Annotated in this window: 51 protein-coding genes (2 of these 51 cut by a window edge); 18 read left to right on the top strand and 33 right to left on the bottom strand. The window is 66.0% G+C overall.

Annotated elements, in window-relative coordinates; genetic code table 11:
• The 3 genes in view from fmdA to E3O65_RS15040 are tightly spaced (at most 37 nt apart) and all read right to left on the bottom strand, a layout consistent with a single transcriptional unit that may run on beyond the window.
• Positions 1–1,161 carry the 5' portion of a formamidase gene (gene fmdA / locus E3O65_RS15050; protein ID WP_134364539.1) on the bottom strand. 96 nt of this gene lie to the left of the window's left edge, so only the first 1,161 of its 1,257 coding nucleotides appear in the window; the start codon lies at positions 1,159–1,161; the stop codon falls past the left edge of the window.
• A 37-nt stretch (positions 1,162–1,198) separates the two neighbouring features.
• Entirely contained in the window at positions 1,199–1,489 is a 291-nt protein-coding gene (locus E3O65_RS15045) for an FmdB family zinc ribbon protein (protein ID WP_134364538.1), read from the bottom strand.
• A 16-nt stretch (positions 1,490–1,505) separates the two neighbouring features.
• Entirely contained in the window at positions 1,506–2,141 is a 636-nt protein-coding gene (locus E3O65_RS15040) for an AmiS/UreI family transporter (protein WP_134364537.1), read from the bottom strand.
• 780 nt (positions 2,142–2,921) lie between these two features.
• On the opposite strand from E3O65_RS15040, the gene E3O65_RS15035 reads away from it, so the two are divergent.
• Both E3O65_RS15035 and E3O65_RS15030 read left to right on the top strand, forming a co-directional pair.
• Positions 2,922–4,016: an S-(hydroxymethyl)mycothiol dehydrogenase gene (locus E3O65_RS15035; protein WP_134364536.1), complete on the top strand. Its 1,095-nt coding sequence runs from the start codon at positions 2,922–2,924 to the stop codon at positions 4,014–4,016.
• A complete protein-coding gene (locus tag E3O65_RS15030; protein WP_134364535.1) occupies positions 4,016–4,645 on the top strand; it encodes an MBL fold metallo-hydrolase in 630 nt (209 codons plus the stop codon). Before E3O65_RS15035 ends, E3O65_RS15030 begins: the two co-directional genes overlap by 1 nt.
• A 242-nt stretch (positions 4,646–4,887) precedes the next feature.
• Here E3O65_RS15030 and E3O65_RS15025 read toward each other — a convergent pair whose 3' ends face one another.
• Positions 4,888–9,684 carry an NAD-glutamate dehydrogenase gene (locus tag E3O65_RS15025; protein WP_134364534.1) on the bottom strand — a complete coding sequence of 1,599 codons (4,797 nt, stop codon included), beginning with the start codon at positions 9,682–9,684 and terminating at the stop codon, positions 4,888–4,890.
• Between the two features lie 309 nt (positions 9,685–9,993).
• Here E3O65_RS15025 and E3O65_RS15020 point away from each other — a divergent pair, with 309 nt between their 5' ends.
• Both E3O65_RS15020 and E3O65_RS15015 read left to right on the top strand, forming a co-directional pair.
• Entirely contained in the window at positions 9,994–10,974 is a 981-nt protein-coding gene (locus tag E3O65_RS15020; RefSeq protein ID WP_134364533.1) for an NAD(P)H-quinone oxidoreductase, read from the top strand.
• A gap of 555 nt (positions 10,975–11,529) precedes the next feature.
• Positions 11,530–11,730 carry a hypothetical protein gene (locus E3O65_RS15015; RefSeq protein WP_134364532.1) on the top strand — a complete coding sequence of 67 codons (201 nt, stop codon included), beginning with the start codon at positions 11,530–11,532 and terminating at the stop codon, positions 11,728–11,730.
• Here E3O65_RS15015 and E3O65_RS15010 read toward each other — a convergent pair whose 3' ends face one another.
• Entirely contained in the window at positions 11,731–12,477 is a 747-nt protein-coding gene (locus E3O65_RS15010) for an endonuclease/exonuclease/phosphatase family protein (RefSeq protein ID WP_134364531.1), read from the bottom strand.
• A gap of 119 nt (positions 12,478–12,596) precedes the next feature.
• Between E3O65_RS15010 and E3O65_RS15005 the strand changes: the two genes are divergently transcribed.
• On the top strand, positions 12,597–13,244 hold the full coding sequence (locus E3O65_RS15005) for an MOSC domain-containing protein (RefSeq protein WP_134364530.1): 648 nt from the start codon (positions 12,597–12,599) through the stop codon (positions 13,242–13,244).
• 75 nt (positions 13,245–13,319) lie between these two features.
• Complete coding sequence (heR, locus tag E3O65_RS15000; protein ID WP_134364529.1) at positions 13,320–14,120, top strand: heliorhodopsin HeR; 801 nt, start codon at positions 13,320–13,322, stop codon at positions 14,118–14,120.
• A gap of 122 nt (positions 14,121–14,242) precedes the next feature.
• Here heR and E3O65_RS14995 read toward each other — a convergent pair whose 3' ends face one another.
• On the bottom strand, positions 14,243–15,064 hold the full coding sequence (locus E3O65_RS14995; RefSeq protein ID WP_166785782.1) for an alpha/beta fold hydrolase: 822 nt from the start codon (positions 15,062–15,064) through the stop codon (positions 14,243–14,245).
• 502 nt (positions 15,065–15,566) lie between these two features.
• Between E3O65_RS14995 and E3O65_RS14990 the strand changes: the two genes are divergently transcribed.
• The gene (locus tag E3O65_RS14990) at positions 15,567–16,595 is read left to right on the top strand and encodes a diacylglycerol/lipid kinase family protein (RefSeq protein ID WP_134364527.1); all 1,029 of its coding nucleotides are present in this window, start codon (positions 15,567–15,569) and stop codon (positions 16,593–16,595) included.
• A gap of 217 nt (positions 16,596–16,812) precedes the next feature.
• Here E3O65_RS14990 and E3O65_RS14985 read toward each other — a convergent pair whose 3' ends face one another.
• The 5 genes from E3O65_RS14985 to E3O65_RS14965 form a co-directional block, all read right to left on the bottom strand.
• Complete coding sequence (locus E3O65_RS14985) at positions 16,813–17,709, bottom strand: aggregation-promoting factor C-terminal-like domain-containing protein (protein ID WP_241985754.1); 897 nt, start codon at positions 17,707–17,709, stop codon at positions 16,813–16,815.
• 299 nt (positions 17,710–18,008) lie between these two features.
• Entirely contained in the window at positions 18,009–19,529 is a 1,521-nt protein-coding gene (locus E3O65_RS14980; protein WP_134364526.1) for an MDR family MFS transporter, read from the bottom strand.
• A 193-nt stretch (positions 19,530–19,722) separates the two neighbouring features.
• Positions 19,723–20,031 (bottom strand): hypothetical protein, encoded by a 309-nt coding sequence (locus E3O65_RS14975; protein ID WP_134364525.1) that lies wholly within the window; start codon positions 20,029–20,031, stop codon positions 19,723–19,725.
• Positions 20,032–20,319: 288 nt separating this feature from the next.
• On the bottom strand, positions 20,320–20,577 hold the full coding sequence (locus tag E3O65_RS14970) for a hypothetical protein (protein ID WP_166785781.1): 258 nt from the start codon (positions 20,575–20,577) through the stop codon (positions 20,320–20,322).
• 295 nt (positions 20,578–20,872) lie between these two features.
• On the bottom strand, positions 20,873–21,283 hold the full coding sequence (locus E3O65_RS14965; RefSeq protein WP_134364523.1) for a DUF2256 and DUF3253 domain-containing protein: 411 nt from the start codon (positions 21,281–21,283) through the stop codon (positions 20,873–20,875).
• A 185-nt stretch (positions 21,284–21,468) separates the two neighbouring features.
• On the opposite strand from E3O65_RS14965, the gene E3O65_RS14960 reads away from it, so the two are divergent.
• Positions 21,469–22,344, top strand: a complete 876-nt coding sequence (locus tag E3O65_RS14960; protein ID WP_166785780.1) for an alpha/beta fold hydrolase — start codon at positions 21,469–21,471, stop codon at positions 22,342–22,344.
• On the top strand, positions 22,341–23,060 hold the full coding sequence (locus E3O65_RS14955; RefSeq protein WP_134364521.1) for an esterase/lipase family protein: 720 nt from the start codon (positions 22,341–22,343) through the stop codon (positions 23,058–23,060). The genes E3O65_RS14960 and E3O65_RS14955 overlap by 4 nt, the downstream gene beginning before the upstream one ends.
• A 169-nt stretch (positions 23,061–23,229) precedes the next feature.
• On the opposite strand, the gene E3O65_RS14950 is transcribed toward E3O65_RS14955, so the two are convergent.
• The 4 genes from E3O65_RS14950 to E3O65_RS14935 all read right to left on the bottom strand — a co-directional run bounded on the left by E3O65_RS14950 (position 23,230) and on the right by E3O65_RS14935 (position 28,349).
• A complete protein-coding gene (locus E3O65_RS14950) occupies positions 23,230–24,546 on the bottom strand; it encodes an MFS transporter (protein WP_166785779.1) in 1,317 nt (438 codons plus the stop codon).
• Positions 24,539–25,996, bottom strand: coding sequence for an FGGY-family carbohydrate kinase (locus E3O65_RS14945; RefSeq protein ID WP_134364519.1), 1,458 nt, complete (start codon positions 25,994–25,996; stop codon positions 24,539–24,541). The genes E3O65_RS14950 and E3O65_RS14945 overlap by 8 nt, the downstream gene beginning before the upstream one ends.
• Before the next feature lie 28 nt (positions 25,997–26,024).
• Positions 26,025–26,813 (bottom strand): SDR family oxidoreductase, encoded by a 789-nt coding sequence (locus E3O65_RS14940; RefSeq protein ID WP_134364518.1) that lies wholly within the window; start codon positions 26,811–26,813, stop codon positions 26,025–26,027.
• A gap of 90 nt (positions 26,814–26,903) precedes the next feature.
• Positions 26,904–28,349, bottom strand: coding sequence for an FAD-binding oxidoreductase (locus tag E3O65_RS14935; protein WP_134364517.1), 1,446 nt, complete (start codon positions 28,347–28,349; stop codon positions 26,904–26,906).
• 318 nt (positions 28,350–28,667) lie between these two features.
• Between E3O65_RS14935 and E3O65_RS14930 the strand changes: the two genes are divergently transcribed.
• Entirely contained in the window at positions 28,668–29,273 is a 606-nt protein-coding gene (locus E3O65_RS14930) for a glycerol-3-phosphate responsive antiterminator (protein ID WP_134364516.1), read from the top strand.
• Between the two features lie 29 nt (positions 29,274–29,302).
• Here the strand turns inward: E3O65_RS14930 and E3O65_RS14925 are convergent, their stop codons facing one another.
• Positions 29,303–30,334 (bottom strand): NADPH:quinone reductase, encoded by a 1,032-nt coding sequence (locus E3O65_RS14925; protein ID WP_134364515.1) that lies wholly within the window; start codon positions 30,332–30,334, stop codon positions 29,303–29,305.
• Positions 30,335–30,467: 133 nt separating this feature from the next.
• On the opposite strand from E3O65_RS14925, the gene E3O65_RS14920 reads away from it, so the two are divergent.
• Positions 30,468–31,382: a YDG/SRA domain-containing protein gene (locus tag E3O65_RS14920; RefSeq protein WP_166785778.1), complete on the top strand. Its 915-nt coding sequence runs from the start codon at positions 30,468–30,470 to the stop codon at positions 31,380–31,382.
• 271 nt (positions 31,383–31,653) lie between these two features.
• Here E3O65_RS14920 and E3O65_RS14915 read toward each other — a convergent pair whose 3' ends face one another.
• The 3 genes from E3O65_RS14915 to E3O65_RS14905 all read right to left on the bottom strand — a co-directional run bounded on the left by E3O65_RS14915 (position 31,654) and on the right by E3O65_RS14905 (position 35,410).
• Entirely contained in the window at positions 31,654–32,157 is a 504-nt protein-coding gene (locus E3O65_RS14915) for a cupin domain-containing protein (protein ID WP_134364513.1), read from the bottom strand.
• A 126-nt stretch (positions 32,158–32,283) separates the two neighbouring features.
• Positions 32,284–35,019: a UvrD-helicase domain-containing protein gene (locus E3O65_RS14910; RefSeq protein ID WP_134364512.1), complete on the bottom strand. Its 2,736-nt coding sequence runs from the start codon at positions 35,017–35,019 to the stop codon at positions 32,284–32,286.
• 40 nt (positions 35,020–35,059) lie between these two features.
• A complete protein-coding gene (locus E3O65_RS14905) occupies positions 35,060–35,410 on the bottom strand; it encodes a hypothetical protein (RefSeq protein ID WP_134364511.1) in 351 nt (116 codons plus the stop codon).
• 145 nt (positions 35,411–35,555) lie between these two features.
• On the opposite strand from E3O65_RS14905, the gene E3O65_RS14900 reads away from it, so the two are divergent.
• The gene (locus tag E3O65_RS14900; protein ID WP_134364510.1) at positions 35,556–36,401 is read left to right on the top strand and encodes a uracil-DNA glycosylase; all 846 of its coding nucleotides are present in this window, start codon (positions 35,556–35,558) and stop codon (positions 36,399–36,401) included.
• Positions 36,402–36,445: 44 nt separating this feature from the next.
• On the opposite strand, the gene E3O65_RS14895 is transcribed toward E3O65_RS14900, so the two are convergent.
• Positions 36,446–37,264, bottom strand: a complete 819-nt coding sequence (locus E3O65_RS14895; RefSeq protein WP_198411688.1) for a nuclease-related domain-containing protein — start codon at positions 37,262–37,264, stop codon at positions 36,446–36,448.
• A 158-nt stretch (positions 37,265–37,422) separates the two neighbouring features.
• On the opposite strand from E3O65_RS14895, the gene E3O65_RS14890 reads away from it, so the two are divergent.
• Entirely contained in the window at positions 37,423–38,397 is a 975-nt protein-coding gene (locus E3O65_RS14890) for an NYN domain-containing protein (RefSeq protein WP_134364508.1), read from the top strand.
• A 711-nt stretch (positions 38,398–39,108) separates the two neighbouring features.
• Positions 39,109–39,912 (top strand): ice-binding family protein, encoded by an 804-nt coding sequence (locus E3O65_RS14885; protein ID WP_198411689.1) that lies wholly within the window; start codon positions 39,109–39,111, stop codon positions 39,910–39,912.
• A gap of 427 nt (positions 39,913–40,339) precedes the next feature.
• Here E3O65_RS14885 and E3O65_RS14880 read toward each other — a convergent pair whose 3' ends face one another.
• The 3 genes from E3O65_RS14880 to E3O65_RS14870 form a co-directional block, all read right to left on the bottom strand.
• Complete coding sequence (locus tag E3O65_RS14880; protein ID WP_134364507.1) at positions 40,340–40,729, bottom strand: nuclear transport factor 2 family protein; 390 nt, start codon at positions 40,727–40,729, stop codon at positions 40,340–40,342.
• A 248-nt stretch (positions 40,730–40,977) separates the two neighbouring features.
• Positions 40,978–41,139, bottom strand: a complete 162-nt coding sequence (locus tag E3O65_RS16795) for a hypothetical protein (protein WP_166785777.1) — start codon at positions 41,137–41,139, stop codon at positions 40,978–40,980.
• Positions 41,140–41,296: 157 nt separating this feature from the next.
• Complete coding sequence (locus E3O65_RS14870; RefSeq protein WP_166785776.1) at positions 41,297–42,586, bottom strand: HNH endonuclease; 1,290 nt, start codon at positions 42,584–42,586, stop codon at positions 41,297–41,299.
• Between the two features lie 52 nt (positions 42,587–42,638).
• On the opposite strand from E3O65_RS14870, the gene E3O65_RS14865 reads away from it, so the two are divergent.
• Entirely contained in the window at positions 42,639–43,607 is a 969-nt protein-coding gene (locus tag E3O65_RS14865; RefSeq protein ID WP_134364504.1) for an NADase-type glycan-binding domain-containing protein, read from the top strand.
• 44 nt (positions 43,608–43,651) lie between these two features.
• On the opposite strand, the gene E3O65_RS14860 is transcribed toward E3O65_RS14865, so the two are convergent.
• Entirely contained in the window at positions 43,652–44,665 is a 1,014-nt protein-coding gene (locus E3O65_RS14860) for a LysR family transcriptional regulator ArgP (protein WP_134364503.1), read from the bottom strand.
• A 72-nt stretch (positions 44,666–44,737) separates the two neighbouring features.
• Between E3O65_RS14860 and E3O65_RS14855 the strand changes: the two genes are divergently transcribed.
• A complete protein-coding gene (locus E3O65_RS14855; protein WP_134364502.1) occupies positions 44,738–45,367 on the top strand; it encodes a LysE/ArgO family amino acid transporter in 630 nt (209 codons plus the stop codon).
• A 132-nt stretch (positions 45,368–45,499) separates the two neighbouring features.
• Here the strand turns inward: E3O65_RS14855 and E3O65_RS14850 are convergent, their stop codons facing one another.
• From E3O65_RS14850 to E3O65_RS17450, 5 genes are all read right to left on the bottom strand, one after another.
• Positions 45,500–45,964: an OsmC family protein gene (locus tag E3O65_RS14850; RefSeq protein WP_134364501.1), complete on the bottom strand. Its 465-nt coding sequence runs from the start codon at positions 45,962–45,964 to the stop codon at positions 45,500–45,502.
• 450 nt (positions 45,965–46,414) lie between these two features.
• Positions 46,415–47,557, bottom strand: coding sequence for an N-acetylglucosamine-6-phosphate deacetylase (gene nagA / locus E3O65_RS14845; RefSeq protein ID WP_134364500.1), 1,143 nt, complete (start codon positions 47,555–47,557; stop codon positions 46,415–46,417).
• On the bottom strand, positions 47,557–48,342 hold the full coding sequence (locus tag E3O65_RS14840) for a glucosamine-6-phosphate deaminase (RefSeq protein WP_134364499.1): 786 nt from the start codon (positions 48,340–48,342) through the stop codon (positions 47,557–47,559). The genes nagA and E3O65_RS14840 overlap by 1 nt, the downstream gene beginning before the upstream one ends.
• Positions 48,343–48,373: 31 nt before the next feature.
• The gene (locus E3O65_RS14835) at positions 48,374–49,618 is read right to left on the bottom strand and encodes a PTS transporter subunit EIIC (protein ID WP_134364498.1); all 1,245 of its coding nucleotides are present in this window, start codon (positions 49,616–49,618) and stop codon (positions 48,374–48,376) included.
• A gap of 58 nt (positions 49,619–49,676) precedes the next feature.
• Positions 49,677–50,426, bottom strand: coding sequence for a GntR family transcriptional regulator (locus E3O65_RS17450; RefSeq protein WP_277870430.1), 750 nt, complete (start codon positions 50,424–50,426; stop codon positions 49,677–49,679).
• Between the two features lie 171 nt (positions 50,427–50,597).
• On the opposite strand from E3O65_RS17450, the gene E3O65_RS14825 reads away from it, so the two are divergent.
• Positions 50,598–50,870, top strand: coding sequence for a PTS sugar transporter subunit IIB (locus E3O65_RS14825; protein ID WP_277870434.1), 273 nt, complete (start codon positions 50,598–50,600; stop codon positions 50,868–50,870).
• Positions 50,867–51,367, top strand: coding sequence for a PTS sugar transporter subunit IIA (locus E3O65_RS14820; RefSeq protein WP_241985755.1), 501 nt, complete (start codon positions 50,867–50,869; stop codon positions 51,365–51,367). Before E3O65_RS14825 ends, E3O65_RS14820 begins: the two co-directional genes overlap by 4 nt.
• 124 nt (positions 51,368–51,491) lie before the next feature.
• Here the strand turns inward: E3O65_RS14820 and E3O65_RS14815 are convergent, their stop codons facing one another.
• From E3O65_RS14815 to E3O65_RS17305, 4 genes are all read right to left on the bottom strand, one after another.
• Positions 51,492–52,343, bottom strand: coding sequence for an ABC transporter permease subunit (locus E3O65_RS14815; RefSeq protein WP_134364496.1), 852 nt, complete (start codon positions 52,341–52,343; stop codon positions 51,492–51,494).
• Positions 52,340–53,302, bottom strand: coding sequence for an ABC transporter ATP-binding protein (locus E3O65_RS14810; protein WP_134364495.1), 963 nt, complete (start codon positions 53,300–53,302; stop codon positions 52,340–52,342). Before E3O65_RS14810 ends, E3O65_RS14815 begins: the two co-directional genes overlap by 4 nt.
• Before the next feature lie 157 nt (positions 53,303–53,459).
• Positions 53,460–56,093, bottom strand: a complete 2,634-nt coding sequence (locus E3O65_RS14805; RefSeq protein WP_338419196.1) for an Ig-like domain-containing protein — start codon at positions 56,091–56,093, stop codon at positions 53,460–53,462.
• Between the two features lie 267 nt (positions 56,094–56,360).
• A protein-coding gene (locus tag E3O65_RS17305; RefSeq protein ID WP_241985756.1) for an ADP-ribosylglycohydrolase family protein crosses the window boundary here: on the bottom strand, positions 56,361–57,671 show its 3' portion. The gene runs 369 nt beyond the window's last position; only the last 1,311 of its 1,680 coding nucleotides appear in the window; its start codon lies off the right edge, out of view; it ends in the stop codon at positions 56,361–56,363.

Below are 57,671 nucleotides of genomic sequence, written 5' to 3'. Positions count from 1 at the left end.
GATGTAGACGGTGGAACAGGAGTTCGGGATATCCACCACCCCCGAGAGCCGACCCTCGATCGGAGCGGCACCGAGAATGATGTACGCCTGCTCGGGGCTGTAGCCGAACTTGACCAGGTAGTCGATCGCGTGCAGACAGGCCCTCTGGTACGACAGGTGGGAGTCCAGGTAGCGCTGGGTGCCGTCGAGGGTCACCGAGGTGCCCGAGAACGCCAACCACTCGCTGTAGCGGGGGTCCACGTTGCCGGGCATGAAGATCGCGTTCTCGCTCACACCGTAGGTGTCCATGCCGCCCTTGATGAGGTCCACCCGCAGGTCGATGAACCCGCCCATCTCGATGGCGCCGCAGAACGTGATCTCACCGTCGCCCTGCGAGAAGTGCAGGTCGCCGAGCGACAGGTTGGCGCCGTCGACGAAGACCGGGTAGAAGATCCGGGTGCCCTTGGACATGTTCTTGATGTCCTGGTTGCCCCCGTTCTCGCGGGGCGGCGCCGTGCGGGCCGCCTCGCCGGCCACCCGGTCGAACTCGGACGCGGCGAGGCTGCCCAGCACCGCGAACTGCGGTTCGGGCGGCAGCGCCAGCGGCGGCACCCGGTTCGGGTCCGTGGCAATCAGGTCACCCTCGCGCTTGTTCCACTTCGCGAGCAGCGCGGCCGACGGCGCCGTTCCCATCAGACCGGGGTGGATGAGTCCGGTGAAGGAGACGCCGGGTACATGGCGGGAGGTCGCAGTCTGGCCGGTGAAGTCCCAGATGGCCTTGTAGGCATCCGGGAACTGGTCGACCAGGAACCCGCCACCGTTGTTCTTGGAGAAGATGCCGGTGTAGCCCCAGCCTTGCCCGGCCAGCGGTCCGGAGTCCTCCTGCGGGATCGGGCCCACGTCCAGGATGTCGACGATCAGCAGATCTCCCGGCTGGGCACCCGCCACGGCGAAGGGACCGCTGAGCTTGTGCACGGTCATCAGTGGAGCGTTCAGGATGTCATCGGCCGAGTCGTCATTGACGATCGCCCCGTCGAACCACTCCCGGCAATCGACCCGGAACGATTCACCGGGCTTGACGGTGGCCACCGGGGGAATCTCCGGGTGCCACCGGTTATGGCCGACGAGTTCCTGGTCTTCGAACTTCTTGCTCGAATCAAGGGGAAAAATCTTCTTGGGCATGACGTCTCCTGTATCTGGTCGAGCCGGGCCGGACAAGCTAGGGCCGCGGCAGTTTCTGATGGAGCGGGTTGGAGGTATAACGCTGGGTCGTGCCGGTGCGCACCCCGGGCTTCGCCGAACCGACGACGCTCGGCTCGTGCGCGCTCCGGTTCGCCGCATCGATCAGCTGGAACGCCGACGAACCGGTTCGGGAGACGTTCGGGGCGGTGATCCGCCGCCGAGCGTCGCCCTGGCAGGAAGGGCAGGTCGCGACATCCGGGGCCGTGCCGATGGGGAGGATCAGCTCGAAGCCGGAGCAGTCAACGCAGCGAAACTCGTAGACGGGCATGGCTGGTGTTCCCTTCTCAGGCGGACCGGGTCGACTCGGCCGGGACGGGGCTCTCCCGCGCCGGGAGCGCGCCGTGGCCGAGCATCCAGGCCGCCGCCAGTGACAGCGCAGCGGCGAGCGCCACGATCAGTGCGTAGCCCGCGTTGGTCTCGTACTCGCCCAGCAGTAGCAGAAAGGCCGGGATCGTTCCGGTCATATGGCTGATGAAGATCGTGAACCACCCGGTCGTGTGGGTCAGCGAGTCTTTGCCGAGCCCCAGCACGAGGAAGAAGAGGAACCAGAGCACCGCCCAGATCAGCCAGATCACCCCGAAGACGGGGTCGTCGAGCAGGGTGAATTGGAGAACGCCGATCACCGTGGCACAGAGCACCACGAACAGGGAGAACCAGCCGAGGCCTTCACCGCTGATGCCGGTGAACTGCAGGATCGCCACATAGAGATAGGTGAATCCGAAAAGGTAGAGCCCCGCCGCTCCGAAGATGATGGCCAGGTCGCCGTCGGCGCCGAGGATGATCAGCGTCGGAAAGATGACCTGCATTCCACCGACGAAGAAATTAAGGATTCCAGCCGACTTGCCTGGTATCGCTCCCACCAACATCAGGCCGTTGATGAAGAGAACGGCACCCACATAGAGCAGACCTACAGCGCCCATCAGAGAACTCCCGGCTCAGGAGCAGCCGCAACAGATTCCACAGCCGCTCAGTTGGCGTACGAACGCGCTCGAACACCGGTCACGGTAGACCGGGCCTCCGGGGGTGTCAACGGAAGCCGACGCATCCCACGCCGGCAGAGGTGCATCGGTGTGCTGACCGGACACCTCACCGCCACCGACCTCGGAAGCGACCTGGCAGGAAGAGCCCCCGCCCAGGCTCCTGGCACTCACGGACATCGAGCCGATCACGGCGGAAATCCTTCTGCGGGACGTGCCGGAGCGCGTGCTGTCGCGCTCGGCGCATCCGTCGCCGAGGACGAAAGTTCGCACTCGAGATTGTCAACTTACCTAGACATCCGGGCTGAGGTCTGCCTACACTTGTGGTCGCGAATGCCCTTTCCTGGGTTGGGGACCTCGTGCTGAGAATCGATACCGAGCTCCGTATGAACAACGACGACCGCCTACTGCCGACTCCTGCCTGCGCTTCCTGCTACGACCCGATGGCACCGGTCGGCGGCGGTTGGTGGTGCGATCACTGCCAGGAATTCGCGTAGCCGCTCCCGTGGCGTGGCTCGCGGCATCCGCACCACGCCCCTGGCCATGGCCCTGGCCCTCACGAATTCGACGGAGATTTTGGCCCTACGAGGCCGATTCGGACCGAAACCCGGCCCTCACGGCAAAATCTCCGTCGAATTGGTTCGACAGGGCAGGCGCAGGGAGGTTGGGTAGTGTGGACGGGTTCCACCAGCGCCTGCCCGCGCACCGACCCAGAGGAGTTCCATGTCGATCACCGTTAAAGGCGTCATCGCTCGATCGAAGGGCGCGCCGGTGGAGCTCGTTGACATCGTCATCCCCGACCCTGCTGCGGGCGAGGTCATCGTCGACATCGAGACGTGCGGCGTCTGCCACACCGATGTGCACTACCGGGACGGCGGCATCAACGACGAGTTCCCCTTCCTGCTCGGCCATGAGGCCGCCGGCCGGGTGAGCGTGATCGGCGCGGGCGTCACGCACGTCGCCGTGGGAGACTTCGTGGTGCTGAACTGGCGTGCGGTCTGCGGTGACTGCCGCGCCTGCAAGCGCGCCGAGCCCTGGTACTGCTTCGACACCTTCAACGCCGGTCAGAAGATGACCCTCACCGACGGCACCGAGCTCACCCCGGCCCTCGGCATCGGCGCCTTTGCCGAGAAGACCCTCGTGCACGAGAAGCAGTGCACCAAGGTCGATCCTGCCGCCGACCCTGCGGTCGTCGGACTGCTCGGCTGCGGCATCATGGCCGGTATCGGCGCCGCCCTGAACACGGGCAATGTGACCCGCGGCAACTCAGTCGCCGTGATCGGATGCGGCGGCGTCGGCAACGCGGCGATCGTCGGAGCCCGGCTCGCCGGGGCATCCGTCATCATCGCCATCGACCGCGACCAGAAGAAGCTTGCCACCGCCGTGACGCTCGGTGCCACGCACACCATCGACTCGGGTGGCCTCGACGAGGATGGCGTGGTCTCGGCCGTTCAGAATCTCACCGACGGCTTCGGCGCGGATGTCGTGATCGACGCCGTGGGGCGTCCCGAGACCTGGCGGCAGGCGTTCTACGCCCGCGACCTGGCCGGAACCGTCGTCCTGGTGGGCGTGCCCACCCCCGAGATGATGCTCGAGATTCCACTGCTGGACGTGTTCGGACGCGGCGGCGCGCTGAAGTCGTCCTGGTACGGCGACTGCCTGCCGGAGCGCGACTTCCCGATGTTGACCGACTTATACCTGCAAGGCCGCCTGCCGCTGGACGAGTTCGTCAGCGAACGCATCGGCATCGGCCACATCGAGGAGGCCTTCGCGAAGATGGCCCGCGGCGACGTGCTGCGCTCCGTGGTCGTGCTCTAGTGGCCGCCCGCATCGAACACCTCGTCACGTCGGGCAGCTTCAGCCTCGACGGCGGCACCTGGGACGTGGACAACAACGTCTGGATCGTCGGCGACGACGACGAGTGCGTCGTGATCGACGCCGCCCACTCCGTCGACGCCATCCTAGGAGCCGTCGGGGACCGCAAGCTGGTGGGAATCCTGTGCACCCACGCACACGACGACCACATCGGCGCCGTCGCCGGCGTGCAAGCCGCACACACCGCGCCAACCTACCTCCACCCTGACGATATGGTGCTGTGGGACCGGGTCTACCCGGATACCCCGCCGAGCCGCCCATTGGAGAACGGTCAGCACATTTACGTGTCCGGCATCGACCTCGAGGTGCTGCACACTCCCGGGCACTCCCCCGGCGCCGTCTGCTTCTACGCGTCCGCGCTGGGTACCGTCTTCAGCGGCGACACCCTGTTCCAGGGCGGTCCCGGCGCGACCGGCCGCTCGTTCAGTGACTTCCCCACGATCATCGCGTCGATCACGGACAAGCTGCTCACACTCCCGACGAGCACTGTCGTGCTCACCGGCCACGGCGAGTCGACGACGATCGGCGAGGAGGCCGTGCACCTCGACGAGTGGATCGCCCGCGGCCACTAGCACGCGCACCCGGGAGGCTGCCCCCGCATGCGGCGGCCCCCACCTCTACGTGTGGGCGGCACCCACGGTGGCTAACTCAGGAGATCCACGCGCGCGCCCGACACCTGCCGCGTGATTCCGCGGCGCATTCCCCGCATTGAGGCATCAGACTCGGACTTCTCCTGAGTTAGCAGCGGGCGCGCCGGCAGCAGCTGGTAGCGCGCAGGCACGCGCAGCAGCGACGGATGCCCGCACGCGGCAGGTCAGCGGCGCACGATCGAGCGCAGCAGCCGCACGACCACGGATAGGGAGGCCATATCGTCCTGACCCAGGGCGTTGACCTCCTCGAAAACGCTGCGGGCCCGTCCCAGCTGTTCCACGTTGAGGCCCTCCCAGGCGACGACGCGCTCATCGGCATTGCCGGCATCCGTCTGCGTCAGCACCGCCCGCGTCATATCGGCCACCGTCGAGTAGAGATCGTCACGGAGCGCGGCGCGGGCTAGGGCCTGCCAGCGGTCCTTCCGGGGCAGCACGGTGATGCGCTCCAGCAGGTTGTCCACCCGGAACCGGTCGTAGACCGTGTAGTAGACGCCGGCCACGTCAGCCATGGGCTCACCGGCCTGCGCCGCGATCTGCGCCACGTCCAGCAGGGCGAACGCCTCGAAGAGCTCGGCCCACCGGCGTCCGAGGTTTTCCGGCACGCCCCACTCCTTGGCCGTGTCCAGCAGGGCCAGCACCCGCTTGAGGTCGCCACCCTTGAGGTAGTCGTCGAGGTGCGCACGCATCAGGTCCATCTGCGGCTTGTACTGGGCGACGACCTCGCCGACCGGGCGCGACGCCCCCTGGTTGACCTGCCAGCGCACGGCCCGGTCGAGCAGACGACGGATGTCCAGGTGGATCGCCGTCCAGTGCGTCGTCGGGAACGACGACGGCAGGGCGTTGACCTCATCGACGAGCACATCGATCTCGAAGATCTCGCGCAGGGCGACGAACGCTTTGGCGACCGTGGCCTGATTGGCCGAGGTCTCCTCCATGGCCCGGAACGCGAAGGTCACCCCGCCGAGGTTGATCATGTCGTTCGCTACGACAGTGGCGATGATCTCGCGGCGCAGCGGATGAGTGTCGAGCTCGGCGTCGAAGCGCTCGGAGAGCTGCACCGGGAAGTACCGGCGCAGGGTGCGACCGAACCAGGGGTCCTCGGGCAGGTCACTGTCCCGCAGCGCCGTCGCCAGCTCGATCTTGGCGTATGCCGCCAGCACGGACAGCTCGGGTGAGGTCAGACCCTGGCCCGTTTCGAGGCGCTCCCGCAGCGTCGCCGTGGTGGGCAACGCCTCGAGCTCACGCTTGAGGTCGCCCGACGCCTCCTGCCAGTCCATCAGCCGCTCGTAGCTGGGGCTCCAGCTGGTCACCTTAGCCCGGTCGTTGAGCAGCAGGATGTTCTGGTCGACGTTGTCCTCCAGCACCAGCCGCGCGACCTCGTCGGACATGGAGGCGAGGAACTCCGCCCGCTCCGACTCGGCCAGCTTGCCGGCGGCCACCATCCGGTCGACGAAGATCTTGATGTTGACCTCGTGGTCGGAGCAGTCCACGCCGGCGGAGTTGTCGATCGCGTCGGTGTTGAGGATGACGCCCGCGAGGGCAGCCTCAATGCGCCCGTGCTGGGTCATCCCGAGGTTGCCGCCCTCTCCGACAACCCTGACCCGAAGGTCCTTGCCGTCCACCCGGATGGAGTCGTTCGCCTTGTCTCCGACCTCGGCGGCCGTCTCGCTGCTCGCCTTCACATAGGTTCCGATGCCACCGTTGTAGAGCAGGTCGGCCGGGGCGGTCAGGATGGCGCGGAGCAGTTCAGGGGGGCTCAACCGCACGGTGCCGGCCGGCAGCCCGAGGGCTGCGCGCACCTCGGCGGAAATCGGCACCACCTTGGCCTGGCGCGGGAAGACCCCGCCACCGGCGCTGATCAGGCTCGGGTTGTAGTCAGCCCAAGACGAACGAGGCAGGGCGAAAAGGCGACGTCGTTCCTGGAAGGAGAGCGCGGCATCCGGATTCGGATCCAGGAAAATATGGCGGTGGTCGAAGGCCGCCAGCAAACGGATGTGCTGCGACAGCAGCATGCCGTTGCCGAAGACGTCGCCGGACATGTCGCCCACCCCGACGACCGTGAAGTCCTCCGACTGCGTGTCGACGCCCAGCTCGCTGAAGTGACGCTTGACCGACTCCCACGCGCCGCGGGCGGTGATGCCCATGGCCTTGTGGTCGTAGCCGATCGAACCGCCGGAGGCGAACGCGTCCCCCATCCAGAAACCGTATTCGGCGGCGAGCCCGTTGGCCACGTCAGAGAAGGTGGCCGTGCCCTTGTCGGCCGCGACAACGAGGTACGAATCGTCGTCGTCGTGCCGCACCACGCGAGCGGGCGGCACGAGCTGCTCTCCCTCCGGCGTGGTCACCAGGTTGTCGGTCAGGTCGAGCAGCCCCCGGATGAAGGTCTTGTAGCTCTCGATGCCCTCGTTCATCCAGGCCACGCGGTCGAGGGCCGGGTCGGGCAGCTGTTTGGCGAAGAAGCCGCCCTTGGCGCCGGTGGGCACGATCACGGCGTTCTTGACCGTCTGCGCCTTGACCAGGCCAAGCACCTCGGTGCGGAAGTCCTCCCGCCGGTCCGACCAGCGCAGCCCGCCACGGGCCACCTTGCCGAAGCGCAGGTGCACGCCCTCCACCTGCGGGGAGTACACCCAGATCTCGTATTTCGGCCGGGGGAACGGCAGAAGCTCGATCGAGGTCGGGTCGAGTTTAATGCTCAGGTAGGGCTTGTCCTGGTAGAAGTTCGTGCGCAACGACGACTCGATCAGGTTGATCAGTGTGCGCAGCACCCGGTCGGCGTCAAGTGTGGTGACCTGTTCCATAGCCGCCGTGAGGTCGGCCGTGACCTGCAGGCTGCGACGGATGCGTTCCGGCTCGGCCAGGTCGGGATCGAAGCGGGCCTCGAAGAGCGCCACCAGCCCGCGGGTGACGGCCGGATTGGCGAGCAGTGTGTCGGCGATGAAGCCGTAGGAGTTGGTGTTGCCGGCCTGGCGCAGGTATTTTGCATAGCTGCGCAGGATGACGACCCGGTGCCAGGGCATGCCCTCCCGGAGCACGAGGCGGTCGAGGCCGTCCGATTGGATGGCCCCGCTGACCGCGGCACCGAAGGAGTCCGCCAGGAGAGCGCCGGTCGTGATCGGGTCCACACCCTCCGGGTAGTTCAGGCCCAGGTCATAGAGGTAGAAGGCGCGGCCGTCGGCGGTCTCGATTTCGAAGGGCACCTCGTCGAGCACCTCGATGCCGAGGTTCTGCAGGAACGGCAGGATCTGGCTGAGGCTCTTGGGCTCCATCATGTAGAGCTTGATGCGGGCATCCTCTTCCGCGGCCTCCCCGGCGTCGGCGGGGAGGTAGACGTAGAGGCCGGGCCGTGCCGTGCCCAGGCCTGTGCGGACGGCATCCTCGGCGGCGGCGGCGGATGCCTCGAACCTGCCGATGTCCTGCAGGGCGTTTTCGATCTCGTAGTCTACCCGGTAGCTGGCCGGGAAAGCCTCGGCCCACAGGTCAGACAGGCGCTCGGCCTCAGCCAGCGGGCGGCTCTCCCGCAGCTGCTCGCTGAGGCCCTCCGACCAGGAGCGCACCGCCATCACCAGACGGCGTTCCAGCGCGGCGGCATCGACGGAGACGGCCGGGGCATCTTTCTGCAAACGGATGCGGAAGAACAGCCGGGCGAGAGCGGATTCCGTCATGCGGGCTTCGAAGTCGACGGATTCCGCGTTGAAGGTGACCCGCAGCTCCTCCTCGATCCGCAGGCGCACCGCGGTCGTGTAGCGGTCACGCGGCAGGTAGACCATGGCGGTCATGAAACGGCCGTAGACATCCGGTCGCAGGAAGAGCCGGGTGCGGCGTCGTTCCTGCAGGCGCTGAATGGCGAGCGCGGTGGTCAGCAGGGTGGGCACGTCGATCTGGAACAGCTCGTCGCGGGGATAGGTCTCCATGATCCCCATCAGGTCCTTGCCGCTGTGCGACCCGGCTGGAAAACCGGCCTGGATCATGACGGCGTTGACCTTGTCGCGGAGGATCGGAACATCGCGCACGGAGCTGGTGTAGGCCGTGGCGGCGAACAGGCCGATGAAGCGGCGCTCGCCGACGACCTTGCCTTCGGCATCGAAACTCTTGATCCCGATGTAGTCGAAGTAGGCGGGACGGTGAACGCTGGACCGGGAATTCGCCTTGGTGATCACCAGGGCGGCGCGTTCGCGCGCCTTCTGGCGGCCGGCATCCGTGAGGTGCTGGATCTGGTGGCCGTCTTCTTCGGAGCGCAGCAGCCCCAGGCCGCTGCCCTCGCGGATGACGAGCACGTCTTCGCCGTCGACGGTCTTCAGGTCGTACTCGCGGTAGCCGAGGAAGGTGAAGTTGTCGCCGCCCAGCCAACCCAGCAGCTCCTGCGCCTGACGGATGTCCTCGATCCCCTCGGCGTGCGCCACCTCGTCGAGCGCGTGGGCGATCTCCTGGGCCTTTCCGGTCATCGCCGGCCAGTCTTCCACCGCGGCCCGCACGTCGCCGAGCACCTTCAACAGGCCCTCGCACAGACGGGCCTGGGCCTCGTCGGTCGCACGGTCGATCTCGATGGCGATCCAGGATTCCCGCTGAGACGCATCGTCTTTCGCGGCGGTTGCGGACACCCGGGCGGCGCTCTGCAGCACATGCGTGTCGCGGTCGCGGGCCACGACCAGCAGCGGGTGCACGACGAGGTGGATGGCCGCGTGCTGCCGCACGATCTCGGCGGTGACCGAATCGACCAGGAATGGCATGTCGTCCATGACGACGTAGACGACGCTGCGGTCAGATTCGTTTCGGATCTCAACGCGGGCGGTGCCCGGCATCCGGTCATGGGCGACCTGCCAGTGCTGCAGGGCCCGCGTGCGGAGCAGCTCCACGTTGTAGTTCTGGCGGTCTTCGGCCGCGAGGTGCTCGTAGTAGTCGAAGATGAAAGCGTCGAGCGTGTCTTGCGGGGGCAGACCCGCACGGGTGGACTCAGACGTCATTGAAAATTAGCCTCCATCAGATAACTGGCTCCCGCGTCGTTGCGGTAGCCGTCAAGCCGTGGGGTTTCTCACGCGAACGTGGAGCCCCCTGCCCATCGTAGTTTTGTTCCGCTGATCCGCCACTCGCCCGGCGGCGGGTCCCAGAATCGGCTCCCGGGACGGGCAGCGCGCGCGCCGCGCTGGTGCCGCGCGAGTGCCGCGCTGGTGCCGCGCCGCTTCGCTGGTGGCGTGCCATGCGCGCGGCGGCGCAGCACCCGCGTGAGGCCGCACCCTCGGGCGGGGTGGGTCAGGCGATCGTAGAATGGGCCGATGCGCGCGATTCTGATCGACTCCCCCGGCGGACCCGACAAACTCACCTTCACGACGGTGGCCGACCTGTCGGCCGGGTCCCGGGACATCCGGATTCGGGTGGCGGCGGCGGGCGTGAACCGGGCGGATGTCGCGCAGCGGCTGGGTAGCTACCCCTCGCCGGCCGGCACGCCCGAATGGCCGGGGCTGGAGGTGTCGGGCGTCGTGACCGAGGTGGGCGCCGACGTCACCCGGTTCGCGCTCGGCGACCGGGTGTGCGCCTTGCTCGCGGGCGGCGGCTACGCCACCGAGGCCGTGGTGCACGAGGACCTCGCACTGCCGGTTCCGGACTCCATCGATCTCGTCGACGCGGCCGGGCTGCCGGAGGCGCTGGCCACGGTCTGGTCCAATGTGTTCCTCAGCGCCGGGCTGGCCGCGGGCGAGACCCTGCTCGTGCACGGCGGGGCCAGCGGCATCGGCACCACGGCCATCCAGCTGGGCGTGCTGGCCGGCGCCCGGGTTGCCGTGACGGCCGGCTCAGCGGAGAAGCTCGATGTGTGCCGCAGTCTGGGCGCGGATATCCTGATCAACTACCACGAGCAGGACTTCCCGGCCGAGATCGCCGCCGCCACCGGCGGGCACGGCGCCGATGTGATCCTTGACATCATCGGCGGCTCCTACGCGGCCCGCAATGTGGCTGCCCTCGCGGTCGACGGCCGCATCATGGTGATCGCCAACCAGAGCGGCGAAAACGCCGACTTCAACCCGTTCCAACTCATGCAGAAGCGCGGCCGGTACTGGGGCACCACCCTCCGTGCCCGCCCCTTCGAGGAGAAGGCGGCCATCATGCAGGCCCTCAGGACGGATGTCTGGCCCTGGCTCGAATCCGGCCGCTTCCGCCCGGTGATCGACAGCATTTTCCCGTTCGAGAAGGCCGCCGAGGCACACCGGCGGCTGGAGGCATCCGTTCACGTGGGCAAGATTCTGCTGGTCGGTGATTGAGCCCGTCAGGTTCACTGCCAGGCTCAACCACCGACGCCGTGTTGGTGACGTGCTGCCGAAAACTCACGTCGGTGTTGGTCGAGCCGGTCGTGATCCAGGCCGAGATGCAGGCCCTGCGGGAGCTCCGGCCCGGTGTTCGCCCGCGGGCTGCCAGGTTTGAGTGGGGTCGTAGCAGGACGCTGCCTTGATTCGGGGTTTGCCCCGCATCATGCGGATCTCCCACCCTGAGGTGTCGATGCTGTGGTGGTGCCAGCAGAGCCACCGAACGGCTCAACCCCCAGACGGCTCAACCACCGGACGGAGCAACCACCGGGAGATCGCGCGGTCGGCTCGGAGCATCCGGGGCACGTTACTGAGGAGAAATTCGGGACATGCCGGGATCACTGGCACAAATGACGGCGTGTCGCGAAAAACTCCGCAGTTAGCGACGGTCACGGATGCCGCGGCTCGACCGCGCGCTCGGGCTTTAGGCAGCCAGGCAGGAGGCACGGTGAATGCCCAGTGGGGCTGCTACCGTGAACGCTGTCGAATCCCCACCCGATTGGAACCACCCGCATGAAGAACTGGTCCTTCAACACCTGCGCGATCGCCGGGTTCAGCTTCAGCACCTTCGCGGTGGCGCTGGTCATCTTCAACGCGGTCACGGCCAACCTGTTCCTGAATCTACTTCTGTCCCTGGCCGGGGTGTCCCTGCTGATCGGTGGCGCACTGTCGGTGCGCGCCCACTTCCTCTGGTCGCGTGGTGGCAGCCGCTAGCTAGATCGAGAAGTTGCCGCCAGGGCCGCGCTCGACGTCGGCGAGGCTGGCCGGGACATCCGTCGCGTTCACCGGCTCATCGCTATAGGTGGACGTGACCAGGATGGGCAGGTGGTCTGAAGTGCCCATGGGCAGCGTTTCGACGCTGTCGATGGTCAGGCCGATAGACGTCGCCAGGTCGAAGTGGCCACGGAAGAATTTGTAGCGCGTGTAGGTTCGAGTGTCGCTCAGGGTGAGGTCGTAGCCGGATTGGGTGACGTGGTCGCCGAGGCGCCCTTTGAAGATGGGGTAGTTGTAGTCGCCCACCATCAGGGTCGGCAGGCCCGGACCGAGCAGGTTCAGCTCCTCATGAGCCGTGCGGATCTGGTTGCGCCGCAGGGAATTGAGCGCGGTCAGCGGCGCGGCGTGGAACGACGCGACGACGAGTTCACGATGCGCCACGAGGTCGGTCAGCCGGGTGCCGATGAGGCGCTCGTGCGCGGGAGTCAGAACCCGGTCGTGCAACGACTTCTTCAGCGCGAACGTCTTGGTCTTCTCGTTGGTGAACCGGTCTTTGCGGTAGTAGATCGCCAGGCCGAGCCGGTTCCGCACGGTGGAGTCGGCGAGGTGCATGCGACCGATCTCTTCGGGGAGCTCGAGAGTGTCGCACTCTTGCAAACACAGCACGTCCGGGTCGTAACTCTCGGACAGGGAGATGAGCTCTCCACTGGCACGATTCTTGCGGAGGTTATAGCTGATGACTTTCACGACTTACCTTTTTCGACTCGACTCGACTCGATGAACACTCACCCAGCCTACGTTTGCGACGCGAGAATGCTATATCGGCAGGGTGAATTCTCGACGGCGTCCGTGCGAGACTCGGAGGCATGACGCAGGATTCGACGCCAACGGTGCCCGGCACAGCGACGGCAACGGTGACGGCAACGGGCACGGGCACGGGCACGGCAACGGTGACGGCAACGGCACCGGACACGAGCACGGGCACGGTGGAGTCGGTCAGCCGCGATGACCGACACCGATTCAGCAAGGCGACGGTGCCCGACATTCGTTTGATCGCCGGATTCGGGGTGGAGGGCGACGCGCACGCCGGCCCCACCACGCAGCACCGCTACCTGGTGGGGAAGGACCCGACCCGGCCGAACCTCACCCAGGTGCACCTCATGCCCGCCGAACTGTTCGACGAGCTGAGCGGTGCGTTCGAGGTCGCCCCCGGCGAGCTGGGTGAGAACGTCACGACCCGCGGGCTAGATCTGGTTCGCCTTCCGCTGGGCGCACGGCTTCGGCTCGGCAGCGCTGCCGTCGTGGAGATCACCGGTATGCGCAACCCGTGCTCCCTGATCAACGGCTACCAGAAAGGCTTGATGAAAAGCTTGATCACAACGGATGCCTCCGGCCAGGCGATCCGCAGGGCCGGCATCATGGGCATCGTCATCGTCGGCGGCACGGTGGCACCCGGTGACGCGATCCGGGTGGAACTCCCGGCCGGGGAACAGAGGCCCCTCGGCGTGGTCTGATCACGGCCTCACCTGCGGTGGCCGGGGCCGGCGTTCCTGCTATTCTCGACCTCATACACCTGTGAAGGAGTCCCGATGGCACGCAAGAACCTCACCACGGACCAGAAGATCTCCCGCCTCAGGATCTACAACATCGTGGCCGGCTCCCTGCACCTCGTGCAGGCCCTCGGCTTTGCCTACGTGCTCACCCTCCTGAGCACTCAGGTCACCTTCGCCGTCACCGCCGACTTCCTCTCCGGTCCACCCGGCGTGCCTCTGCCGCCCGAGCGGGTCACTGTGTTCGACGTCAATGTGGGTATCGGGGTCGTCTCCTTTCTGGCCCTGTCCGCCTTCTTCCACTTCCTGATCTCATCGCCGATGTTCTTCCCCCGCTACAAGGCCGGACTCCAGGCCAACCGGAACTATTTCCGCTGGGTCGAGTACTCCCTGAGCTCGTCGATCATGATCTGGCTGATCGCTCAGATCACCGGCATCACTGACATCGCGGCCCTATTCTCGATCTTCGCCGCGAACGCCGCCATGATCATGTTCGGGGCGCTGCAGGAGAAATACGAGACGCCCGGCAACGGCAGGTTCCTCCCCTTCATCTTCGGGTCGATGGTGGGCGTGGTGCCGTGGGTCGTCATCCTCGTCTACTTCATTGCCCCGGGTTCGAACAGCGACACCGCACCGCCGGCCTTCGTCTACGGCATCATCATCTCCCTCTTCTTGTTCTTCAACACCTTCGCCGTCAACCAGGTGCTGCAGTACCGGCAGATCGGCGGCTGGCGGGACTACCTGCGCGGTGAGCGCGCCTACATCACGCTGAGCCTGGTCGCCAAGACCGCGCTGGCCTGGCAGGTCTTCTCCGGCGCGATCATCCCGGCACTCACCTAGGGCGGGCGGCTAGGGCGCGAGGTTGGGGCAGGAGCCCAGGGCGCGGACTGCATCGGAGGCCGTCGGTCTCGACCGAGGTCGGCATCCGTCGTCAGTCGCAACCAGAGGTGAGGAGGCCTGGATCAGCGCCTGCCTGCTCGCCCAGCCGCACTCGGCCCGTCGAGGAACTCGAGCACGTCCGGCATGAGTCGGGGGTCTGAGATCGCGGCCAGGTGGCCCTGGCCGGGATAGAGGATCAGCCGGCCGTTCGGGATCAACGCCGCCGTGTCGCGGAACAGTTCGGGCGTATAGAAGCCGTCCTGGTCGCCGCCGACGACGAGGGTCGGCGCCTCGATCTCGCGCAGCCGGTCGCGCAGGTTGAAGGCGTCCTCGGCGCGGATGGTGGTGATCAGGTCGGGGCTCGCCGAGCCGAACATCCTGCGTCCCATCACCCAGCCCACGCCGGCTGCCACCCGGCTCCGGGGCGCGCTGCCGACGGCCGCGAACATCTCCCGGCCGGCCCGGCGCGGGCGTCCGGCGAGGGTCTCTTCAGCGACGCGCCGCTGCACCTTCCTGCCGTTCGGCCCCAAGGCGTAGGCCGCGCAGACCACGATCAGCCGCTTCACCACATCGGGGTGGTCGGCAGCGAGCTGCAGGGCAATGCTTCCCCCTGTTGAGATGCCCATCACATCCACGGGATTCGGGAACTCCAGGCGCAGGGCGTCGGCAAAGTCCCGCGCAATGTCGGCCATGTTCGCGCTCGGGTCGAGGCCCGGACGCGGTGTGAGCCTGAGCACACGGTGCCGGATCGTCAACGGCATCAACATTGTGGCGACGAACATCCGCTCGTAGCCGACGGTCGGCTCGTAGCTCGGGGCGAGGCCCGGAATCGCCACCAGCGGCGTGCCCGTGCCGAACCTCAGATAGGGCATCCCGCCCAGGAGGGTGCCTGTTCGCCGCGCCATGGAGCGCGCATCGGCGGCTTTTTTCGTTTCTGTCGTGGGAGGCATCGAATCGACCCTTTCATTTCGCTGACTGTTCCGGATGCGCTCGGCCGGCGCCGGCGCCGCCGGCTCCGCAATGACCGGTTCCGCCACCAACGGTTCCGACACCGCCTGCTCCGCAGTAACCGTTGGTGACAGTACCCGCGCCCCGAGGCCCCCGTAACCGCCTCGGCACGTCGAGACACCGCCCGGCGCCGACCCGGGTCAGGTATTTCACGGGTCGGCCACGGGTCGGCCGGGGCTTTCGGCAGGCGTTCCGAGTTTGTGACAGTCTCCAGCTCTCGGGTGAATTGAACCGACGTATGGGATTCGAGCGCGATTGCTGCCACCATGGGAAGGCGGTCTGTGCCTGGGAAGGCTCTTCCCCGGCGGAGCGCTGCGTGACGAATAGGCGCCGGTGTGCGTCTATTCAAAGAGACCGATCAGTGAGTCCGATCTGCCCGCTTCCACCCGAACGGAACCCATGACCAGCAGCGACCTGCACGACGACGCCCTGCACGACCACGCGCTGCCTGGTGAAGCCGCGGCCGCCCACCGGCTCGCCGCGGTCGTCTACAACCCGGTCAAGGTGAACCTCGACGAGCTCAAGACCACCGTTGCTGCCGAGCAGGCCGAGGCCGGCTGGCCGGAGACGCTGTGGTTCGAAACGTCAGCGGAGGACCCCGGGCAGGGCCCCGCGCGGGAGGCGATCGAGGCCGGGGCATCCGTTATCATCGTGGCGGGCGGCGACGGCACCGTGCGGGCCGTGGCTGAGGCGGTGCACGGCACCGACTGCGCTCTGGCGCTGCTGCCGTCGGGAACCGGCAATCTGCTCGCCCGCAACCTGCAGCTGCCCCTCGACGACGCCGCCCACTCCATCCACACTGCCTTCACCGGCCGGGACAAAACCATCGACGTGTGCCTGATCGACATCGAACGCGCGGACCGGTCGATCGACCGCCACACCTACCTCGTCATGGCCGGGCTCGGCCTCGATGCCAAGATGCTCGCGAACACCGACGACGCTCTGAAGGCGAAGGCGGGCTGGCTCGCCTACGTGAAGGCCCTGATCGCGGTTGGCAAGGACGACTCCGAGCTGCGCTTCCGGTACCGCCTGAACAACCAGCCCGAACAGTCGCTGCGCGCACACACCATCATGGTCGGCAACTGCGGGTCGCTGCCGGCCAGCATCGAACTCATTCCGGACGCGGCGCTCGACGACGGTAAATTCGACGTTGTAGTTCTGAAGCCGGAGGGCATCGGCGGCTGGCTGCAGATCCTGTCGAAGGTGCTCTGGGAGAACGGCGTGCTCAGCCGCACGGCGCTCGGGCGCAAACTGCGCTCCGGAGATGTCGACGCGCTCAATTACGCCACCGGGACGAAGCTCATCCTGCGCCTCAGCGGCCCGGAAGAGATCGAACTCGACGGTGACGGGTTCGGCACCGCCGTCGCGCTCAAGACCTGGGTGGATGCGGCCAGCCTCACCGTGCGCGTGCCGAGCGACGTCGCATAGGTCGCGGCGCTGCATCCGTCGCACCGACCTATCGCTCGAACGCGGGTGCTGCGCCGCTTCGCGCGTGGCATGCCACGAGCGAACCGGCGCAGGACCGGCACCGGCGCGGGCACGACCAGCGCGGGCACGACGGGTGACGGATGCGTGACCGCACCTTCCGTGAGCAGCCCTCCCGGCAGAGTTGTCGCCCGACCAGGCGAGGTCCCCACTCAGGGCATCAGTACCAGTTGTTGGCCTGCGAGTGCGACCAGGCGGCGCAGGGGGTGCCGTACGACGACGCCTTGATGTAGCCCAGGCCCCAGGCGATCTGAGTGGTGGCGTTGGTGGCCCAATCGCTGCCGGCCGTGGCCATCTTGTTGCCGGGCAACGCCTGCGGGATGCCGGTGGCACCGCCGTTGGAGTTGACCGCGTCGAACTTCCACTCGGATTCCTTCTGCCACAGCTGGTTCAGGCAGGAGAACTGGTCCGAGCCCCAACCGTACTGGGATGAGGCCATGGCCTGAGCCGTGGCGCGGGCACCAGCGGGGGTGTTGCCGGCGGCCAGGGTCTGGGCGCGGGCGGCTTCCGCGGCCGCGGCCTGTGCTGCGGCCGCAGCGACCGCCTCGGCGGCCGCCCGGTCCGCTTCGGCAGTGGCGGCGCTCACCGCGGCGGTCTCTGCCTTGGTCTGAGCCGTCAGAGACGTGATCTCGTCGAGAGGCAGAACCTCATAGCTGGCGAGCGAACTGGCTACCGCGGCCAGGCTGGAGGCGTCCACTTTGTTCTGGCTGGCGGCGATGACCTGGTTGGCTTCGTTCAGGGTGGTGGAGGCCGTGTTATCGACGTGAGCCTTGGCAACTGCGCTGTAGGCGCTGAGCTGCTCGCGGTGCAGGCCGGTGCTGTCGGCAAGCTCGGACGTGGCCGAGACGCGGGCCTGCGTGGCCGCTGCGGCCTGCCCCGCGAAACCGGCGCCGACCGCGAGGCCGGAGATGGCGAGCACGCTGCCTGCGATGATCGCGATGCGGCGCGGGCCTTTGACCGTGGTCGTGCCGTGCTTGCTGTTGCTGCTCGGGGTGCTGTTGTTTCGCTTATTCTGGGCTGCGAACCGGACGCTGAGTTCTTCGGGTGTTTCAGGCATGTTGAGCGATTGACTTCCGTGTTACGCAAGCCCGCGCGCGTGAGCGGGCCGGGCTCACTGAGCATCGGGTCTGCGCTCTCGGAGGGCGGCGCAGACGAAGCAACAATCCTTCCTGAAGTTTCTGAACAACCCCTCACTTTAAGCTGCGAAAGTCATGGGCAGAAGAGGATCGACGCAGGTTTCGACGGGCTTTCTGTGCCCGGTCGGGGGCTCCCTGTTCTTCCTGCGCGCGTGCTGCGCCGCTGCGCCGGTGGCGTGCCACGCGCGGAACGGCGCAGCACGCGCGGCAGCTGACGGGGTCAGTCGTGCGCGCCAGCTGTCGGAGCCGCCGGGCGGCGGATGAAGAACGCCGCGGGGATCGCGAACAACGAGATCATGGCGCCGCACAGGAACGCGGCCTGGATTCCCGCGGCGGTGGCGGCGACATCCGTTGCCCCGGAGGCAAGGCGCGACGCCGAAACGGATGCCATCACGGTCACGAACAGTGCCGTGCCGACCGCTCCGGCGAGCTGTTGCACAGTGCCCACGACCGCGCTGCCGTGCGAGTAGAGCGACGGGCGCACGGCGGCGAGGCTCGCAGTGAACAGCGGAGTGAAGAGCAGGGCGAGCCCGAAGCTGAGGATGACGTGGGCGGCGAGCACAAGCCAGGGCGAGCTGTTCGCACCCAGCATCGTCATCGCCCAGAACACGGCGCTGACGATGCTGGAGCCCACGATCAGCAGCAGGGTGGGGCCGGAGCGGTCGTAGAGGCGTCCGACGAACGGCGCGAGCAGGCCCATCACGAGGCCGCCGGGCAGCAGCATCAGGCCGGCGTAGAGCGCGCTGAGGCCGAGCACGGTCTGCGTGTAGATCGGCAGCAGGATGATGGTGCCGAACAGGGCCATCATGCTGATCGCCATCATCACGATGGAGAAGGTGAACGTGCGCGAACGGAAGGTGCGCAGGTCGAGGAGCGCGGCATCCGTGCGCTGGAGAACGAGCTGACGCAGGATGAACAGGGTGAGTCCGAGGGCGCCGACCACGAGCGGCAGCCCGCCGGCGACCGACGCGATGCCGCCGGGCGTCGTGCCCAGGTTGCTGAGGCCGTAGACGAGCCCGCCGAAGCCGAGCGCCGAAAGCACGACCGAGACCACGTCGATGGGCGTCTTGCGCGGCGTCGTCACGTTCTTCATCAGGATGCCGCCCACGACCAGCGCGGTGAGGGCGATCGGCAGAACGAGGATGAACATCCAGCGCCAGTCGAGCACGCTGAGGATGGCGCCCGAGATTGTCGGGCCGATTGCCGGGGCGACCGAGATGACGATGGAGATGTTGCCCATCATGCGGCCGAGGTGCGCCGGCGGCACGAGGGTCATCACCGTGGTCAGCAGCAGCGGGAACATGATCGCCGTGCCGGTGGCCTGCACGACCCGGGCGGCCAGCAGAACCTCGAAGCCGGGTGCGACGGCCGCGATCAAGGTGCCCGTGCTGAACAGCGTCATGGCCGCGATGAAGACCGGCCGGGTGTTGAAGCGCTGCAGCAGGAACCCCGTGATCGGGATGACCACCGCCATCGTGAGCATGAACGCGCTGGTCAGCCACTGCGCGGCGCTGGCGGTGATGGAGAGGTCGCTCATCAGGCGCGGCAGGGCCACACCCATGATGGTCTCGTTCAGGATCACGACGAAGGTCGAGACCAGCAGCAGCGTGATGACCAGACGGTTACGACTGGACAGGGCCGCGTCGGCAACGGATGCGTCGACCGGGTGCGCGGCGGCATCCGTGCCCGGGATGATGTCTGCGGTGGTGGGGACGTTTGTGGCGGTGGCGGTTTCAGTCATGCGAAGGTCCCGTCGAGGTGTGCGGTCAAGTAATTGTGCGGCTGGCGTCGCGCGCGCTGGCTGTGCAAGGGAGCAACGGGTTCGGCACCGAATGCATTCCAAGAGTACGAAAGTGGTGCGGGCGCTGCCACGACCGCGCATCGTGCCCACGGCGACCGCACAGGCCGCCGTGGGCACCCATCGTCACGTTGGCTCATCGGAACGGGACGGTCAACCGGTAACCGAGCAGGTCCACGCGCCGGCGTTCCACAGCCCGCTCGCGCTCCTCTCGGACACGGAGCGCGGCGTCCCAGTCCGCTGCCTCTACAGCTACTTGGGTGGCAGGACGGACCGCGCCGGGGCGTCGCCCCCATTTGATCAGGGCGACGCCCACGTGCAGGGCGAGGCGATCGATCGGGCCGACGCGCCGCGGCCGCGGCTGCGAGCGCTCCGGCGCCTGTTCGGGCCGCGGTTGCGGCGGATGGTCGTGGCGACCGGTCGTGGTCGACAGGGTTGTATTCATGGTGATTGAGCCTCACTGTGACGGTGCAGGCACGACGGATGCAATCGCATCCGTCGTGCGCACCGGCGGGGCCGCCTGAGGCGGCACAGGAACGACATCGTCAACTGCGCGATGTCAGGGAAGCGATCGCCGGAGCGATCAGACCGAAAGCGCGGAGTGCGCGGGTTTCGGCAGGGGCGTCGAGGGCGTCACCGCCCGACGGGCGGCGGAATCTCTCGGCCGATCAGTCGGTAGTGACGCCGAAGAGGCCGGCGGTCATGCAGGTCAATCCTGCAAAGTCTGAACGAATCATGTGCGGCTCCTCTCGTGGCATTGCGTGGCGTGGCGTAGGCCAACCGTATCGGGCGAACAGCCGGCCACGCAAGCATTCCGGCAAATGGGCATCGTGCCGGTCGCTTTCAGCACTGCGCGCCCTTCCGAAGCCGGATGCTTGGCGGCGGCCCGGTCGCGGATGATGCTTTCGCCCCGGTCGCTCATCACGTCGACGTGCACGCCGAGGCGCTCCGCGAGCGCGGGTGCCGCGCCGTTGCGCTGGTGGCGTGCCACGCGCCAAGCGGCGCAGCACCCGCGCGCGGCCAGACCGCTCTCGCGCACCCAACCTGCGAGCGGCCGCAACTCCGGCCGTGGCATATTCGCACTGCCATGTCGGCGGTCACGGCAGAGTGTGCATGGCAGATGCGAGACAGCGTCCCCGAATGACGTGGAGGCGTCGCGCGGCATCGCGCGGCGCCGGCAAGCCTGACGTCCCCGAGATAGTCCTCGAGGAGCAGGCCTGGGTGAGAGGGTTATGCATTCCGGTCATCGACGTTCGCTCCTTCCTGGTCGATGGCAGTTCAGGCTCCTAACGCACCCGTCGCAACCGAATCGGACCCTTCGCGGTCGACGGATCGACCACGGCCCCGCCCTGCGTGATCTGCAGTTCACCGCGGGCGACCATGCGGCGTGCGGCTCGTCGGGACGGCTCCATGAGCTCGCGCCACTCCTCGCCGCCGACCGCTTTCGCCGCCTCGGACGGGCAGATCGTGGCATCGTTCGCCCGCGCAGTGAGCAATGCCCCGATGGCCTCTTCCAGCCGGACATCGGTCGCGTTGACACCATGTGCACGGCACGCGGTCGAGCAGTACTTCACCGAGTCCCAGTTGCTCGCCCACTTCGCGCGCCATTCGATGCGCCGCCCACACGAGGCGCACGTCTTCTCCGCCCGGTCGCGGGCGAGGTCGGAAGCGGCGGGCTTGCGTTGACGATGGGCCATGCCTTCTATCCTGCGCGATGAAGCGAGCGTGAGGAATCCGGCGGGCATCCGTCTTATCACTGACGGATATCCCCTCCCGCCCGAAATAGCCCAGCCCACCCCCCAGCCCGGCCCCCTCCGCTCGCCGAGACCGCCCGTATCCGCGAACGCTAGTATTTCTGCACATGAACCCGAAGGAAACCCCCGTGACGAGCAGTACCCGCGCGAGCGCCGACCGACGGCGCCCGGCCGGCGTGCCCGCCCGTCGCCGCAACATCGAGGTGGACGGGCATGAGTTCACCGTGCACTCCCTGGCCAGCACCGCCCATGCGCGCGACGCGGCGTCGGAGGCCGAGCCGCCCACCTACCTGCTGGTGCACGGCATCGGCGCCTCGCACCGCTACTTCCGCCGGATGCAGCAGAGCCTGGCGGCCACCGGTCACACCCATTCGCTCGACCTCCCCGGTTTCGGCGGCACCCGCAAGCCCGAGCGGCCGCTTGCGGTCGAAGAATATGGCACCCTGCTCGGCCGAGTTCTCGACCAGCTCGAGGTGCCGCGGGTGGTTGTGGTCGGCCATTCGATGGGTGCCCAGTTCGTCACCGAGTTGGCCCGGCAACGACCGGATGCCGTCTCCCACCTGGTTCTGATCGGTCCCGTCACCGATCCGCGTCGGGCCACTGCCGTGCAGCAGGCGATGGGCCTGACCCGGGATGTGGTCAAGGAGTCACCGTCCGGCAACCTGATCGTGTTCCAGGACTACCTCGAGTGCGGCCCGCGCTGGTTCTCCACCGAACTCGCGGCCATGCTCGACTACCGCACCGACCTGGCCCTCCACGAAGTGCGCTCCCCCACCCTCGTGATCCGCGGCGACGACGATCCCGTTTCGGGCAGCTCCTGGTGTGCGGCGCTGGCCGCCGCCGCGCCGGATGGGCGTCTCCTGGAGGTCGCGGGGCACCGCCACCTGGTTCACCACAGCGCCGCTGCGCATACATCCGCCGTCATCGATGCGCACGTTCAACGACATCCGTCGGTCAAGCAGCCGCCGACCGCGCAGCGGCCAATCGAGTATCCGGCCCCATGAGTCTGCGTCTGCTGAACCCCCGTCTACTGCGCCGCCACCTGCGCGAAGCCCGATGGTGGCTGCTCGATTACGTCTACGCGTCAATCGGGCAGACCCGCGCCTTCCTTTCCCGTGCCCGACCGGCGGACTTCCGCTCCGGCGTCAAAGCTCCGATCGTCATCATCCCCGGGGTGTACGAGTCCTGGCAGTTCATGCGGCCACTGATCCAGATTCTGCACAACCACGGGCATCCGGTGCACGTGGTGGCGAAGCTCGGTCGCAACCGGCGTTCGCTGGCGGATGCTGCTGCAACAGTGTCCGACTACCTCGAGCGGGAGAACCTGACCGACGTCATCATCGTCGCGCACAGCAAGGGCGGCCTGATCGGCAAACTGCTGATGACGACGGATGACCCGGGCCGCCGGGTGAGCGCGATGGCCGCGATCAGTGCTCCCTTCGGCGGCTCCCGCTATGCGCGCTACTGGGTCGTTCCGAGCATCCGTGCCTTCGCCCCCGCCAATGTGGCACTGCACGACCTTGGCCTTGACCACCGGGTCAACGACCGCATCACCTCGATCTACGGTGTGTTCGACCCGCATATCCCCGAGGGCAGTGAACTCGTCGGTGCCCGCAACATCCAGCTACGCGTGGGCGGGCACTTCCGCATCATCGGTGACCCGGGAACCGTGCGGGCCGTGCTCGACGCAGTGACGGATGCAGCGATGCCGGCGGTCTGACACCTGGTCGCAGGTCTACCCCGAACCAGACCCCGCCGCCAGGCCCTCTTCCGCACAACGCCAGAGGGCGACCCCGCGATCGGGGCCGCCCTCTGGCGAATCATGAGGTGGTGAAGCTAGACGGTCGGGAGGCTGACTCCGAGCCCGCTGCCCACTCCCCGAACCGAGCTCAGGATCCCACGAGAGTGGCGGAGACGGCGCTCTGCTCAGCCTCGGCGACCTTGCGTTTCTTGACCAGGACGGCGAAGTATCCCGCAGCCACTGCGCCCACTAGACCAATGCCAGCCGTGATGAGGAAGTACAGGTTATTGGCACCGGCGACGTCGTCACCGTAGGCGGTGTATATCGCGGCGCTGATCTGAGGAAGGACGATGTCGGGAAGGTACCCGACCAGCGAGATCAGTCCAATCGCGATCCCTGTCGCGGCAACTGGGACGCGGCAGTCTTCCAGTAGCGACCAGTAGACACCCCGGATGACGTAGACGAACAGCCCGACCAGAACGACCAGAGCGTAGACCAGTCCAATGGCGAAACCACCCGGCATGAGCGCCAGAGCGATGAGCCCGATCGCCGAAACCAACATGGCGGCCGACAAGACGCGAGATTTGCCGAGTTTGTCGGCGAGGTACCCTCCGCCGAAGCCTCCGATGGGGCGCATCCACATCACGACGACTGTCACGACGCCGGCTGCAACGGGTGTCACAGCGTGGTTGGTGGTGAGGTATCCCGAGAAGTAGTAGTAGGCCCAGAAGAGGGTGTAACCGCAGAACAGGGCGAGCATCAGCACCCAGACTTCGCGGATCTTGAGGATTCGGCGAACTGCGGCGAATGTCGATTCGGCGGGTTCGCCGTGGGTCACCTCATCTTTCGCCGTCTCGTCGCTGGAGAGCACGAAGAAGAGCACAAGAGCGAGCACGATGAGCACAGCACAGTACATGTACACGACCGCTTGGAATCCAGCTTTTGTGTCGGCCAGGTTCGACCCGCCGTCACCGACGAAGGCGGCGAAGATGGCAACCGCGACGGTGGCGAGTGCCGCCTCAACCACTCCGCGACCCCCATCCAGAGCGCCGAAGAATCTACCTTCTTCGTTCTTTTCGGCGAGCAGGTTGACGGCCTTGAGGAGTGCGCTCCAGAACGTGAACACCGAGGCAAAGCCCCAGACCAGGAAGATGTAGACCAACATCGACTTGTCCGGGATTCGGGCGTAGAACAAGCCCGCGACCGCTGTGAGCACCAACGAAAAGGTGATCATGTATTTCGTCGGGAACTTGTCGGCCAGCCATCCGCTGGGGAGGTAGCCGACGACGAAGATGATGCCGAGCATCGAGTACAGATTCGCCAACTCAGCGTTGGACATGTCGAAGACCTGCAGAATGGTCGCTTCAAAGTTTTGACGCAGGTACACCAACGGGTAGATGGAACCTCCCGCCAGAATCAGCAGGACGAGTTGAAAGATCTTCTTGGACTGGCCGGATTTATACATGTGCGATTGCCCCTTTGCGATCGTGAAGGATACGGTGCGTGCGTTGGAGAATGACGTCGGTCTGCGTCGTGATTTCGACGGAAACCGCGCGGAGCTGGGTGTAGAGATCGACGTTGTCGGCATTGGGCTCAAAGCGATCCTCGCGATGGACCATTTGACCTGAGGCGTCATCGAAGGTGGGGTACACGCCGCAGGCCACGGCGACGCAGATGGCGGCGCCGAGGCCGGCTGCGTTGCGCACCTCATTGCGCACCACAGGGAGGCCGAAGACATCGGCAAAGATCTGCATGCACAAATCGCTGTAGGAACCTCCGCCGGAGATGACGAGCGTTTCGATGCTGATCGCTCGCTCTTCTTCCATCTCCACCATGTTTTGCTTCATGGTGAAGGCGATGCCTTCGAGGATGGCGCGATACATGTGGGCATAGCCGTGGCGTTCATCAAAACCGATGAACATCCCCTTCTTATACGGCTGTGTGGGAGGTGCGAGCCAATCGAGGACGCACAGGAGGCCGTCACTCCCCGCAGGAACGCCGGACGCCACTGCGTTGAGGTGTTCATCTCCGGTCACCCCGGCGGCCGCTGCGGCCTCGGTGATTTCCCGTCCGAGCAGGTTACGCAGCCACGAAACAGTCCACATGCCACGGCGGATACCCCCGCATTCGTAGAGGTACCGATGCGGTTCGGACGCAAAATTGGAGAAGTAGGACTTTGGTTCGGCAACGTATTCGTTGCCAACGATCATCCCCGTTATGTACGTGCCGAGTGACACCAGTCCTGTCGTTTCGTCGCGGAGGCCGGCCCCCAGCGCCTCAGCGGCCTTGTCGTTTGCGGTGTGTACGACCGGGAGACCCTGCGGGATACCGGTGCGGGTCGCGAACTCTTCGTTCACGTAACCGCCGACTTCGCCAGGCATCTGCAGCCGATACAACATGCTTCGGCTGAGGTTGTAGGAGTCGAAGGTTTTCTGGTCGGTGAACCAGTCCCAGGTCTCGACATCCATTGGCCAGGGGCCGATATAGTTGGCGATGGTATCGGTGAGCTGGCCCGTGAGCCGCCCCATCAGGTAGCCCGACGTCGTCGTCACGTGGACGACGTCATCGTTGGTCGGTTCGTAGGGTTTGGAGAGGCGTTCGTCCATCCAGCTCTGCACTGGCTCGACGAGAGTGCCGTCTGCGCGGGTCAGGGCGCGACAGCACCGGATGGTGCACAGGCCCACACCGATGATGTCTGCCGGATCGCCCTGGAATGCCTTCATTGCGCGCGACGCGGCGGCAACAATAGAGTCGTAGAGGTCGTCGTTCGGATGCTCTACAACCCCCGGTTCGGGTGTGTAGAGGGGCTCCAAGGCCTGGCTGGCCTCGCACACAACTCGTCCTTCGGTGTCGAATATGACCACCTTCGAACTTTGCGAGCCGCCGTCGATCCCAAGAATGTACTTCTTCGTCATTGTGAGATTCATCGTCATGTGCCGGCGCTTAGCGCACCAGGTATCCCCCGTCGACGCTGAGGATGTGCCCGTTCACGTAGTCGGAAGCGCGGCTTGCGAGGAACACTGTTGCCCCCATGAGGTCCTGGGTCTGGCCCCAACGGTTGGCCGGGATGTGGTCGAGGACGCGCTGGTTGGTGTCAGCGTTGGCGCGGGTTTCCGACGTGAGCTCGGTGGCGTAATAGCCGGGAGCGATGCCGTTCACTTGGATTCCGAACTGAGCCAGTTCGTCGCAGTATGCCTTGGTGAAGCCTGCGATGCCGTGCTTGGTTGCGGCGTACGCGGGTGACCACTGGCCACCGAGGAAGGTGAACACCGAGCAAATGTTGATGATCTTGCCGCTGCCCTGCGGGATCATATACTTTGCGCATTCGTGCGACATCTCGAAGGCCGCGGTGAGGTTGAGAGCAACCATCGGGTCCCACTGCTTGCGCGTGTACTTGGTGACGTCGGGTTCGTTGAGGCTGCGGCCGGCGCAGTTCACGAGGACATCGACGCTGCCGAATTCCGCAATGCAGGCCTCGACAATCAGTTTGGGGTTTCCCTCGGCCGTGATATCCGACATGAGGTATGCGTACTTAGCGCCGGCTGCCTCGACCAGTGCGCCGGTTTCCCCGTCGTCGGGCATGATGCTGACGGCGAACACATTCGCGCCTGCTTTGGCCAAGGCGAGGCTGAAGGCCTGCCCGAGTCCGGTGTTTCCGCCGGTGACGATGGCGTTCTTGCCCTTGATTGAGAAGAAGTCCATCTGGAAGTCAGAAATGTTGACGTCAGTCATGCGTATTCTCGATTTCTATGTTTGGCGCGCGGGTGCGCCAGGAGCCACACCTCTGTGTGCGCTCTGGCGCACCCGCGCCGGAAGGGGAAGTTACTTCTTGAGCGGGAAGATGGTGCCGCGGTTCATGATCCCGTTCGGGTCGAATGCGGCTTTGAGCGTTTCGAGCATGTAGAGCGAAGAGCCGTATTCCTCGGCCAGAAAGTGCGTGCGGTGCTTTCCAACGCCGTGGTGGTGGCACATCGAACCGCCCAGTTTCAGGGTTTCCTCGACGATGATGTTCTGGATCGGGTCGTGGTATGTGGCACGTTCTTCCGTCGGATCAACGTCGATCTTGTAGTAGTAGACGAAGTACATGTTGGTTCCGTTGAGATAGCTGTGGCTGGAGTGCCCGCCGAGCAGGCTGAATTCCGCCGAGATTTCATTCCGGATGCGGTCGAGGGCATTGGTGTAGATGTCGTGAATGACACTCCAATTGCCCGAGATCTCCGTGGTGAAGCCGTTGATCAAGGTGTCCCGAATCTCAATTCGTTCTTCTTCAATCTTCGAGACGTCCCAGTTGAGGTTGTCGAACCAGTCCTCAATGAGTTTGTCGTCGACTCGATCCGCCGAGCCGAAGGTGGAGACGATCTCTTCGATGGCGGCTCCCGTTGCGTCAGCGATGGGCTTGGGCCCTTCGGCGACAAAGATGAGTACGCAGCGTCCGTCCGAGAAGTGCTTGAAGTGGTACAGCCCATCTTCTTTGTCGTAGAGCCGGGCGACGGACGGACGGTAGCCCTGGGTGATGACCTCCCGGAGAATTTCCAGGCCGGTCTTCATGTCGTTGAGCAGGTAGCCGTAGAACTTATTGTTCTCCGGGTAGTAGCGGAAAATCTTGACGGTGACTTCGGTGATGTAGTTGAGTGCACCTTCGTTGCCGAGCACGAGGTGACGGATGTCGGGGCCGGCTGCGCGACGGGGGACGTTCTTGATGCGGCAGATTTCGCCGTTTGGGAAGACCGTTTCGACTCCGACGAGCATGTCTTCGATTCCACCGTAAAGAGTGGAGAACTGGCCGATGGAGCGGGTAGCGACCAGTCCGCCATATTGGGCCAAGGGCTTGGACTGCGGCGAGTGACCGGTGGTGAAGCCGATCTTGCGGAGCTCGTTCTCGAGGTCCTCGAGGCAGACTCCGCACTGCACGGTCGCCAGCATGTTGTCGGTATCGATGTTGAGGATCTGATTCATGCCCGAACCGTCAACAACGATGGAATTCTCGACAACGGTCTCGAGGCCGCCCTCGGTCGCGGATCCGCCCGTCTTCGGCACAACGTTGATGCCGTTATCGTTCGCGAATTTCAGTACCTGGGCCACCTCCTGCGGGGTGCCGGGCTTCACCACGGCCGCAGGCAGTGGCAGGGCGTAGATGCCGAAGATGTTCTCGACTTTGTAGTACCGATCCGCGCTGTTGTCCTTGAGCGTTTGCTCGTCGGTTAGCACTCGCTCGCTGCCGAGCAGGTCAACGTAGGCACTGACAATTTCTTCACGGGTGAGGCGCATTATTCGACTGATTCCGTTCGTTCTTGGTGTTCCTGTTGTGGGATGTTGAGCAACTCGTCCACCTCATCGTGGGTTAAAGACAAAAAAAACAGCGATCCCCTCAAATGAAAGGGTCGCTGTTCTCTAGGTTTTAGCAACAGTTCCGGAGCAAGCCCGGAACATGTATGAAGTTTTAGGTTGTGCGGAAGCCTAACACGACCTTTCCCTGCTGTGGGACTCCAGCAAATTATCGGGCGTAGGGTAGTCAGAGTTGCGGGTCTGCGACGATCGTCGATTTCAAGCCGCCCCAGGTCGGGTTCTTCAGCGAAGGAATGATGCGTGTCAGGATCGCCGAGTAGAGCATTCCCCGTCGTCGACGAATCGTCTGCAATCCGCGACGTGCTGTCGCTTCACCCGGTAATCGCAAGCATCAAGGATGAGGATGGATTGCGGGCGGTTCTCCATGCCCCCTGCCCTGTTGTCTTCGTTCTCTTCGGGTCGATAATGACGATTCACAACATTGTGGCGGCCTTGAAAAAGTCTGGGAAGACAGTCTTCGTGGATGTGGATCTGCTGGACGGTTTTTCCAGCAAGCCCATCGCGGTCGACTTCCTGAAAGCTCACACAAAGGTTGACGGAGTCCTCAGCTCAAAATCCATCATGGTGAAAGCTGCAAAGACAGCTGGCCTGATGGCCGTTCACCGACTATTCCTGGTCGATTCCTTCAGCTACAACAATGTGTCCAAGCAGGTGAAAATTTCGGAACCGGACGCCATCATGATCCTCCCCGGGTGCATGCCCCGGGTGATCTCCTGGGTCTGTAACGACACCGACCTCCCCTTGATTGCTGGGGGTTTGGTCTGTGACAAGGAAGATGTGATGGCCGCCTTAAACGCGGGCGCGAGTGCAATCGCCTCATCGAATCGCGGCGTGTGGCTGATGTAGCACGCGACAGACGAGACCAGTCCTGACGATCACCCCGCCGACACGTCGACCAGCACCTTCCCAACAACCCCGCTCTCGACCAGGGCATGGGCATCCGCCGTGTGCGCGAGGTCGGTGCGGTGCAGCGGCAGCCCCGCCTCCTCCCCCACGCTCAGCGCGCCGTCGACGAGGGCCGCGTTGATGTCCTCGGCCGCCGCTCGAATCACGTCGGCACCCACCGTGTAGAGCAGCACGAACTGGTAGCGCACGTTGAGACTGAAGTGCTGGCGCACGTCGAGCGTCACCTGGTCACCGCCGTTGTTGGCATAGACCGCGATCGACCCCCGATTGCGGATGACAGCCAGGTCGAGCCCCGCATTCTGGGCCGGTGCGACCTCCACGATCAGATCCACCCCCTCCGGTGCGATCGCCCGAATCTGTTCGACGACATCCGGGTCGGTGTAGGTGAGCACGTGCTGCGCGCCGGCCGCCGTGGCGAGCGCCGCTTTCGCCGGGCCGCTCACAGTCGTGACGACGGATGCCCCCGCCCACCGGGCCAGCTGGATCGCCGCGTGCCCCACCGCACCTGCTCCGCCGGCCACGAGCACCACCTTGCCGGCCAGGGCGCCCGGGCGCAGCCGCCGCGGTCCGTCTTCGGCCACCGTCAACGCGCGGTACGCCGTGATCGCCGGCACCCCGAGGCTCGCGCCCTGGTCGAAGCTCGCGTTCGCCGGCAACACGAAGACACGCTCCGCGGGAAGCACCGCGTACTCCTGGGCCGAGCCGCTGTTCGCGCGCTGGTACGCGGCGAGCGCCAGCCACACCCGGTCGCCCACGCTGACGTGCTGCACGCCGGCGCCGACCGCCTCGACGATGCCGGCGCCGTCCTGCCCCGGCACGACGTCGTCGAACGCCAGCGCCTGCCCCGGTGCCGAGCCGCGGCGCGACTTCCAGTCGGTGGGGTTCACGCCGCTGACCACGATCCGCACCCGCACCTCGCCGGCTCCGGGTTCGGTCACCGGCCGATCGACGAGCTGGAGCACGGACGGGTCACCGGTCTGGCTGTACACAATGGACTTCATGTCAGGGGTAACGCGGGTGGGGGCGGAATGGTTCCCGCCTGCCGCAAGCTGCCTGTCGAGGCCATACAAAATGGCTCCAGCCTGCACAAATTCTTTTTCATGCAACGGTAGAGTCAGCGAAGGGGGCGTCACCATGACTAGATTTTTTGGAACACCGGCAGGGGTCAAAGCCGGCCAATTCTTCATTGACCGCCGCGAGCTTCACGAGGCATTCGTCCACCGCCCAACTCAAGCCGGCATCAGCGGCACCAAGTTGGAGGGCTCCGACTCGATCGTCATTTCCGGCGGCTATGTCGGCGACGAGGACAATGGCGACTACATTATCTACTCCGGTCATGGTGGCAAGGATCCCAACAGCACCCGCCAAATCGCGGATCAGTCGCGGGACGCTCCGGGCAATGCAGGCCTAATCACGAGCCATGCCGAGGCTCTGCCCGTTCGTGTCGTTCGAGGTAAACACAAAGGTTCTCCTTTTGCCCCACCCGCGGGTTACGTATATTCGGGGCTCTATTTGGTCACCCAGTGGTGGATGGAGATGAGACCCGATGGCTTCCAAATCATTCGCTTCCGACTCGAGCGAATCGATGAACAAGTCCCACTTGAGCCGCAATCGCTGAATCTACCCGACCCGGAATTTGCCACGACTATCGTGTCCCGCCGGATTCGAGACTCGCAGCTGGCGCGTGAGGTGAAGAAGCTCTACGACTATGAGTGTCAGGTCTGCGAACAGGCAATCCCGACCTCGAACAACGCGTTCTACGCCGAAGGCGCTCATGTCAGACCGTTGGGACGACCCCATCTTGGCCATGATGCTCTGAGCAACATTCTGTGTCTCTGCCCAAATCACCACTCTCAGTTTGATCTGGGAGGACTCGTTTTGACAGACCAGATGGAGGCCATTGAGACACGAACGATGACCCCGTTTGCCAGCCTCTCGTTCCGCAAAAATCACGTCGTCGCAGCTTCGAATGCTGGCTATCATCGAGCCCTCTGGCTGGGGGCACGTGGCATGTCGAGCGACCTGCGTTTGCTGCAGCCGACAGCCTAGTACCCCGGTTGGCCTCACCGACGTCACGTCATGCGGCGCGATACCCCGCATTCGGGCGCGGGCGATGCGGTTGTCGGCGAGCACTCCGTTTAGAGCTTGGCAGAAAGGCCTGAGCTTGTTCGGTGAGTCCGGTTTGCGAGCCCACGGCCGGGCGTCCACACTCGGCGTCATGTTAAGCCGGGTCCAACGCACCCATCTTCGACGCCCCGAACCGGACCAACCTGGGCTGGGCGAGAATCGTGCGCCTGCGCTGTGCGTGGTTGCCAGCGCCTCAGAACACGAGCTTGTGCAGCTGTACCAGGAGCATGGTGGCCTCAAAGTCCACATCGCAGCCATACCCAGCCGCCAGCGCCGGGAGCGTCGCCGGGTCGTACTCGCCACCCGGTTCGGCCAGCTGGCGGAAGAGCTGCTCGATTCCACCCGGCACGATCAGTTCGAGCACCCGCAGTGGCTCTTCGCCGGCATTCCAAAATGTGTGCCACCGACCCCTCGGTTTGAAGACCAGGTCACCCGGCAAGGCAACGACGACGTCGCCGTCCTCGAAGACGCCGAGCCGCCCGGCAAGCACGAGACTGTACTCGTCTTCCCTGCTGTGCCGGTGGATCGGTGCCGCGAGGGTGCGCGGTGCCAGCAGGTGTTCCACGACCGCGATAGCTCCACCCGAGTCAGCACTGTCAATGAGGTACCGGTCCAGGGCGCTGGGGTCTCCGGTCGACTCGATGTCGCGCGCGGTCTTGACGCGGATGCCGGCTACCCCGGCTGGGTTCGCGGGCATGATTCCTCCTCCTGGTGCGGGGACAGCGGGGTTGACGCGTACAGTGCGAACGCTAGGCCGCCGTCAGCCGATTGGATACCGGGGGGCGCCCCTATTGAGGTCGTTTACGACCCGTCACGGTCGCGCTCAGGTCAGCGCGAGCGTGCTCGTGCACCGCGGGTACCGCCGGCAGCCCAGGAATGGCCCGCGTCTGCCGGCGCGCTCGACCATGAACGCCCGGCCACACCGAGGGCAGACCGTTGAATCAAGAACCTCGCCGATTGCGTTGGTACGCACGATCCCGTGATCCCGAATCAGTTCCATCAGGAACGATGATTCCCGGTTCTTGACGGTGAACAGCAACACGCCCCGCCGGGCGCGGGTCATGGCCACATAGAACAGCCGCCGCTCCTCGGCCCGCTTGAAGTCTTCGGCGGCGGGCATCGCCATGCGCAGCACCGGGTTGTTCGGGATGGTGCTCGGAAAGCCCCACTTGCCCGAGACCATGCCCGGGATCACAATGTAGTCCGCCTCGGCGCCTTTGGAAGCGTGGATGGTCATGAACTTCACGTCCAGAAGGTCATTGAGGTCGCGGCTGTCCGGCAGGTAGTCGACCTGGTGGCGGTAACGTCCCAGCACGAACACGGTGACCTTGACACCCACAGGCTGAGGGATTCGACCCCGGGCGATCTGGGTGTGCAGCGCCTTGAGCCGGTGGTGGATGGCCGCCTTCACGGCTTTGTCGGTGTCGACCGAGACGGCACCGATCGTCGGCGGGAATTCCGGGGTCGATGACACGACGCGTTTGATCAGTTGGCTGGGATTCTGCAGCACGAACCGGCTGGAGACATCCGCTATCGATTGCGGAAACCGGAACGTGCGCTCCAGCCGCAGTGCCACGCTCGGCCCGAACAGATGCTCGAAATCGGTCATCACCGACAGGTCGGCGCCGGCGAACCGGTTGATGCTCTGCCAGTCGTCACCGACGGCGAACAGGTGGCGGCCGGGCCTGGCCACGAGGGCGGCGGCGAGCCGGGCCCGGGCGTGGCTGGCGTCCTGGAACTCGTCGACCATGACCAATTCGTAGGGGCTCTCCCAGTCGCCGGCCTCCAGGTGCTCCGTCGACAGGTTGAGCATGTCCTCGAAGTCGATGCAGCCCTCCGCGGCCAGCTGCTTGTCCCACTCGCGCCGAATCGGGGCGAACAGACGCAGGAACGCGGCGTCGCGGAAGCGCACCTCGCCTTCGGTGAGCTCGTCGAGGCGTTCGCGGAGCTGGTCGTCGCTGAGGCGATTGCTCTTGGCGTGGGTGAGGAAGGAGCGGAACGTCTGCAGCAGACGCCCATAATCCGTGGGCGTTTGTCCGGCCAGCAGCCGGTCAGGATTAGCCTGCAAACGGATGCCCCGCGCGGTCAGCTCCTTCTCAAGATGGCTGAGGCCCTCTCCGCTCCACAGCTGTGCCTTCGTCGTCTCCAGAAGCGTCGTGCCGTGGTGGCGATGGGTCTCACGCTTCCACTTCATGCCCTCCAGGTAGCCGACGAATTCCTCCGGAGCCTGCCCGTTCTCGTCGACCGCCCAATGCTCGTGGTACGCGTCGATCTGCGGGTAGTAGAAGTCCGGGTGGTATTGCCGGTGCTCGGAGTCCGCCAGGTCGACCTCGTAGGAGCGCTCGTAGACGTACTCAACACTGTTGAAGTAGAGCCAGTCGGCAATCATCCGTTCGCCGGTGCTTCTGACCTGCTCGCCCTGGGCCGTGCGGAAGGCAGTCGGCTTGTCCGTTTCGCCGGACTCTGCGTCGGGGTCGGGATAGTCGCGCGCGAGCACCGCCCGGAAGAAATCCCAGTGCAGACGGAACGGCGGATTGGTCGCGCGGAGAACGTCGACGATCCGGCCCAGCTGGGCGATGTCTCCCCCACCCTCGAGCCAGGGCGCCAGCGACGGCTTGCGGCCGGTGGCCTTCCCGATGATCTCGAGACCGAACGCGTGGAACGTCTTCGCGACGACCTTGTCGGCGTCCAGCCCCAGGGGTGCCAGGCGTTCCCGAGTGCGCGCGCCCAGCTCCTTCGCCGCGGCATTGTTGAACGCCAGCATCAGGATCTTGTCGGCCGGGATCAGGTTGCGGTGCAGCGCGTAACCGGCCTTGGCGACCATCGTCGAGGTCTTGCCTGATCCGGCTGAGGCGACAACGAGCATCCGGTTGTCGAAGCAGACGACTGCACGCGCCTGCTCGGGCGTGAGCGGCGACTTCTCGACCGTGTCGAAGAAGTCGTGGCAGGCGTCGAGCTCGGCGGCGAGGTGCCGCTCGTTCTGGGCGGCGATGAACGCGGGCAGGTCCTCACGCCAGATTCTGACCGTCTCCCGGGACACCGCGGAGAGTGCCTTGATGTGCGGCTGGAGATCAGGGTCGTCGAGCAGCTGGCCGAACCCGACGGCGGCTTTGCGCGCAGCCCAGTAGGCGGAGAACTCGGTGGTGAGCCAGCCCGTCGTCTTGAGGTGCACGGCAACTGCGGTGGCGAGCGCTTCGGTGAAGAGCCGCACCTGGTTGGCTGCCTGATCGAATTCCTCGACCAGTTGCCGCAGCCTGAGCGCGTGCGCGGCCTCGGCCTGTGCGGCGGCGAAGGCGCTCGCGAAGGATGCCGCACGCCGGTTCGGGATGCCGCGGAACCGAAAGCGCCGATCCGGATGCTCCAGCTCGAGGTGCGCCCAGACACGGCCCGGGGTCACGGTCAGGCCGCCGAATGAGCCAATGTCGCGGGCGACGGGCTCACCGTCGACGGTGATCGTGAGGTCGGGGCCGGTGAGGGTCAGTCGCCAGTCTCGGGACTTCGTGAAGCGCTTGCCGAGGGCCGATGGGCGCCAGGTCTGCGTTGGGGCGGGGACGGTCACGGGCGGGACATCTGGGTTTCACGAACCACCACGCCGCGGCTCAACGCGCCCTCGACGGCAATTTCACCATTCGAACCCCGAACCCGATCAGTGCGAACACGATCGAGAATGTGAGTAGGTACTGGGTCGCCACGGCCATGCTTGCCAGCGTGCCCGAGGTAACTGTTGGATTTCCGGTTCCGAAGTGCCACAAGGCGTATCCACCACCGGCCAGCATCGCACTGAAGGCGAAGGTGAGCACGAACAGCTTCGGGCCGTTGCCCCGCAGCAGCTCCACGATGCCATCCAGAATGAATGAGGCCATGAAGGGCAGGCCAACCGTGCCAATAAAAATCCCTGAATAGGCCACAACCAGCGCACCGATGCCGAAAAGCAAATCTTCTGAACTCACGCTTCAGTCCCCCACCTGCTAATTTCACTTCAGTTTTAAGCGTAAGCGTGCTCACTTCGCAAAAGAGTCCTGTAATCGGCTCTTTTGTCCCCAGTGCGGGTATCGCTGCGGTGAGCGTGCCCGCGATCGCACTTAGGCTGCAGACATGACTCGACGGATGGCCGACCCAGCATTTCGCGACGACCAGATGCGTCGAATCCGCGAGCCGCAGGTTTGCGCGATCAACAAACTCTGCGATCAACTCATGGAGGAACTGCCCGGCTTCTCCGTGCCCTATATCGCGCCCCACTACGGTGCTGCCAGCGCCGTCATTCTCTCCTTGTCCTCGAACCCCGGACCGCGGGCTGGCGGAGCGAAGGGCTCGGGCCTGCTCTCGCGAGAGAACAACGATGGTTCGGCTGCCCGGATGGGCGACATCTACGAGACCGTCGGCCTGACCGACGCCCAGATCGTGCCGTGGAACGCGTACCCGTGGCACGTTCACGAAACACACCCAAACGGCTTGCCGAATAATCTCATTGACGACGGGCTCGATGCGCTCAAGCGCCTTCTCGACCTGCACCCCAACATCCAGTCGATCGTTGCCCACGGCGGCGATGCTCACCGGAGCGTTCGACAGTTCATGTCGAAAAAGCGATTCGGCGACTACGCGGATGCCCGGGGGCTGAAAGCCTGGAACACGCGGCACACCAGCAACCGAGCTTTCATTTTGCGTGAGCCGGAAAAGTCCATCGCGCTTGAGGGTGTATGCGAGGCCTATCGCGACGCGATGCGGCACGCCGGGCTGACTCCCCTGGCATCGTTGAACGGCGACGACCTCGTACTGTTGACCGGGCCTGAGCTTCGAGCTGCCGCTCGGGCCGAGCTGCTGCCCCTGCTACCGGGCGCGGTCGACGCCGAAACTCGGACCAGCGAATATGTCCACGCGCTGCCATCGCAACGGAGCCAGCGCTTGCTTGTCGAGCTTCTGCTTCGAGACCTGGCCTCGTAGGGAGCTGCCGGCTGCAAAGGACGACTACCGGCCAGGCTGCTTGATCATTGCGGCCCGCCCGTCAGAACGGTGCCGAGCACGGCCGGCAGCAGCAGCCACGCGCCGAAGGCTGCCGCACAGAGTGCGAGCGTGCCGCTGAAGCTCCACACTCTCCGCCGCGATCGCGCCGCGAGAACCTCGGCATCGAGCGCGTCGAAGCGAGCCAGCACGTTCTCGGTGGGGGGGACCAGCGGGGCCGGCCACGTCGCCGGGTCGTCGATGATCGCGGCGAGCTCCGCCAGATCACCGGCGTTCAAGACCACGGGACGCTTTACAATCCAGCGACTCAGGGCAGCGGCGGTCGTGACTTTCACCTGTTCCGGCGTCACCTTGACGGTCAGCGACTTGGGGTTGACCAGCGCGAGCACGGGTTGCGCGGCAGGGAGCAGCGGCATCCGTTCTCGCAGCAGTTTCGTAACCCGCCCTGCTTCGTATTCGGCGTTGCGGATGTAGGGCTGCTTCTGGCCGGACACCATCAGGCCACGCCCGGCCACCCAGACGGTCTTGCCCGCGTGGTGCTTCGTGTTGATTGTGAAGATGCCGCCCGGGCCGATGACGATGTGATCGATGTCCGAGCCCTTCTTGCCGATCGGCAGGGCGTGGAAAGACGTCCACTCCGGAGGCAGAGTCGCCAGGATCTGGCCGACCACGATCTCGCCTTTGGCACCCAGATACCAGCTGACACTGTCGGCGCGCAGCGGAGAGTCGCCGCAGAACCGCGCGAACGTGCTGCGCGGTGGCGTATCGGCGTGCTGCCGCAGCAACTCCTCGATGACCGCCTGGGCCGCGAACTGCTGCCGCATTGTTTGCGCGTGAATAGTCATGGTTCCCCCGTTCCCCCTCGTCGAATCTAGCGGCTGCGGTGGCGGGGGCAGCAGCCCCAGAACGGGCTCGCAATGCCCTCCACCCATCTCTGAGAGACTGACTGGCGGGGGGACTGGCGCGATGCTCGTCACCGGCATCGACCCAGGAGGAGCACCGGATGGCTGAGCAGTCCCGCGAACGAGTCGGCGTCTACCTGGACTTCGACAACATCGTCATCTCGCGCTACAACCAGTTGCACGGCAAGAACCAGTTCGCCAAAGACAAGGCGCGCAATCACGTGTCGTCGAATCCCAGGGCCGACGCTGAAGTGACCGCGCGCATCCACCAGGCCATGATCGATGTGGGCGCCGTGCTGGACTACGCGTCATCGTTCGGGTCAGTCGTGGTCAGTCGCGCCTACGCCGACTGGTCGGCGGCGGTCAACGCGAGGTACCAGCGCCAGCTCACCGACCGCGCTGTCGACCTGACGCAACTGTTCCCGACCGTCTCGTCGCTGAAGAACGGCGCGGATATCCGGTTGGCCATCGACGTCGTCGAGGACGTGTTGCGGCTCACCGACCTCACCCACGTCGTCATCGTCGCCGGAGATTCCGACTACGTCCCGCTCGCCCAGCGCTGCAGGAGGCTGGGCCGCTACGTCATCGGAATCGGCGTTTTTGGCTCGACGAGCAGTACGCTCGCGGCCGCCTGGGACGAGTTCGCCGACTACGACTCCCTGCCCGGTGTCACGAGTGCGGCGACGCTCGTTGCGATTTCAGCGCCGGCCGCGGCTCCGGCCCCGCCTGCCACAGAGGTTTCAACCAAGAAGTCGGATGCCGCCGCATCCGTTTCTACGCTTCCCCTCGTTCCCGCCCCGGCAGCCACAGTTACCGCCGAAGCCGCGGTCACTCCCAGTGCAGGGAAGGCGGCGACGCCGCTGCTCCTGCGAGCCATGGAGTTGCTGGCGCAGAACGACCAGGAGTGGCAACACGCATCGGCGCTGAAGCTACAGATGAAACGGATGGATCCGGCCTTTCAGGAGCGCGCGCTCGGCTTTACCCAGTTCTCCGATTTCCTGAAATCCCGGTCGTCGGTGATCGAGATCGAGCAGAAGAGTCCAACCAGCCCAGTCCTTCTTCGCCTGCGAGGCTGAGCCGGAGCCTGGAGCCTGGAGGGAGATGACCGAGCCCTCATTGGCGCGACATCAGCGTGTACTGCAGCCTGTCCGCCTCCCGCCTCCCGCCTCCCGCCGAGCGTTCCGGAGGAGCTTCACCATTCGAACCAGGAAACCGACCAGCGCCCCGTCGCGAGCAGTACGTTATCTGAACCCACGCTTCAGCCCCCCAGCTGTCTAACTTCACTGCAAAGTTCGAGCCTAGGCGGGCTCGAGAGTCAAAAAAGCGCCTTAGCCAGCTTTTTTGTCCCCAGTGGGGGTGGGGCGGGGGCGCACATGGTCGCCCTGGGCATCCGTCGACTTTTTTGGCCACGGTCGACGGATGCTTCGCCGACCTCGACTCCCAGGCGAGTGCGCCGTTCGCGGGCTCGTGCGTGCAATATTCCCCCTCGGCGGCACGTGACTCCTCAGCGACGCGAGCTATTCATCTGAACGCCACGCGCCGTGTTCGGGGGCGCAGTTATTAGCCCTAGTCTGGGGTTAGACAGATTCGATTCGTTGGATTCCAGCTCAGTGGGGCGCACTTTCTCGTGCGTGATGCCCGTCTTTCCTGCGCGGCTGGAGAGGTGCATTCCCGGCACACTTCCGCCAGTGAGCGAAACCCGGCCATCGTTCCGGGGACCGCCATGTTCAGCGGCCCTGCCCTCGCGTCCGCGCTCGCGGATGTGTCTCACGGGAAAGGCAATCACCATGTCCACTTTCACTAAGAAACCACACTCCGGCATCCGTCGCTGGCTGCCGGCAATGCTCTTCGCAGTCGCCATCGCAGGCGTCGGCACGGCCGGCCTCGGCACCGCGGGCGCCACCCCGGCGTCGGCAGCCGTGCCCACCGGGTCCGTGCGCGCGCCGATCGCGCTCGGCTCCGCCGGCACCTTCGCCATTCTTGCCCAGACTGGTGTAACGGATGTCTACGCGTCGGCCGTCAACGGAAACGTCGGCGCCAGCCCGATCACGGGTGCCGCCATCCACCTGAGCTGCGACGAAGTGCAGACGGGCATCATCTACACGGTCGACGCTGCCGGCCCGGCCTGCGCGGTCACCGACCCGGCCTACCTGAACACCGTCGTCGGCGACATGGGCATCGCCTACCAGGATGCCGTCAGCCGCGACCAGGCCGACGCGATCGACTTGGGCGCCGGTGAGATCGGCGGCCTCACCCTGAACCCGGGCCTCTACCAGTGGAACACCGGAGTCACCATCTCGAGCGACGTCACCCTGACCGGTGGCCCGAACGACGTGTTCATCTTCCAGGTCGCCGGGAACATCAGCGAGGCTGGCGCCAAACAGGTCACCCTCGCCGGTGGCGTACAGGCGAAGAACGTGTTCTGGCAGACCGCCGGCTCCGTGTCGATCGGCACGGCGGCGCACTTCGAGGGCGTCGTGCTCTCCAAGTCGCTCATCGCGGTGAAGACCGGCGCGACGGTCAACGGTCGCCTGCTCTCGCAGACCGCCGTCACCCTGCAAATGAACGCGGTCACCCAGCCCGCGCTCTAGCCAGCACTCCGCACGGCCAGATTCGTGGCCGCACCGGACACCTGTGTCAGCCCTCTTGGCTGCACTCGTCCGGTGCGGCCGCAATCAGCTGCTTGACGCCGTCTCCGGCTGACATCCAGCGAACACCGCTGCAGCGGTCGGCCTGATCGGATGCGCGCTGGCCGTCGGAACCGGGTCAACCACCGTGGTTCTGGCGGCCGTCACCATTGCCGCCTACTCCGCAGCCTGCGCCTGGGTCTCGGCAGTCTGCGCCTGGGTCTCCGCAGCCTGCGCGCACTAACCGCAGCTCAGCCGATGACTTTCCACCGTGCCCGGGTTCTCCTGCGGTCGTGGCGCACCCTATGGATGCGGGCGCACGGTGGAACGTGCGCCCGCTTCCATAGGGTGCGCCGCGGCATCCGTCACACGAGCTTGGGGGCCGTTGGCGTCACTCGACGATCTTCCAGAAGGAATCCTTGCGGGTGATCTTGCCCTCCCGGTCGAACTCGAGCAAGTCGAGCCCGCGCACCTCGATCTGCTGGCCCGCGGTCGAGGTTCCGGTCAGCGTCCACTCGGACACCCCGCATGCGCTGACACCGTCGTCGCCCACCCAGTGCCGGTCGTCGCCGTAGTGCACATCGGGAATGCCCTCGAAGCGCTTCGCCAGCCCTGCCCTGACCGCAGCCTTGCCCACAGCGCGATCACCACGCGGCTTAGCGCCCCGCGGCATATAGAAGACGCAGTCTTCGGCGAAGTAGCTCATGATGGCGTTTAGGTCATGCCGGTTGAAGGCATCCAGAAAGCCTTCGAGCACTATGTGTGTCACGGTCTCGCCCATGTGAACCAGCCTCCTTGTGCGTCTTGCCTGTGAGGGTATCCACCGCCGAGCCGCGCTTCAAGGGAGCGCACCTACTCCCTAGGCTGCAGGCATGCCCCACGAATGACGAACGCGGCAGTGTGCCACGGCCAGCCACGCCACGCCACGCCACGCCGCGCCACGCCACGCCACGCCACGCACGCACGCACGCACCCACGCACGCGGCATTACTGCATCCTGCCCTCGCCCTACAGCACGGCCGTCGGCGATCAGATCGTGGATGCTCTCCTGGCCAGCGGGCTTTGGCAAAGCGCCAAGACTCTGATCAACGCGCCCGATGCCCGTTGGCAATCCAATGACGGCGACAGCGACAGCGACAGCAACAGCAACAGCAACAGCAACAGCAACAGCAACAGCAACAGCAACAGCAACAGCAACAGCCTTCACTGTCGAGAGTGCTTCAGTCGGAACAAAAGTCGCCACGGCACAATCAGACGGATCCGCGGCGTCGGCTGCGGCCATTGCCGAGCTGATCGACTACAGGGTCGCCCAGCTGGCAACAACGGCACCGCAGGTGCCGACCGACGGTTAGAACGGTGCGTCGTCGGGCAGCGGATGTCGGGCAGGTCTCGACGGATGAGGAGTAGCCGATCCCCCGCCCGGTGGAGGGATCGGAGCGGGCGGCTGCGTCACGAACTCGCGCCCGGTCGGTGATTTCCAGGCAAGGATGCCGCCTGGCTGCTGCTCCACCGTCCACCCGGTCTCGGTCTTCAAGGCATGGCAGCCCGGACAGAGGTGGGCCAGATTGTCGTGGGCTGTGCGGCCGCCGTCTTGCCATTCGTGGGTATGGTCGAGGTCGGCGGTGCGGGCCGGCTGGTTACACCCGGCGAAGCGGCAGGTTTCGTCGCGCAAACGGAGGAACCGTCGGAGTTCCTTCGACACCTTGTAACGTGTGCGACCGACCGAGAGCACGACTCCGGTCTCGGGATGCACCAGGATGCGCGTGAAGCTCGGCGCTCGCGAGGCCAGGTCGCGGGCCGTGTCGGGGTCGATCGGCCCGTAGCCCTCGAGGTAGCCAGGCTCTTCGCTGTGTCCGAGAAGGGTCATCACCGGGACCGTGATCTGAACCGTCGCCCGAACGCCCTTCCCGATTCCCGACGGGGTCACCCCGTCGACCAGCAGGTCACTCATCACGTCGGTGCGCACCTGGGTCAGGGTGCGGGGCTCCCCTGGGCCCAGCAGGCTGACGGCGGCGTCGTTCGCCCGGGCGAACATGGAGTGCACGATATCGGCGCTGGTGGTCACGCTCAGAGTCGCCATCCCGTCGGGTTCCGCCTGCACCCAGGAGGTGCGGTCGCGAAAGGATTTCTCCCGCCGGGCGGTGATCGACTCGGGGTGCAGTCGCTCGCGCAGCACGCGGGCCTTGTGCTTGAGCTTGGCCGCGGTGAGGGTGCGCGCGGCCGGTAGCAGCGCCTCTTCGAAGGCGGCCAGAGCCTCGGCGGGCACCGAGCAGGCCTGCCCGATCAGCACCTGAGCGTGCCGGTAGCTGATCTCGCCGGCCTCGAGCGCCGCCCGGGTGGCGGGGAGGTCTTCAGCCAGGGCCTGCGACTCGGCGATCAGGCTCACGGCGGTGGGTTCGGGAATGCGCAGGGTGCAGGCCAGCTCGCTTGAGAACTCTCGTCGGGCGATCTCGTCGGGGTCCCATCGGGCACTCGTGTTGCGGGAGGCCATCCCGGCCGTCGCCTCGCTGAACCGGCGGGCCTCATCGATCATCTCGGCCCGCTGCGCGAAGCCCCTTGCCAGCTTGCGGTCAACGGCTGAGATCGCGTCGAAACGCGAGCCAAGCTGCGCCTGCGAGGTGCTGACTGATATGGACATAACAATCACGTTACGGGGTACCACTGACATTCCACCGGGGTTCAGCGGAGGTGTGAATAAGCTGGTCAAACGAGTTTTGTGGAGGGATTGCCGGGGCTCGGTGAACGCGCGCTCCGGGCATCCGTGCCGGCTTGCCAACCATCCGATTGCCGGCCATCCGATTGCCGGCCATCCGCTTGCCGACCATGCGATTGCCGGCCAGGAGCGCCTGGCGACACCCCTGGAGTCTTTCTGCCGAATCAACGCTCTCGCGCGTAGGCTCCGGCCCAAGCCCTGCACTCGTCCTGTGCGCGATCCCGCGTTCTGGACTTCCTGGAATCGTCAGTACCGGTGTCACACGAAGTGGACTGGAGCGAAAATGGCTACTCGCGGAAACACCACCGAACCGAGGCTGTGGGTCGGCGTCGTTCAACCGCCCCAGAACCGCTGGCCCGGACTTCTGAGTGGGCTGCTGATCGGCATCTTCACGGCTGTCGCCACATCCCTGCTGCTGCTTATGCTCACTCCGCACTTCAAGAGCGCGCTTGCCGAGGCCGACTGCGAGGATCCCCGCGGGCTTCACCTGGTGTCGGGGGTCGGCGCCGAGAGTTCCAGTGCCCTGACCGAATCCGATCCACGTGTTGTTGAGCATCCGGCAGTTTTGGCGATCGATGGGGATCTCGGCACGTCGTGGGTGGAGGGCGTAGACGGCCTGGGCACGAACGAAACGCTGACGCTGAGCCTGCCTGGCACACCCGATGTGCAGCTCGTCTGCGTGATCAATGGCTATGCGAAGTCGGAGGCCCTGTACCTCCGCAATGCCCGGGTGCGGCAATTCACAGTGCAGACCGACCAGGGCAGCCAACCCTCCATGCTTCGTCAGAAGCCTGTCGCCGATTACGCGGCGTACCAAAGCCTGGCCCTTCCGAAGGGCAGCACCTCGGAGATCGTGCTCACGATCGCCATCGCGGTGGGCGGAGTCGGCGGCGACCGGGCCGCTGACACCTCAATCAGCGAAGTCGAGGTGTGGGCGCGCGACTAACCGCAGACTCCACCCCCGATTTGACGGTCAGAACCTCCGAGACCCTACGGGTGAAGGCTGGCGGCCGCAACTCGGCCCACGGCATCCGTCACCTGGTCGAGCAGCCGGGAGGCGATATTCCAGCGCTGCCAGTAGAGCACCACGTCGATCGGATGCCCCGGCGCCAGTTCCACGAGCCGGCCGTCGCCGAGCTCGGTGAGGCATTGCTGCTCGGGCAGCAGCCCCCAGCCCAGGCCGAGCACCACCGCGCGGGCGAAGTCGGCGGAGGTCGGGATGTGGTGACGCGGGACATCCGTGACCCGGCCGCCGATGCCACGCAGGAACCGGTGCTGCAGCTCGTCGCGACGGTCGAAGTTGACCATCGGGGCCGTCGCGAGCCCCGCGAGGTCGATCCCCGTGCGGTTCGACCCCGCAGCACTCGGCCCCGCAGCACTCGACCCCGCAGCACTCGACCTCCCTGCACTCGGCCCCGCAGCGTTCGGCCCCGCAGCACTCGACCCCGCAGCGCCGGAGTCGCCGCCCAGCCAGGCAGCGACGAAACGGGGGCTGGCCACGGCCCGATAGCGCATCGAGCCCAACCGCGCCGAGCTGCACCCCTGCACCGCCTCCGCCGTCGACGTGACCGCCGCCATCACGGCGCCCGACCGCAGCAGAGAGGTGGTGTGCTCCTGGTCCTCGCGGTAAATGTCGAAGACAGCGCGGCTTTCGGCAGGCACGGCGGCGAGCGCATCGAGGAACCAAGTGCCCAGGGAATCGGCGTTGACCGCCAACGCCAGCGAGGTGCGACCGCCCGGCTGCAGGCCCGCGCCGAGCTCGGTGGCCACGTCGCTCTCGAGCAACTGCACCTGGCGCGCATGCCGCAGCACCACGTCGCCGGCAATAGTGGGCACAACCGGGTTCACCCGCTGGATCAGCACCTGACCCGCCGCCTGTTCCATGGCCTTGATTCGTTGGGAGACAGCGGATGCCGTGAGACGCAGCCGCTGCGCCGCCGCCTCGAACGTGCCTTCCTCGACGAGCGCAACCAGCGTATGCAGGTGGTCAATCTGGAATGGCATCATTAGCCTCGCTTAGGTATGCTTCATAAGTTTAGCTGTACTACAGACGACACGTCTCCTAGGTTTGCCATCATGGACCTCGCCACCACCCTTCTTCCCGCGCTCCTCGGGTTCGGCACCGGGCTTGCCCTGATCGTGGCGATCGGCGCCCAGAACGCCTACGTTCTGCGGCTCGGGATCGAGGGGCGCACGCGAACCATTCTGCCAGCGGTGCTGATCTGCTCCATCTCGGATGCGGCGCTCATCTTCGCCGGAATCCTCGGCATCGGCTTGCTCGTGGAACAGACCCCGGTGGCGCTGATCGTCATCCGCATCGTGGGGGCCGCGTTCCTGCTGGCCTACGGAGTGTTCGCCGCCGTGCGGGCATTCAAACCGGGGGCCCTGGAGGCGAACGCCTCGCCAATCCCGATCAGCACCGGGGTCGCAGTAACGACCATGCTCGCGCTCACCTGGCTGAACCCGCACGTCTACCTGGACACGCTGATCTTCCTCGGATCGGTCGCCAACCAGCAGGGCGAGTCCGCCCGCTGGTGGTGGGGCGCCGGGGCGATCACGGGCAGTTTCGTGTGGTTCTTCAGCCTCGGATTCGGTGCCCGCCACCTGCGGCGGTTCTTCGCCCGCCCGAGTTCGTGGCGCATCCTCGACGGCTTCATCGCCGTCGTGATGCTCTCCCTCGGGGCGCGGATGGCACTCGGGGTGTAGCTGCGCCCAGACCGGGGTGTGCCTGCCGCGCCGCCGATCCGGAGTGTGGGCAGACGCGCCTCGGGACGAATGGTTGGCGTCGCGGCGCACCTTGCGGAAGTGGGCGCAGGTTAGAACGTACGCCGGCTTCTGTTAGGTGCGCCGCGACATCCGTCGCCCGCTTGCGCGGTACCGGGCGGCGTATGTGCTGCGACCCGACGACGAGGGCTGATTCCAACTCGGCCGAAGCAGCGAGCCGTACGACCACGGAAGTGGCGTTGCCAAATTGCCCGAAACGGGGCAGCGAAGATCGGCCAGGCGGAGAATCTCATCGAGTTGCTCCGTGCTGGAGTCCGAATCGAGTTCGGCGATGAGCTCGATGCCCCCGAATCCGGACCGGCTCTCAGTGGGCAGCGCCAGCAGTCGCGAGGGATCCAGCTCGCCCGTGATCGAGAGCTGTAACGACCGCAGCTCGCCTCCCTGCTCTTTGGCGACGAGGTGGATGACGACATTCATGCAGCCGGCGAGGGAGGCCAGGGCGAATTCGACCGGATTGGGCCCGGCATCCTCACCTCCAAACGTGGCGGGCTCGCCAATGATGAACGAGAAATCTCCCACCGAAACCGCGAGCTAGGTCGGCGATTCCGAGGTTCCCGTTACGGTGACCGTGAGTGGCTTGACGGACATGTTTCTCTCCTCTGAGACGTGCACCGTCTCCCTCAGCGAGACAGACAGCGCCCTTCAGCGCTGCTCCTATGCAACACGGAGAAATGCCGCCGGAGGGCACCCGAGTGTCCAGGTCACCGGTCCCCGTCAGAAGCCGAACGATCCAGGGCACCCCGCCAGTCCTCCGCACTCTGCTCACGCACTCTGCTCATCAGTCCTTCGCGAACCAATTCGACGGAGATTTTGGCTCTGACGCCCGGAAATCGGCCTCATAGGCACGTTTCCCCGAAAATCTCCGTCGAATTCGTTCGGAGCCGGGATCGGGAGCTGACGCAGGACGGGACGGGACGGACAGGATGGGACGGACGGACGGGACGGACAGGACGGACAGAACGGGCGAGCCTAGCGGAAGGGAGAAACGACCTCGGCGGTGCGCCACCGCCCGGCCTGCATCGTGTCCGTGACCTGCAGGCCCGCGTCGAGCACGATCAGGTCCGCTCGGTGACCGGCGGCGAGCCGGCCACGGCCCGGGAGGCCGATCATATCGGCCGGGTTTTGGCTCGCCGCCCGTACCGCCACGGCCAGCGGAACGCCGGCTGTGTGCACGGCGTACCGCACGGCCTCGCTCAAAGTGAGCACGCTGCCGGCGATCGTGCCGTCGGCGAGACGCGCCTGACCGTCGGAAACGCTCACATCGAGGGCGCCGAGCTTGTAGTCGCCCTCGTCCGCTCCGGCGGCAGCCATGGCATCCGTGACGAAGACGGGCCGCGACGGGCTCTCGATGATGAACCGAACGATGGCCGGGTGCAGGTGCACGCCGTCGGCGATGAGCTCGGCGAAGACCGTCGGGTTCTCGAGCAGGGCGAGCGCCGGACCGGGCTCGCGGTGGTGGATCTGCCGCATCGCGTTGAACACGTGCGTACCAGCCGTGGCCCCGGCCGCGATCGCCTGACGAGTCATGTCGTAGTTCGCGTCGGTGTGCCCGATCGCAGCCACGGCCCCGAAGCCAACGATCTGCGCCACGGCGGCGAGTCCGCCCTCAAGCTCCGGCGCGATGGTGACCATGCGAACGGTGCCTCGGCCGGCCCGCATCAACCGATCGACGGTTTCCGTGTCAGGCTCGCGCAGCAGACTCTCGTCGTGGGCCCCGCGGTGGGCCGGACTCAGCCACGGCCCCTCCAGGTGGATGCCGGCCAGCACTCCCCTCTCAACCTGCCCGGCCAAGGCCGCCACCGTGCGCTCGAACTCGTCGAGCGGGGCCGTGACCAGGCTGGCCATCATCGTGGTCGTGCCGTGGGCCAGGTGGGTCGCCGTGATCCGCGCCACGGCGGCGTCCGTGTCGGCGTCGTTGAAGCTGCTGCCGCCCCCGCCGTGGGTGTGGATGTCGACGTACCCGGGCGCCAGGGCGCTCTGCGCGAAGACATGGTCGGGCTCGCGGGGCGGCTCCCCCGCCCCGCAGGCCACGATCTGCCCCGCACGGATGTCCACCCACCCCGGACTGTGCACTGCGTCGGGTGCGATCACGGTACCCGCAGCGACGAGCATCAGATTCCCTGCCAGGCGTGCTTGTTCGCCCAGGCGTACTTGTAGTACGCGAGGTTCTCGAGCCGGGAGGCGGCAGCCTCGTCGACGATGACCGTCACATGCGGGTGCAGTTGGATGACGGATCCTGGCTTGCTCGACGTGATCGGTCCCTCGACGGCGGCGGCGATCGCATCCGCTTTCTCCTCGCCGAAGGCCAGCAGAATCAGGTGCCGGGCCCGCAGAATAGTGCCCAGACCCTGCGTCATGCAGTGGATCGGCACCTCGTCGGCCGAGGAGAAGAACCGCGCGTTGTCGATGCGGGTCTTCTCGGCCAGGGTCTTGATGCGTGTGATCGACGCGAACGAGGAGCCCGGTTCGTTGAACCCGACGTGCCCGGTGCGGCCGATACCGAGAATCTGCACGTCGACCCCGCCGGCGGCGCGAATGGCGGCCTCGTAGTCGACGCCCGCGGTCTCGATGGTGGCCAGGTCGCCGTTGGGCACCTGAATGTTCTCCGGGGTGAGACCGATCGGCACGACGGCGTCGCGGATGATCACGGAGCGGTAGCTTTCCGGGTGGTCGGCAGGCAGGCCCACGTATTCGTCCAGTGCGAAGCCGCGCACGCGGGAGACGTCCAGCGGGTTCTCTGCCAGGGAGGCAGCGAGAGCCGCATAGACCGAGAGCGGGGTCGAGCCGGTGGCCAGCCCCAACACCGCGTCGGGAGTGCGGGTGATGAGTGCGCGAATGGATGCCGCCGCGAGCGTTCCCGCCGCGGCCTCACTGTCAACAAAAACTACTTCAGCCATTTTTCGTGCTCCAGATTCTGGATCGGGTGGACTAGACCGACGTCGAGGAGGCGGAGTCCGGCGCGCTGGCGTCGGGCACCTCGTCGTCGCCGCGGCCCGGGGTCTTCAGGTTCCACTTGCGAATCACGAAGCGGAACAGGAAGTAGTAGATCGCGCCGTACGCCAGCCCGATCGGGATGAGCAGCAACGGCTTCTCGGCAAGCCCGAAGTTGAGCACGTAGTCGAACAGACCCGCGCTGAAACTGAAGCCGTCGCGGATGCCCAGCGCGTTCACCAGGGCCATCGACGTTCCGGTCAGGAACGCGTGGATGACGAACAACGGGAACGCAACGAACATGAACGAGAACTCGAGGGGCTCGGTGACGCCGGTGAGCATGGCCGTGAGGGCACCAGAGAGCATGATGCCGCCGACGATCTTCTTCTGCGAGGGCTTGGCCTCGTGCCAGATGGCAAGGGCGCCGGCAGGCAGGGCGAACATCATGATCGGAAAGAACCCGGTCATGAAGGAGCCCGCGGTGGGGTCTCCGGCGAAGAACCGGGCGATGTCGCCGCTGGCGCCGTTGTAATCGCCGATCACGAACCAGACCACGGAATTGAGAATGTGGTGCAGCCCCACGGGGATGAGCAACCGGTTGGTCGTGCCGTAGAGGAAACCGCCCCAGATGTCATTGGAGGTGACCACATCGCCGAAGGCCGTCAATCCGCCGGCGAAGGCCGGGTAGACGAAGCTGAGGAGAACACCGAGTGCGAGCGCCACCACGGCCGTGATGATCGGAACGAAGCGTCGGCCGCCGAAGAATGCGAGATAACTCGGCAGGGAGATGCGATGGTATTTCTGCCAGAGGACCGCAGAGACGATACCCATCAGGATGCCGCCGAGCACGCTGTAATCGACAAGCACCTGGGGGTCGCCCTTGGCCGGCAATCCCAGCACGAGAGGCGACATCGCCTCACCGACCTTGGAGAAGACGAGATAGCCGACGACGGCGGCGAGGGCGGTCGAGCCGTCGGACTTCTTGGCGAAGCCGATCGCGACTCCAACCGCGAAGAGGAGCGGGAGGGCGCCGAACAGGGCCCCACCGGCGGAGGCGATGACGGCCCCGCCCGTCTCGAAACCCGGAATGCCGCCGAGCAGGTCAGGTTGGCCGATACGGAGGAGCAGCCCGGCGGCAGGCAGCGCCGCGATGGGCAACATAAGGCTGCGCCCCACTCTCTGAGCCTGGCCGAGGCCCGGTATTTTTCGTCGCGTCCCGGCGTCTACGGTGATGCTGGACATGGATTTCCTCCTGTGATGGGTGTGGTGTGTGGAGCCCGGCCCGATGCCAGGCCGAAAGTCACAGCTGGTGCTGGAGATTCAAGGTCATGTGGATCTGGTAGCGATCTCCGCGGTACCAGGAGGTGACGTACTCGACGGCGGCCGACCCGGCCGACGAGGTGCGCCGGAAGACGATGAGCGGCGCCCCCGCGGTGACACCCAGCGTCGCCGCGATCTCGGGACCGGCGGCATCCGCCCACACCGCCTGCTCGGCGTTGTCGATGCGCAACCCGTATTCGGTCGCGAAGGTCGCATAGAGGGAACGGGTCAGATCTTGTTCGCCCAGATTCGGCAGCAGCTCCGCCGGGTAGAAACCCCGCTCGAGGGCCATCGGGGTGCCGCCGGCCAGCCGGAGGCGTTCAACGACCTGCACCCGGGCGCCCGCACCGAGGCCGAGGGCCGCCCGAACATCGAGCGGCGCCTCGATCAGAGAGGTGGACAGCAGCAGCGTGGCAGGCACGAGTCCGCGCCGGCGCATGTCTTCGGTGAAGGAGGCCAGGTGCAGATCGCTCTGCACCCGCTCGCCGGCCACAAAGGTGCCCTTGCCCTGGATGCGATAGAGCAGACCCTCCTCGACGAGCTGACGGATGGCCTCACGCACTGTCGACCGGCTCACACCGTACTTCGCCATCAGCTTGCGCTCGGGCGGGATCGCTGCGTGCGGCGCCAGGGTCTTCTCGACCATCTCCTGCAGGATCGAGCGCAGCTGCGTTTGCTTGGACACGGGCCCGGCTGCGAGCATTGAACCCTCGTCCTGGGTCTGCCTCATGGCGTTGCCTTCCCGTCGTTGATCGTTCTGGTCTGCTTCAGACCGCATCAGCTTCGTACCACTTCCACTGAGTGGTTCGTACTGGTACGATCCAATAGTTCGATCATGAAGGCACGGCACCCCTCTTGTCAATCCCGCGAGCAGTACGGGCCCTCGATCGAACCGCAGTCGATGAGCCCGTCGCAGTGCCCACCACAGAAGGAACAGAAGATGACTAGCAAAGCCGCGCAGATCCTGGCCGCCCTCGGCGGAAAAGACAACATCGTGGAAATCGAGGCGTGCATCACCCGGCTGCGCACCGAGGTGACCGACCCGACGGTCGTGAACGAGGCAGCCCTCAAAGCCGCCGGAGCGCATGGAGTCTTCCGCTCCGGCACCATCGTTCAGGTCGTCGTGGGCCCCGAGGCCGACAACCTGGCCGAGGACATCGAGGACCTGCTGTGAGCCCGGCCACGCCCGTGGGCACCTCCGTTGTCGCCCCGGTGATTGTTCTCTCCCCGGTTCCCGGCCGCGCCGTCGCGCTCGCCGAGGTTCCCGATCCCACCTTCGCCCAGGCCATCGTTGGCCCTGGCGCCGCAATCGACCCGCCCCGCGCCATAGTCGACGCCATCGCGCCGATCAGCGGCACACTGCTGAAGGTGTTCCCGCACGCCTATGTGATCGTCTCCCCCGACGGCCTGGGCGTGCTCGTGCACCTGGGCATCGACACCGTCGAACTGCACGGCGAAGGCTTCACCCTCCGCGCAACCCAGGGCGACCTCGTCTCCGCCGGTGACGTCATCGTCACCTGGGATGTGTCGGCCATTGAGGCCACCGGGCGCAACCCGATCGTGCCCGTGATCATCCTCGAGCAGAAGCCGGAGAGCATCTTGCTGGCGGATGCCGTCACGGCCGGCGCGCAGCTCGAGTCCGGCGATACCTTCCTGACGGTCACTCGCTGAGCATCAGTCTCGCCTGCCGTCAGAACCTCGCTCAACGCCAGAACCCCGACCTCGGCATGCCGGTGAGGTCGGGGTTCTGGCGTCGCTCGTGGTGCCTGAGGCATAACGCTTGAGGCCTAGCGCCTTAGGCGTCGCGCCGCTTCAGCAGCAGGGCCGCGAAGACACTGCTGACCGCGACCCAGCCGATCACGATCAGCAGATTCTGCCAGCCTTCCTTGACCGCGCTGAAGCCCGACGAGGCGACAATCTCCGGACCGGCATTGCCGATCAGATATGGGGAGGCGTCGGTCGCCCAATCGGCCGGAATCAGGCCCAGCACGATCGGGAGCACCAGCAGGATGCCGAGAACCGTGGCGATACCGCCCGCAGTGCTGCGGAAGACGGTGCCCATTCCGAGCGCGAAGATGGCGATCAGCGCGAGGAACAGCGGCCCGGCAAAGAGGCCGCGCAGCATCTCGGGCTCGGCAAGGCTGGCACCGATGTCGCCCTGGGCGAAGATGGCCGACGCCACCAGGTAAGCGGCAAGGATGCTGCCGAGGCCTACGAGATAGGTCGCGACGAACACCACGACGCCTTTGGCCGCCAGCATCGGCAGCCGCCGGGGCACGGCGGTCAGGCTGGACTTGATCATGCCGGTGGAGTACTCCCCCGTGACTGACATGACCCCGAGCACGGCGACGATCATCTGGGCGAAGAAGATGCCCACCGTCGACGCTGTCACGAGGTACCCAACCTGAGCTTCCGGCGGGATCGCCACCCCGGACTGGTCCATCCGGCTGGCCAGGGCAATCAACAGTGCCATGCCCACCGAGACGACGACAACGAGGGCGAACGACCACACGGTCGAGCGCAGGCTCCACAGCTTGATCCACTCAGAGCGCAGCACGCCCACGAAGCTCAAACCCGAGCCGGTGGTGACGGATGCGCCGACGCGGCCAGAGGCATCCGCGAGGGAATTCATGGTGTTGGTGCTCATCGTGCTGCCTCCTGCGGCTCGCTGGTGGCCAGGTCGGCGGCGGCCAGGCCGTTCGATCCGCCGGTTCGGTACTCGACCTCGTTCTGGGTGAGTGCCATGTAGGCCTCTTCGAGGGATCCGCTCAGCGCGGAGAGTTCGTGCAGGGCGATGCCCGCACGGGCGGCCGCGTCGCCGATCTCGGCTGGGCTCATCCCGGCAACCTCGAGCACATCGGGCTCGAGGTCGGTGACCAGAACGGCCGGGTTCGCGAGCAGGGCGGCGAGCTCGGCGGCGCGCGGGCTGCGCACCCGGGTGGTGCTGCGACCGCCGGCGTTGATGATGGAGTCGACGGGGGCGTCTGCGATGACCTTGCCGCGTCCGAGCACGATGATGTGGTCGGCGGTGAGGGCCATCTCGCTCATCAGATGCGAGGAGAGCAGGACGGTGCGACCTTCGGACGCCAGGTGGCGCATGAGGTGGCGCACCCACTGCACGCCTTCGGGGTCGAGGCCGTTGACCGGCTCATCAAGGATCAACGTGGCCGGGTCGCCGAGCAGCGCGGCGGCGATGCCAAGGCGCTGACCCATGCCGAGCGAGAACCCGCCGACGCGTTTGCGCGCCACGGACTGCAGCCCGGTGAGTTCGATGACCTCGCGCACCCGGCCGGCCGGGATGCCGTGGGTCGCCGCAAGGGCAAGCAGGTGCTTATAAGCCGAGCGACCGGTGTGCACGGCCTTCGCGTCGAGCAGCACGCCCACTTCCCGCAGGGGAGCCTTGTGCTCGCGGTAGGGTTTGCCGTTCACGATCACGGATCCGCTGGTGGGTCGGTCGAGCCCGACCACCATGCGCATGGTCGTCGATTTGCCTGCGCCGTTCGGGCCGAGCAGACCGGTCACCTTTCCGGGTTGCACGGTGAAGTCGATGGAATCCACCGCCGTCTTGCTGCCGTAGCGTTTGGACAGAGCCTGTGCCTGGATCAAATCTTCGCCTCATTCCACATCGAGGGTGGGAGGGTGGCCATGCTGGCTGACTTCGCGCGCAACAGAGGTCCCCCCGGCCCATACAGTCGTAACCCAGAACACTAGCTGATCAGGGCAGACAGCGCACACGGCCTCCGGACGAAGATCAGGGCGGCGGCTACCCGCCCGTGACGGTGAAGTCCAGATCATCGAGGTAGTAGGTCTTGCCGGCTCCGACCGTGCCGAAGTCGAAGAAGATCGACACCTTGTTGTACGTTCCAGCCAGGTCCAGCGCCGCCGTGCCGGGAACCGGGTTTGCGAAGTCGAACGTCACCGTCTCCCAGCCACCGGCCACCGTCGTGGTGGCCTCGGTCTCGACTGACTGGGCACCGTTGGACGCGTTCTCCACTTTCATCCTCACCTGGATGCCCGCGTCCGGCGACCATACGCGCGCCGTCACGGACTTATGGGTGGAGCTGAAACCGATCTTCGCGATCGCCTGATTGGGAAGGTTCGACACCGTGGTGCCGGCCCAGACCTCGGCGCCGACCGCCTTGATGACCTTCGCCACAGAGTTGGCAGCGTCGGCCGGGTCGGGTGCGATGGTCGAGTCCGCCGCTCCGCCGAAACCGGTCAGCGAAGGCGGGGTGCTCTCATCGAAAGTGATGATCGCACCTGCCACCGGCGTCGAGGTTGAGTCGTACGCCTGCTGGGAGGTGGCCGAGGCGGTGTTCGCGTTGCCGGGCAGGTCGGTGATCGTGCCCGCGGCCATGCTCACATCAATGATCCCGCTCGAGTTCTCAGCGGGCGACACAACCAGGGTGGCCGTTTTGGCATCGATGCGGGTGAACGATCCCCTCGACCCACCGGTGACGACGATGTCGTCGGCGGTGAAGCTGCAGACATCCTCGCTGAAGGTGAACGTGAACGTGACTTTTCCGGTGGGCGTTTCGCCATCGACGTTGTCGGTGATGGCGACCGTGGGCGCCGTCGCATCGTCAGAGGGGTAGAGGACAACGCAACTGGGAATTCCGACTCCCGCGGAGTTCACCGCCAGGCCCTTGTCGTTGATGACGTGGTCAAGGGTTCCAGCACCGAGCTGGACACTCAGCAGGTTGTGCATCTTCACGCCCGGCTTGCGGGGCACCTCAAAACCGACCGAGGCGTGGATGGTGGGATCGACGTTGTTGAAGACGTAGCTGCCACCGCCCCACAACTCGTGCGTGGTGACCGTGTCGGCGACCTTGTAGCCCGCCCAGCCGAGAACGCCGTCGTGCTGCCAGGCAGCCTGGTTGGGTGCGTCGTAGGGCAGTTCGTTCTGGAAGAAGACGGTTCTGCCGTTTTCGCCGTTCCAGATGACGTTGTACTGCTGGTAGTGCTCGACGAAGAGACCGGTGGCGGTGACGTTGTCGCCGTTGATGATGACACCGTTCTGACCGGTGTTGATGTCCCAGCCGACACTGCCGGGTTTACCGTGATCGGCACGCCACGCCCAGATGTCATCCAGGATGGTGTTGTCGGTGTTGACCTCCAGGCTGACCGTCGCCTTGCCTACGTGCGGGCCGCCGATCCGGAAGAACACGTCCTGCAGGGCGGTCGGGTTGGCCGGGGTGCTCGTCCCGTTACGGCCGGACTTGGTGCCGATCTGCAGGAGCACCGGTGAGTTCTCTGTTCCCGCATCGATCGTGATGCCGGCGATGTCGATGCCGGGGACGTCGGCGGTGCTCATCACGACTGCACCGTTCACGGCCGTCAACGTGGCCAGGCCCATGCCGAGCACCACGGTGTCCGCTTTCTTGACCTTGATCGTCTTCTTGATGTCATAGACCCCGGGCGTGAACAACAGGTTCAGACCCTGGGCGAGCTTGCTGTTGATCGCGGCTACCGAGTCGGACGGCTTCGCAACGAAGAACTTCGACAGCGCGATCGCGCGCCCGGGGGTTGGACCGTTCTCCCAGGTGGTCCCGGAGCGGTTGGTCCGGGGAGCCGGCACGAAGACCTGCCACGCTCCCGCGGAATCGATGAAGAGGTATGGCTTCTCCTTGCTGGCCGGGCTCGTGGCGAGGGTGGTGTACGGCGGCTCGGGGTAGGACTGCGCGGGTGCACCCTGCACGCCGGCGAACACCTGGTTCCACACTCCGTTCGACCAGGCACCGATGCTGCTGTCCCGCACCAGATACTGCTGCTGCGAGCCGTTGACGATATCGCCGGTCTTGGAATCGGCGATGAAGCCACCGCTGGCGAACTGCGGCCCGTCGGTGCAGAAATCCATCAACGACAGCTTGCCGCCGGTGATGTTGACCCGACGCATCGGCGAGGCCTGTGAGGCAGCCCAGAAGTTCGTGCCGGCCCGGCAGCCGTCCAAACCCGTCACGTTGATCGTGAGGTTCGACACCGAGCGCCAGAAGCTGTCCAGTGCGAAGCAACCCGTGGCCTCCCGGCACCGGTTGTAAACGTCGACGTGACCATTGATCGTGACGTCTGTCGGCGATTGCCCCAGGCCTGCCACCTCGGTGTAGTAACCGACCTGGATGATCAGAGGTTCCTCTGCGCTGCCGTAGGTGCCCGGCTTGAACAGGAGGGAATACCGGTTCGTGCCCATCTCATCATTGACCTGCGTCGCCGTGATGGCGTCGACGGCGGCCTGAATGTCGGCCACGGGCATGCTGGGGTCGAAGATTCGCACGTTCGGGCCGAAGTCAGGGGAAGCCGCTACGGGTGCCGGACTGGCCGGCGCGGCGAAGGCCGCATCCGGGACAAGCCCGGTGCCCGCGGTGAGCACGCCCAGCAGCACGGCAACGGCACCGGCCACGAGCCGCGTGTGGAGGAGGGAAAGCGGCCGGATGGAGGGCCCAGAGGGAACCTGCCCGTCTCGAACATGGGGTAGCAACATCGCTGGTCCTGCCTTCTCTGGTGGTGCGAGCTCCAGTGCAGCTAGGACAACCGCAGGCGTGAGAGCGCTCCCACGATGGATCCTAACACCCCCCCTCACGAGGGATGGCAACATTTTTTCTGGCCTGGCCGGTCCCCGCTCCGGCTCACGGAGCGGACAGCGGCCCGGACTCGCCCGGGGGGCCGCTCACGCCGGGGACCGCAGCGCCTGCAGGAACGCGGCGTTCGGGTGGGCGTGCGGCAGGACATCCGTCACCTCGCGCAGCGCCTGCTCAATCGGAATCCCCCGGTGCCGCGCCGCGTAGAGCGCGCCGATCGCGGGCGTGCGGCTGACCGCCTGCACGCAGTGCACGAGCACGGTGCGCCCCTCGGCGCGCAGTGCCGCGATGGCATCGACGGTGTCGGTGAGCACGAAACGGAGGTTGGGGTTGGCCTTTTCGGCAGGCTCGTCGATCAGCCAGACCGCGACCCTGTTCTCGGCACGGATTCGGCCGGGCACCTGCGTGCGTCCGACGCGACAGAGCGACACGACCGCGTCGATCTCGTCCGGAAGGTCTCCGAGGATGCCGATCGCCCCGAGCCAGACGCCGTCGTCGTGCGGGTGCCGCACGAAGGCGGACACGTCACCCGAGGTTGCATAGGCCAAATGATCGGCGGTGGGCCAGGTCGTGGCGACGCGATCCTTGCGGGCGCGCCGGTCGAGCACACCCGGATCACGGCGCTCGAGGGCGTCGAGCTCGCGCAGGTCGGGTGTCGCCGGGTCGCGGCGCTCCGGGGAACCGGGCTCGCGAGGGTCGGGCGTGGCCGGGTTGCGACGCTCGGGCAGGGCGGGAGGTCGGGACGGGCCCGATGTCCGGGATCGACCGCCGTCCGCACGGGCGGCGAGCACACCGCGGCGCACCAACTCGTCGGCGCGCAGGCCGCCCGGCCAGCCGTGCAGGATTCGTCGCCACGCGGCGGGAACAGCGGATGCGCCGTAACGCGCCCCGAGCAGCCCACCGGCGATCGCGGCGACCGTGTCGGTGTCGCGGCCGCCGCGCACGGCGATCTCAAGGGCGTCCTGCAGGTGCCCGGCGCCAGTGGCGGAGACGGCGGAGCCGAGGTCGCCCCCGGCACGCCCGCCCCCGCCCGGAGCGCTGCGCGGCTGGACGATCGCCGACCAGGCTGCCTGGAGCGCCTCCACGACCCAGCCGTTCTGACTGAAGTCGGACGGGACGCCGGCCTCGGCCGCCACGAAACGCTCCTCCCAGAGCGCGCGGCGGTCGGCGGGCAGGGCGTCGAGGCCCACCCGAACGTCGAGGGCGCCCTCGAGCACCGCGTGCCGAATGGCCAGGCACCAGAGCACGCAGGCGTCGCCGGCATCCGTTTCAAAGTGGGTGAGGGTGCTGATGGTGCGGGCCACATCGGCGAGCGCCACCGGGTCGTCGAGGTAGGCGAGCGCCACGGGCGCCGTGCGCATGAGCGAACCGTTGCCGGCGCTGCGACCGTGCCGGTCATG

The sequence above is a fragment of the Cryobacterium breve genome (assembly GCF_004402375.1).
In the GTDB taxonomy this organism is placed as follows: Bacteria; Actinomycetota; Actinomycetes; order Actinomycetales; family Microbacteriaceae; genus Cryobacterium; species Cryobacterium breve.
This window is presented reverse-complemented; position numbering and strand designations above follow the sequence as displayed.

Excerpts from the sequence above, each read along its gene's own strand:
- E3O65_RS15045 (WP_134364538.1), bottom strand. The coding sequence starts at position 1,489 with ATGCCCGTCTACGAGTTTCGCTGCGTTGACTGCTCCGGCTTCGAGCTG.
- E3O65_RS15040 (WP_134364537.1), bottom strand. The coding sequence starts at position 2,141 with ATGGGCGCTGTAGGTCTGCTCTATGTGGGTGCCGTTCTCTTCATCAAC.
- E3O65_RS15035 (WP_134364536.1), top strand. The coding sequence starts at position 2,922 with ATGTCGATCACCGTTAAAGGCGTCATCGCTCGATCGAAGGGCGCGCCG.
- E3O65_RS15025 (WP_134364534.1), bottom strand. The coding sequence starts at position 9,684 with ATGACGTCTGAGTCCACCCGTGCGGGTCTGCCCCCGCAAGACACGCTC.
- E3O65_RS15020 (WP_134364533.1), top strand. The coding sequence starts at position 9,994 with ATGCGCGCGATTCTGATCGACTCCCCCGGCGGACCCGACAAACTCACC.
- E3O65_RS15015 (WP_134364532.1), top strand. The coding sequence starts at position 11,530 with ATGAAGAACTGGTCCTTCAACACCTGCGCGATCGCCGGGTTCAGCTTC.
- E3O65_RS15005 (WP_134364530.1), top strand. The coding sequence starts at position 12,597 with ATGACGCAGGATTCGACGCCAACGGTGCCCGGCACAGCGACGGCAACG.
- heR (WP_134364529.1), top strand. The coding sequence starts at position 13,320 with ATGGCACGCAAGAACCTCACCACGGACCAGAAGATCTCCCGCCTCAGG.
- E3O65_RS14995 (WP_166785782.1), bottom strand. The coding sequence starts at position 15,064 with ATGGCGCGGCGAACAGGCACCCTCCTGGGCGGGATGCCCTATCTGAGG.
- E3O65_RS14990 (WP_134364527.1), top strand. The coding sequence starts at position 15,567 with ATGACCAGCAGCGACCTGCACGACGACGCCCTGCACGACCACGCGCTG.
- E3O65_RS14985 (WP_241985754.1), bottom strand. The coding sequence starts at position 17,709 with ATGCCTGAAACACCCGAAGAACTCAGCGTCCGGTTCGCAGCCCAGAAT.
- E3O65_RS14980 (WP_134364526.1), bottom strand. The coding sequence starts at position 19,529 with ATGACTGAAACCGCCACCGCCACAAACGTCCCCACCACCGCAGACATC.
- E3O65_RS14975 (WP_134364525.1), bottom strand. The coding sequence starts at position 20,031 with ATGAATACAACCCTGTCGACCACGACCGGTCGCCACGACCATCCGCCG.
- E3O65_RS14965 (WP_134364523.1), bottom strand. The coding sequence starts at position 21,283 with ATGGCCCATCGTCAACGCAAGCCCGCCGCTTCCGACCTCGCCCGCGAC.
- E3O65_RS14955 (WP_134364521.1), top strand. The coding sequence starts at position 22,341 with ATGAGTCTGCGTCTGCTGAACCCCCGTCTACTGCGCCGCCACCTGCGC.
- E3O65_RS14950 (WP_166785779.1), bottom strand. The coding sequence starts at position 24,546 with ATGTATAAATCCGGCCAGTCCAAGAAGATCTTTCAACTCGTCCTGCTG.
- E3O65_RS14945 (WP_134364519.1), bottom strand. The coding sequence starts at position 25,996 with ATGACGAAGAAGTACATTCTTGGGATCGACGGCGGCTCGCAAAGTTCG.
- E3O65_RS14940 (WP_134364518.1), bottom strand. The coding sequence starts at position 26,813 with ATGACTGACGTCAACATTTCTGACTTCCAGATGGACTTCTTCTCAATC.
- E3O65_RS14935 (WP_134364517.1), bottom strand. The coding sequence starts at position 28,349 with ATGCGCCTCACCCGTGAAGAAATTGTCAGTGCCTACGTTGACCTGCTC.
- E3O65_RS14925 (WP_134364515.1), bottom strand. The coding sequence starts at position 30,334 with ATGAAGTCCATTGTGTACAGCCAGACCGGTGACCCGTCCGTGCTCCAG.
- E3O65_RS14920 (WP_166785778.1), top strand. The coding sequence starts at position 30,468 with ATGACTAGATTTTTTGGAACACCGGCAGGGGTCAAAGCCGGCCAATTC.
- E3O65_RS14915 (WP_134364513.1), bottom strand. The coding sequence starts at position 32,157 with ATGCCCGCGAACCCAGCCGGGGTAGCCGGCATCCGCGTCAAGACCGCG.
- E3O65_RS14900 (WP_134364510.1), top strand. The coding sequence starts at position 35,556 with ATGACTCGACGGATGGCCGACCCAGCATTTCGCGACGACCAGATGCGT.
- E3O65_RS14895 (WP_198411688.1), bottom strand. The coding sequence starts at position 37,264 with ATGACTATTCACGCGCAAACAATGCGGCAGCAGTTCGCGGCCCAGGCG.
- E3O65_RS14890 (WP_134364508.1), top strand. The coding sequence starts at position 37,423 with ATGGCTGAGCAGTCCCGCGAACGAGTCGGCGTCTACCTGGACTTCGAC.
- E3O65_RS14885 (WP_198411689.1), top strand. The coding sequence starts at position 39,109 with ATGTCCACTTTCACTAAGAAACCACACTCCGGCATCCGTCGCTGGCTG.
- E3O65_RS14880 (WP_134364507.1), bottom strand. The coding sequence starts at position 40,729 with ATGGGCGAGACCGTGACACACATAGTGCTCGAAGGCTTTCTGGATGCC.
- E3O65_RS14870 (WP_166785776.1), bottom strand. The coding sequence starts at position 42,586 with ATGTCCATATCAGTCAGCACCTCGCAGGCGCAGCTTGGCTCGCGTTTC.
- E3O65_RS14860 (WP_134364503.1), bottom strand. The coding sequence starts at position 44,665 with ATGCCATTCCAGATTGACCACCTGCATACGCTGGTTGCGCTCGTCGAG.
- E3O65_RS14855 (WP_134364502.1), top strand. The coding sequence starts at position 44,738 with ATGGACCTCGCCACCACCCTTCTTCCCGCGCTCCTCGGGTTCGGCACC.
- nagA (WP_134364500.1), bottom strand. The coding sequence starts at position 47,557 with ATGCTCGTCGCTGCGGGTACCGTGATCGCACCCGACGCAGTGCACAGT.
- E3O65_RS14840 (WP_134364499.1), bottom strand. The coding sequence starts at position 48,342 with ATGGCTGAAGTAGTTTTTGTTGACAGTGAGGCCGCGGCGGGAACGCTC.
- E3O65_RS14835 (WP_134364498.1), bottom strand. The coding sequence starts at position 49,618 with ATGTCCAGCATCACCGTAGACGCCGGGACGCGACGAAAAATACCGGGC.
- E3O65_RS17450 (WP_277870430.1), bottom strand. The coding sequence starts at position 50,426 with ATGAGGCAGACCCAGGACGAGGGTTCAATGCTCGCAGCCGGGCCCGTG.
- E3O65_RS14825 (WP_277870434.1), top strand. The coding sequence starts at position 50,598 with ATGAGCCCGTCGCAGTGCCCACCACAGAAGGAACAGAAGATGACTAGC.
- E3O65_RS14815 (WP_134364496.1), bottom strand. The coding sequence starts at position 52,343 with ATGAGCACCAACACCATGAATTCCCTCGCGGATGCCTCTGGCCGCGTC.